The sequence below is a fragment of the Microbacterium terricola genome (assembly GCF_027943945.1).
In the GTDB taxonomy this organism is placed as follows: domain Bacteria; phylum Actinomycetota; class Actinomycetes; order Actinomycetales; family Microbacteriaceae; genus Microbacterium; species Microbacterium terricola.
In genome coordinates this window covers 1,140,528-1,196,742 of record NZ_AP027141.1, presented here as the reverse complement: position 1 = coordinate 1,196,742, position 56,215 = coordinate 1,140,528, and the positions used below count along the sequence as shown (strand labels likewise).

Here is a 56,215-nt window from a genome sequence, read left to right as displayed (position 1 = left end):
AGCCTACCCGGCCTGCAGATGCGCATGGATCGCATCGGCGAGCTTCGGGCCGATGCCCGAGAGCTGCGTGATCTCGTCCGGCGCGGCCTGCTTGAGCGCGGCGACGGAGCCGAAGTGGCGCAGGAGGGCCTTGATGCGCGCGTCCCCGAGGCCGGGCACCTCGGCCAGAACGCTCTGGATGTCGCGGCGCCGGCGACGGCGCTGGTGCGTGATCGCGAAGCGGTGCGCCTCGTCGCGCAGCCGCTGCATGAGGTACAGGGCCTCAGACGTCCGCGGCAGGATGACGGGGTACTCCTCCCCCGGCAGCCACACCTCCTCGAGCCGCTTGGCGATGCCGCACAGGGCGATCTCGGAGTGACCGGCGTCAGCGAGGGCGCGCGCGGCGGCGGCCACCTGCGGCTGGCCGCCGTCGACGACGAGAAGCTGCGGCCGGTAGGCGAAACGCGGGCGCTTGCGCTCGGTCACCACTTCGCCGTCGGCCGTCACGTCGGGCGCCGGCTCGTCCGCCTCCTCGGCGCGATCGATGTGCGCGAGCCGCCTGGTCAGCACCTGGTAGAGCGAGTCGGTGTCGTCCGTGGTCTCGGCGACCCCGAACGACCGGTACTGGTCCTTGCGCGGCAGTCCGTCTTCGAACACGACCATCGAGGCGACCACATTGGTGCCGGACAGATGCGAGACGTCGAAGCACTCGATGCGCAGCGGCGCCTCCTCGAGCCCGAGCGCCTCCTGCAGATCGGTGAGCGCCTGGCTGCGGGCGACGTAGTCGCTCGTGCGCCGGGTCTTGTGCAGCATCAGCGCCTGCTGGGCGTTGAGAGTCGCCGTCTTCATCAGCTCGGCCTTGCGCCCGCGCTGCGCGACCTGCAGGCTGACGTTCTTGCCTCGGCGCTCGCGGAGCCACTGCTCCAGCTCGGCAGCGTCGTCGGGAAGCACCGGCACGAGCACCTGCTTCGGGATGTCGGATGCCGTGGCGTCGCCGTAGCTGCGCTGGAGGACCTGGTCGACGAGATCGGCGCCCGAGATGTCGAGCTCCTTCTCGATCGTGGTCGCCCGCACACCGCGCACCCGGCCGCCGCGGATGACGAAGTGCTGCACGGTCGCCGCGAGCTCGTCCTCGGCGATGCCGAACAGGTCGGCGTCGGTGTCGGCGGCGAGCACGAGGGCGCTGCGGCTGAGGACCGAGTCGATCGACTGCAGCTTGTCGCGGTAGCCGGCCGCCGCTTCGTAGTCCATCGCCGCCGAGGCCTCGCGCATGCGCGCCATCAGCGCCCGCGCGAACCGCTGGTCGCCCCCGGACATGAACGCGATGAAGTCGTCGACGATCGCGCGGTGCTCCTCGATGGTGACCTTCATCGAGCAGGGCCCGCCGCACCGGCCGATCTGGCCGGGGAAGCACGGCCGCCCTGTCGCCATCGCCTTCTTGTACGAGGAGTCGGAGCAGGTGCGGATCGGGAACACCTTGATCATCAGGTCGATCGTGTCGTGGACCGCCCACACCTTCGGGTAGGGCCCGAAGTACTTCGCGCCCCTGATCTTGCGGTTGCGCGTGACGATCACCCGCGGCGCCTCGTCGGCGAGCGTGATCGCCATGTAGGGGTACGACTTGTCGTCCTTGTAGCGGACGTTGAACGGCGGATCGAACTCCTTGATCCACATGTACTCGAGCTGCAGCGAATCGACGTCGGTGGCGACGACCGTCCACTCGACCGACGCCGCGGTCGTGACCATGCGCCGGGTGCGCTCGTGCAGCGTGTGCAGGGGCGCGAAGTAGTTGCTGAGCCGCGCGCGGAGGTTCTTGGCCTTGCCGACGTACAGCACGCGCCCCTGGGCATCGCGGAAGCGGTACACGCCGGGGTTCGTGGGGATCTCGCCCGCCTTCGGGCGGTACGGAAGTGATGCGGCCATGCCGATCGGTCAGCCGGCCTTGCGGGCCAGTTCCTGCCGGGGCGCGAGCACCTCCGCCAGGAACTGCCCGGTGTGGCTCTCCGCGACGCGTGCCACCCGCTCGGGCGTGCCCACCGCGAGGACCTCGCCGCCGCCGGACCCGCCCTCGGGGCCCAGGTCGATGATCCAGTCCGCGGACTTGATGACGTCGAGGTTGTGCTCGATGACGATCACCGTGTTGCCCTTGTCGACCAGACCCCCGAGCACCTCGAGCAGGCGCGCGACGTCTTCGAAGTGCAGACCGGTGGTCGGCTCGTCGAGCACGTAGACGCTGCGCCCGTTGCTGCGCCGCTGGAGCTCGGTCGCGAGCTTCACACGCTGCGCTTCGCCGCCGGAGAGGGTCGTCGCCGACTGGCCGAGGCGCACGTAGCCGAGTCCGACGTCGACGAGCGTCTTGAGGTAGCGGTGGATCGCCTGGATCGGCTCGAAGAACTCGGCGGCTTCCGCGATCGGCATCTCGAGCACTTCGGCGATGTTCTTGCCCTTGTAGTGCACCGCGAGGGTGTCGCGGTTGTAGCGCTTGCCGTGGCAGACCTCGCAGTCGACGTAGACGTCGGGGAGGAAGTTCATCTCGATCTTGATCGTGCCGTCGCCCGAGCACGCCTCGCAGCGGCCGCCCTTGACGTTGAAGCTGAACCGACCCGGCTGGTAGCCGCGTGCCTTCGCCTCGGGCGTCTCGCTGAACAGCGTCCGCACGCGGTCGAACACCCCCGTGTAGGTCGCGGGGTTCGAGCGCGGGGTGCGACCGATCGGGGCCTGGTCGACGTGCACCACCTTGTCGAGGTTGTCGAGGCCCGTGACGCGGGTGTGCTTGCCCGCGACACGGCGCGCGCCGTTGAGCCGGCTGGCCAGCACCTCGTACAGGATGCCGTTCACGAGCGAGGACTTGCCCGATCCGCTGACGCCGGTGACGGCCGTGAGCACCCCGAGCGGGAAGTCCACGGTGACGTTCTTCAGGTTGTTCTCGCGGGCGCCGACGACGGTGACCTGGCGCTTCTTGTCGATCGGGCGGCGCGTGTGCGGGACCGGGATGGAGCGGCGGCCCGCGAGGTAGTCGCCGGTGACCGACTCCGCCTCGGACAGGAGGGAGCTGAGCGGACCGGAGTGCACCACGGCGCCGCCTTCGACGCCCGCGCGCGGGCCGATGTCGACGATCCAGTCCGCGGCGTGGATGGTCTCCTCGTCGTGCTCGACCACGATGAGGGTGTTGCCGAGGTCGCGCAGGGTCACCAGGGTCTGGATCAGTCGTCGGTTGTCGCGCTGGTGGAGCCCGATCGAGGGCTCATCGAGCACGTACAGCACACCGGTGAGCCCGGACCCGATCTGGGTGGCGAGCCGGATGCGCTGGGCCTCGCCGCCCGAGAGCGATCCGGCAGACCGGCTCAGGCTGAGATAGTTCAGCCCGACCTGGATGAGGAAGTCGAGACGCGCGCGGATCTCGCGCAGCACCTGCGCGGCGATCTTCGCCTCCCGGTCGGTGAGCTCCAGGTTCGCGAAGTAGGCGTGCGCATCGCCGAGGCTGAGGCGCGACGCGTCGGCGATGGAGTGCCCGTGCACCTGCACGGCGAGCACCTCGGGCTTGAGGCGCGCACCGTCGCAGACGGGGCACGGCACCTCACGCAGGTACTCGCTCCAGCGCTGGCGCTGATTGTCGGACTCGGCCTGCTGGTACTGGCGCTCGATGTAGGGCACGACGCCCTCGAATCCGGAGGCGTACCGCATCTCGCGGCCGTACCGGTTCTTCCACTTGACGGTGACCTTGTAGTCCTCGCCCCGGAGCACCGCCTCCTGCACATCGACCCGCAGCTCGTTCCACGGAGTGTCGAGCGAGAAGTTCAGGTCGCGTGCGAGGCCCTCGAGCAGGCGCTCGTAGTACTGGAAGAGCCCCTTGCCCTGCGTGGTCCAGGGGATCAGCACGCCTTCCCGGATGCTGAGCTCGTCATCGCCGAGCATGAGGTCGACGTCGACGGACATGCGGGTGCCGAGGCCGGAGCAGGCGGGGCAGGCGCCGAACGGCGCGTTGAACGAGAACGTGCGCGGCTCGATCTCCGTCAGCTGCAGCGGGTGGCCGTTCGGACACGCGAGCTTCTCGCTGAAGCTCTGCCACGCCGCATCCCCCTCCTCGTCGACGAAGTTGACCTGCATGATGCCGCCGGCGAGACCCAGGGCCGTCTCGACCGAGTCGGTGACCCTGCTGAGGATGTCGGGGCTCGCCACGAGCCGGTCGATCACCACGGCGATGTCGTGCTTGTAGCTCTTCTTCAGGACGGGCGGCTCGGCGAGCTGGATGAGGTCGCCGTCGACGACCGCGCGCGCATAGCCCTTGGCACTGAGCTCCTTGAAGAGGTCGACGAACTCGCCCTTCTTCTGCGTGACCACCGGCGCCACGATCTGGTACCTCGTGCGCTCGGGCAGTTCCATCAGCTGGTCGGCGATCTGCTGGACCGTCTGGCGCTGGATGACCTCGCCGCACTCGGGGCAGTGCGGCACTCCGATGCGTGCCCAGAGCAGGCGCATGTAGTCGTGGATCTCGGTGATCGTGCCGACCGTCGAGCGCGGGTTGCGGTTGGTCGACTTCTGGTCGATCGACACGGCGGGGCTGAGCCCCTCGATGAAATCGACGTCGGGCCGGTCGACCTGACCGAGGAACTGCCGGGCGTACGAGCTGAGGGATTCGACGTAGCGCCGCTGCCCCTCGGCGAAGATCGTGTCGAACGCGAGGCTCGACTTTCCCGACCCTGACATCCCTGTGAAGACGACCAGCGAATCACGCGGAATGTCGAGGTCGACGTTCTTGAGATTGTGGACGCGGGCGCCCCGGACACTCAGTTTTCCGCTGGTGTGGCCGGGCAGGGAGACAGGGACGATGGGCACCAGTCAAGTGTAGGCGGGGCCTCCGACACGGGGGCCGGGCTCACTCTCAGCGACGCACCAGCACCGGGCTCTTGTGGCCGGTGGAGCCCTTCGTGTCGTCGTCGCCCGCGTAGGCGGCCGAGAGCCAGTGCAGGCCGCGGTCGAGCGCCGGCAGCGCGACGGTGATCCGGCCCTTGTCGGACTCGGTCAGCGTCGCGGTGGCGATCGTCTTCTTCCCGTCACGGATTGCGATCTCGCCCGTCGCGTACGACCGGTCCGAGGTGCGGACGCGCACCGTGTAGCTCAGCGGCGCACCGCTCTTCACGATGTGTGCGCTCGGCGATCCGGTGACGAACGACTTCGCCTTCTCGTAGACGGTGATCGGCACCGAGATGCTCGTGCCCGTCGGGGTCGTGATCTTCAGCGCCGTCTCGCCCACCGCACGCTTGGGCACCTTCACCGAGAGCGTCGCGGTGCCGGTGAGGTCGTTCGCGGTGGTGAGCGCACGATCGATCGTCGCCGTCCCCAGGGTCTTGCGCCCGATCGACACCGTGACGGTCGACGCGGGTGTCTCCGTCGTCGTGAAGTCGAGCGACGACAGGGCGATGTCGATGGTCTGACCGACCGCGTACCCCTTCGCCCCCGGCGGGGTGATGGCGACCCCGACAGCGCGCTGGGCCAGATCGGGAGCCGCGGTCTCGTACTCCTGGAACCACTGCACGACCGACTCGAGGTCGACCTTGCCCGAATCGGCCTTGCCCGTCCCGAGCGTGAACGCCCCGAAGTTGTCACCGCCGGCCGCCAGGAAGCTGTTGACCACGACTCCGTAGCTCGCCGCAGGATCGACGGGCGCCCCGTCGAGCTGCATTCCGGTGATGCGCGACCCTGCTGCGGCCGTGGGGTCGAAGGTGTACGTGAAGCCTTCGGAGATGCCGAGCTTCAGGAACGGCCTGGACGCCGCCGCCGGCTGCCACTGCTGCTCGAGCACCTGGCGGATCTGGTCTCCGGTGAGACTCAGCGTGACCAGCGTGTTGGCGAACGGCTGCACGTCGGCAGCCTCCTTGTAGGTGACGTTGCCGTCCGGGTCTGCTGCGCCGGTGGACGCGTAGCGCAGGTTGGCGCGCAGCCCGCCGGGGTTCATGAACGCGATCTGCGTGTCGGGCTTGTCCTGCTGAGCCGCCCAGAGCTGGACGTCGGCGACCCAGTTGCCGAGGGTGGACTCGCCGCCACGGTTCTCCACGAGGACGGGGTTGCCGTTGCTGTCGACGCCGGGCTGCAGCGCCCGGTTGAAGTCCGCGGTGATGTCGCCGAGCGGCACCGCGCCCTTGACGGCGGCGACCGCCTTCGCCGGGTTGACGATGTCGGTCAGGATGTCGGGATCCTCGGTGTACTGCAGCACCCCGCCCTTCTTCATGTCGTAGATGGTGTTCGTCATCGAGAGGATGTCCTTGGAGTCCGGGTCCACCTGGATGACCATGTCGCTGAACTTCTCGCCGTACTGACCGGACGAGATGACCGGGCGCCCGTCGATGACGTGGTTGTAGGCGAGGTGGGTGTGCCCGGACACGATGGCATCGACGTCGTCGTCGACCTGCGTCACGATCCGCCCGAACGGGGTGGTCGGGTCGGTCGCCGACGCCTGCTGCACGGTCGCCGCGCCCTCGTGCACGAGCAGCACCACGACGTCGGCCTCGCCGTTGGCGGGGTTGCCGTCGCTCAGGTCGTCGGCGACGCGGTTGACGTTGTCGGCGACATCCCCCACGACCACGTCCGCGATGCCGGCCGGACTCACCAGACTGGGCAGCTCGTTCGTGACGGCGCCGATGAAGCCGATCGATACGCCGCCGAAGGTCTCGACCGAGTATTCGGGCAGGATCGGGTCGCCGCTCACGCGGTCGAAGAGGTTGGCGGCCAGGTAGTCCCAATCGGCCAGCGGCTGGATGCGGTCGCGCAGGTCGGACCAGCCCTTGTCGAACTCGTGGTTGCCGACCGAGCTCACGTCGAGGCCCGCGGCGTTGAGGCCGGCGATCGTCGGCTCGTCCTCCTGGATGAAGGACGTGAAGGTCGAGGCGCCGACGAGGTCGCCCGCGGCCGCGAAGACCGTGTTCGCGTTCTTCGCACGGATGCTGTCCACCGCACCCGCGAGGGCGGCGATGCCGGCGGCCGCGCCGGTCGGCTCGTTCTCGATCCGGCCGTGGAAGTCGTTCACGGTGACGAGGTCGATGGTCACCGGGTCCGCGGCCTGCGCGGCGGGAGCGACGAGCATCGACGCCCCGACAGCGGCGGCGGTGACGCCCACGGCGATGCGGGCACGACGAGAGGAGGTTCGGGAGGGGGCATCCATGGATCCGACACTATGAATGCGCCGTGAGAGTCGCTAGGAAGATGAGAGAACCTTCACCTGGCGGTCGCCGCCTGGTCGCTCCGCGGTCAGCGGCGGCGTCCGGCGAAAGGCGCGAGGGCGTCTCGGAGATCGCGCAGACGGCCGGCATCCGCGCCGACGCTGCGCATCACCTGTCCCGGCACGTCGAGCGCCCGGGCGCGCAGCGCGGCGCCCTCCTCAGTCAGCGTGATCGCCAGCATCCGCTCGTCCGCTCCGTCCCGCGTGCGGCGGACGCGACCCTGCCCCTCGAGGCGCTTCACCAGCGGGGACAGGGTTGCCGGCTCCATCGCGAGCTCCTCGGCCAACGCCCCCAACGACCGCGGCGTCTTCTCCCAGAGGGCCAGCATCACCAGGTACTGGGGGTGCGTCAGCCCGAGGGGCTCCAGGATCGGCCGGTAGATCGAGACGACGTTGCGGGCGGCGGTGACGATCGCGAAGCACACCTGGTTGTCGAGGGCGAGCAGGTCGTCGGCGGTGTCCATGCACCCATCCTAATCGTTTAGTACACTAATCATCATGGTACGAAAGGATGCTGTTCCCCTCCGCGCTCGGATCCGTGCGGCGGGAGGCCTGTACGCCTGGGTGAACGCGTCGCTCATCCGCCTGGCGGGGCCCGCCTCGGTGGGTCCGTACGAGGCCGAAGCACCCCCGTCGGCGGCGCAGCGCGCCGAGCGCGCGTGCCCGCTGTGCGGCCGACCGATGACCGCGCACACGTTCGACCGATCGGGTCCGAAGCCGCTCATGCACTGCCCCTGATCACCGTCTGTCCAGGTTTCACCCAGGTCACGTGGCATTCTCTCGCCTAGGGTGTCCAGAGTTTGGTTCCGGTTCGGGAGCCAGCTTCCCCGACAGATCGGAGGCGCGTTTGCGAAAGCGCACTCTCACCCTGACCCTTGCTCTGGCACTTTCCCTGGGCGTCGTCCCTGCGGCCGCCGGAATCGACGCGACGCCGGCAGCAGCCGCGTCGGTCACGACACCGACGGTGGCCAAGAGCATCGCCAAGAAGCTCGTCAAGCAGCGCGGATGGAGCACCGCGCAGTACTCGTGCCTCGTCAAGCTGTGGCAGCGCGAGTCGGGCTGGCGCGTGACCGCCGGCAACACCTCCCGCGCGTACGGCATCCCCCAGGCCTACCCGGGGACGAAGATGGCCACGCAGGGCAAGGACTGGCGCACCGGCGCCACCACCCAGATCAAGTGGGGCATGAAATACATCTCGGGCCGCTACTCCAAGCCCTGCACCGCACTGAACCACTCGAACAGGTACGGCTGGTACTGACCTCAGCCCAGCGAGACGGACCCGTCGGCGGCGAGCGGCCACGACGGATTGTGCGCGATCTCCCAGGGATGACCATCGAGATCGATGAACACCCCCGAGTAGCCGCCCCATGGGGTCGGCGCGCCGGCTCTGCCGATCTGCGCGCCGGCCTGGGAGGCCGCCTCGAGGACGACATCGACGTCCTCGGGTGAGCGGACGTTGTGGGCGAGGGTGATCCCACCCCACCCGCCCGCGTCGTCGACGCACGAGTCCGCCGCCAGTTCGGCACGACTCCATAGTGCGAACACGCTGCCACCCACCTGGTAGAACGCCACATCGCCCTCGACGGAGGAGGGATGCGGCTCCCACCCGAGCGCACGATAGAACGCGATCGCGCGCTCGAGGTCGGTGGTGCCGAGCGTCACGACCGTGAGGCGCTGCTCCATGGGGTTCTCCGTCTCGTCAGGCGTGGCCGGCGCGCTCCATGGCGCGCAGCTCCTTCTTCAGATCCTGCACCTCATCGCGCAGTCGCGCAGCGAGCTCGAACTTCAGCTCCGCGGCCGCCGCGAGCATCTGGCCGGACAGGTCGGCGATCGTCGCCTCCAGCTGGTTCGCGCCTTCTGCGGCGATGCCCTCCCGGCGCAGCCGCGGCGTCGGACTCTTGCCCTTGCCCGACGCCGACCGCGAGTCCTTGCGGGACAGCAGCGCGTCGGTGTCGGCGCCCTCGCGGGCGAGTGCCTCGGTGATGTCGGCGATGCGCTTGCGCAGCGGCTGCGGGTCGATGCCGTTCGCCAGGTTGTACGCGACCTGCTTCTCTCGTCGCCGATCGGTCTCGTCGATCGCCTTGCGCATCGAGTCGGTCATCGTGTCGGCGTACATGTGCACCTGGCCGGAGACGTTGCGCGCCGCACGGCCGATCGTCTGGATGAGCGAGGTGCCGCTGCGCAGGAACCCCTCCTTGTCGGCGTCGAGGATCGACACGAGCGACACCTCGGGGAGGTCGAGCCCCTCGCGGAGGAGGTTGATGCCGACGAGGACGTCGTACACGCCCGCCCGCAGCTCGGTGAGCAGCTCGACCCGCCGGAGGGTGTCCACGTCGGAGTGCAGATAGCGCACCCGCACACCGTGCTCGCCGAGGAAGTCGGTCAGCTCCTCGGCCATCTTCTTCGTCAGCGTCGTCACGAGCACGCGCTCGTCGCGTTCGGCCCGGATGCGGATCTCCTCCAGCAGATCGTCGATCTGCCCCTTCGAGGGCTTGACGACGATCTCGGGGTCGATGAGTCCGGTCGGGCGGATGATCTGCTCCACCACGCCGTCCGCGATGCCCATCTCGTAGCGCCCGGGCGTGGCCGAGAGGTACACGGTCTGGCCGATGCGCTGCTTGAACTCGTCCCACCGCAGCGGGCGGTTGTCCATCGCGCTCGGCAGGCGGAACCCGTGCTCGACGAGCGTGCGCTTGCGCGACGCATCGCCCTCGTACATCGCCCCGATCTGCGGAACCGTCACGTGGGATTCGTCGATGACCATGAGGAAGTCGTCGGGGAAGAAGTCGAGCAGCGTGTGCGGCGGCTCACCCGGCGCGCGGCCGTCGAGATGCCGTGAGTAGTTCTCGATGCCCGAGCAGAACCCGAGCTGCTGCAGCATCTCGAGGTCGAACGTCGTCCGCATCCGCAGACGCTGCGCCTCGAGCAGCTTGCCCTGACGCTCGAGGTCGGCCAGGCGCTCCGCGAGCTCGGTCTCGATCGTGCCGATGGCGCGCTGCACCGTGTCGGTGCCCGCGACGTAGTGCGAGGCGGGGAAGATCGGCACGGAATCGAGCTTCTGGACGACGTCGCCCGTGAGCGGGTGCAGCATGTAGAGCGCTTCGATCTCGTCGCCGAACATCTCGATGCGGATCGCGTACTCCTCGTACACCGGGATGATCTCGATCGTGTCGCCGCGCACCCGGAAGTTGCCGCGCGAGAAGTCGACGTCGTTGCGGTTGTACTGCATGGCGATGAACTTGCGGATCAGAGCGTCGCGCTCGTACCGCTCCCCCACCTGGAGCGCGACCATGGCGCGCATGTACTCCTCGGGCGCGCCGAGGCCGTAGATGCACGAGACGGTGCTGACCACGACGACGTCGCGGCGACTGAGCAGCGAGTTGGTGGTGGAGTGGCGCAGGCGCTCGACCTCCGCGTTCACCGACGAGTCCTTCTCGATGAAGGTATCGGTCTGGGGGACGTACGCCTCCGGCTGGTAGTAGTCGTAGTAGCTGACGAAGTACTCGACGGCGTTGTTCGGCATCAGGTCGCGGAACTCGTTCGCGAGCTGCGCGGCCAGCGTCTTGTTGTGCGCCAGGACCAGGGTCGGCCGCTGCACCTGCTCGATGAGCCACGCGGTGGTGGCGGACTTGCCCGTACCGGTCGCGCCGAGGAGCACGACATCCGTCTCGCCGGCGTTGATGCGCCCGGCGAGCTCGGCGATCGCCTGCGGCTGATCACCGCTGGGCTGGTATTCGCTGATGACCTCGAAGGGGCGCACGGAACGCGTGGTCTGCATCACTCCAGCGTAGGCGGGGCCTCCTACACGGGGGCGGCCGTTCGCGAGCGGCGCATCCGGCACGGCCCTACGATGGGAGCACCACGAGCGTGAGGAGGTGGGGCATGCCGCGGACTGCTGTCGTCGTCGAGGACGAGCCCGACATCCGCAGCCTCATCACGGCCGTGCTCGAGTCGAGCGGCTACACCGTGCACGGGACCGAGAACGGCCTCGACGCCGTCGAGCTCGTCCGCACCCTCGCGCCCGACGTGACGACCCTCGACGTGAACATCCCCGGCATCGACGGGTTCGAGGTCGCACGCAGGGTCCGCGCCTTCAGCGACACGTACATCATCTTCATCTCCGCGTTCGTGGAGGACGTCGACGCCGAGCGCGGACGTGCCGCCGGCGGTGACGAGTACCTCGGCAAGCCCTTCCGGCCACGGGAGCTGCGCGCGCGGCTCAGCGGCATCGAGCTGCGCGGTGAGAGCGGGCGGCGAGCCGCCGCCGCCCCGGTCGAGACGCTGACGTTCGACGACATCTCCGTCTGCGACGAGGCCACCACCGCGGCCGGGGTCACCCTCGAACTCGGAGCACCAGAGCGGGAGATCCTGCGCGCTCTCGTGACGGCCCGTCGCCGCGGCGCCGAGAAGGGCGACCTCGTGCGTCTGCTCGGGGGCGCCGCAGACCCCCGCGATGTCACGGCGGACGAGATCGTGGCCGTCGAGCGCGCGGTGCAGCTCCTGCGCGCCGCGCTGCGGTCCGCGAACTCGGCAGTCTCCATCGAGTCGCTCCACGGCACCGGCTATCGGCTGGCGGCGATCGATCAGCTCGGGTCGGCCAAGAGCACCGCGGCCGCGCCACCGGTCGCGGCGCGACCGGCCGTCCCTCGGCCGAGCTCGAGCAGGTCCTCGACGTCGTAGCCGGCGGTGTCGCTGAGGACCACGCCGATCCCGATGCTGGGGATGGCACCGCCCTCGAGAGATCCGAGCGCCTCGAACAGCGAGCGATGCAGGGCCATGGCCTGTCGCCGCGCCTCGGCGGGCGAAGCGACCACCGTCAGGGTTCCGAGGCCATCCGGGGCGATCTCTCCGATCGGGGCGATCGACGGCGATCCCTCCAGCACGGAACGCCGCCAGGCGCGGACATGCTCGTCGGCGACGTCCGGTCCGAACGCGGTCGCGATGTCCTCGAGACCCTCCAGCCGCACGACGGTCACCGCCAGAAGATCCCCTCGCGGCCGCGCCTTCTCGCTCACCCGCCGCAGCACCGCGACGAACTGCTCCTCCGGCAGGATCGCCGTGATGTGGTCCTGAGCGGCGTCCTTCCGGTCCCCGAGCAGTCCGGACCTCGTCGCCCGGAGGATCGAGGTGGTGACGACGGCCGTGATCGAGAGCACGACGGTCACCAGGCTCGTCGGGAACGTCCCGAACCACACGTGGAAGAGATCGGACTCGGTGCCTTCGGTGATCAGGACGACCGTGCGTGCCAGGTAGTAGACCGTCTGCGCCCCGAAGACGAGGCCCAGTGGCAGCGCCGAGCGGTTGGCCCCGAGCTCGCCGCGGAAGCACTCGACGCAGGCGAGCGCCGCGAACAACCCGATGGGCACGAACATGAAGAGGGCGCCCGCCCAATCCCCCGCACCCGGATACCACTCGAGCGCGGCGGCGATCGCGGCGAGTGCTCCGGCACCCGCGACGATCGTGGCACGCAGCCGCACGGGCCTGTCGTTGAACCGGGCACAGCCCACCCACATCGCACCCGTGCCGATCACGAAGGCCGCGTTGCCGCCGGCGGTCGCCCACCAGGTCTCCGGCGCCCACGCCCAGACGAGGTAGAGCAAGGTCGTGAGGATGGCGGCGAGGTACCCCAGAGCCCAGATGTGCCCCGCCGGATCCCTGCGCCGGAACAGCGTGTCGACGATGAACAGCGTGCCGCACACCACGACCACGAGCGCGGTCATGAGCGACACCGAGAACTGGTCGATCATGGCGTCGGCGTCCGTTCGCCCGGACGGTGTGCGGGCAGTGTGACCACGAACGTCGAGCCCACTCCGAGGGCGCTGGTCACGACCATGTCGCCCCCCTGCCGCCGCACGATGTCGCGGCTGATCGCCAGGCCGAGGCCGCTCCCGGCGACCCCTGACTTGCGCACGGCGACGCCACGGTAGTAGCGCTGGAAGAGGTTGCCGAGATCGTCCTCGCTGAGTCCGACGCCGGTGTCGCGTACGGAGATCTCCGCCCAGTCCTGCCCCTGCGACATCTCGATCGTCACGCTCCCGCCCGGCCGGTTGTACTTGACCGCGTTGGAGAGGAGATTGTCGAGCACCTGCTGCGTGCGCAGCGGATCGGCGTAGGCGCGCACGCTCCTGATGCCGGTCGCATCGATTTCGATGCCCCGCTCCCCCGCGGCGATCGACAGCGATTCGACGGCAGAGGTCACCACGTCGGCGAGATCGATGTCGCGCGGCGTCACCGCGAACGCCTCCTGCTCGCCGGCGCCGCTCGATGCGGCGAGCACATCGCCGACGAGAGCCAGCAGACGTTCGGCGTTGCGATCGGCGACCTCCAGGCTCTTGACCGCCGACGGCGGCAGGCCCGGCGTGTCTATCGCCAACTCGATGTAACCCAGGATCGAGGTCAACGGGGTGCGCAGCTCGTGCGACACCGAGGAGACCAGGGCGTCGCGCGCGCGCAGCGCCTCCGTCTCGGCGGTGACATCCCTGGTCACGACGACCGCGCCGCCGTCCTGGCCGTTCGGCTCGATGATGCGACGGGCGGTCACGCTGATGGCGCGTCGCGCGTGACCGGGCTCGCCCACCCAGATCCGCTGGTCCTCGAACGCCTCTCCGCGCCGGACGCGGGCCATCGGCTGCTCGTCGGGGTCGAGCGGGGTGGTGCCGTCGACGGCGAACAGGAGAGGACGCTCCCCCGTCGTGCGGATGTCGCGCTGGAGCCGGGCGTGCGCGTCGTTCATGATCGACGCGGAGCCGTCGGCTTCGATCTTCGCGACGCCGAAATCCACGCGGTCCAGCGCCTCCGTCAGCACCTGCTCGTGCCGGCGCGCCCGCTCGAGGGATTGCACGAGCACCTCCGCCTGCCGGTCGAGCAGTCGCCGCTGCGCCTCGACCCGGCGTGAGCTGAGATAGGCCGACGTCCCGATCGCGACGAGCAGCAGCGGGAGCAGGATGATCGAGAAGGTGGTGCTCTGACGCGGCTCGACGATGCTGGAGACGGCGTAGCAGAGAAGCGAGAAGACGATCGACGAGATGTACCCGAAGAGTCCGAACGACGAGGAGAGCCAGAGCACGGGGAACGCCCAGAGCAGTCCGAAGCCGGCTGCGGGCTCGGCGGCGCGCATGAAGGCGATGCCGACGATGTCGGCCAGGGGCAGCACGGCGACCCAGAGCGGCGCCACGGAGTTCCAGGGCACCATGATCGACGCGGCGGTCAGCAGGAAGATCAGCACCACACCGGTGAAGAAGACCGGGGCGACGAGGTGCGCCCCGCTCCCGAGCACCACGAGGGCGAGCACGAGGACCACCGCCGCGATGACCAGCTGGTTGAGCATGGCGCCCCGCGCTCGGTCGGTGTCGCCGAAGACGAGATCGACCCAGTGCGGGGTCGCCGCTTCGGCACGGGGCGCCCGCATCGGCGGAGACGCGGCGGAGACCGGTGCAGGGTGCGGCTCGCTCATCCGGCGCCGTTCCCGCTCAGCCGTGCCCACAGCGCATCCGTCTGCGCCAGCGTGTGCTCCATGTCGCCCGCGGTGTCGATCACGACATCCGCGATGGCGAGCCGTCGGTCGTCGCCGACCTGACTGGCGATCCGCGCTGCCGCATCGGTGGCGCTCAGCCCGCGCAGCGCGATGAGCCGCTCCGCCCGGAGCTCGGCCGGCGCGTGGGCGACGACGATGAGATCCCAGGGATCATCCGCACGGGCCTCGACCAGCAGCGGGACGTCATAGACGACCACCGCGTCGGCATCCTCGGCGAACGCGCGGGCGAAGCGCGCCGCCGACTCCGCCCGGACCGCCGGGTGCACGATCGCGTTGAGCCGGGACACTGCGCCGGGATCGCCGAACACCTCGCCGGCAAGACCGGCACGATCGAGCGAACCGTCCGGCAGCAGCATCCGCTCTCCGAACTCGGCCGCGATGGCGTCGAGAACCGGTGAGCCGGGCTGCTGCACCTCGCGCACGATGCGGTCGGCGTCGACGATCACGGCACCGTGCTCGGCGAGGCGGCGGGCGACGGTGGACTTGCCCGAGGCGATCCCGCCGGTGAGCGCGACAAGTGGCATGGGTTCATCGTGCCATGCGGGTGCCGCGCCGGGCGGGATGCCGGTGCCGCAGACACGGAACGGGGCCGGGACCCGAAGGTCCCGACCCCGTTCAGGAGTGGTTCGAACTCAGCGGCCCGAGAGCTTCTCGCGCAGAGCGGCGAGTGCCTCGTCGTCGGCCAGCGTGCCGCCGCCCGAGCTGTCCGAGGAGAACGAGCTCGACGCGGAGCTGGTCTCGGTCGGCGCGTTCGCCTCGGCCTCGAGGGCCTTCGCGACGGCGGCCTTGTGAGCCTCCCAGCGACCCTGGGCTGCGGCGTACTCGGCCTCCCAGGCCAGACGCTGCTCGTCGAAGCCGTCCTTCCACTGGTTGGTCTCGGGGTCGAAGCCCTCGGGGTACTTGTACTCCCCGTTCTCGTCGTACTCCGTGACCATGCCGTAGAGGGCCGGGTCGAACTCGGTGCCGTTGGGGTCGACCGACTCGTTCGCCTGCTTCAGCGAGAGCGAGATGCGGCGACGCTCGAGGTCGATGTCGATGATCTTGACGAAGACCTCTTCGCCGACCGACACGACCTGCTCAGCGAGCTCGACATGCTTGCCCGACAGCTCCGAGATGTGCACGAGACCCTCGATGCCGTCCGCGACGCGAACGAACGCGCCGAACGGGACGAGCTTGGTGACCTTGCCCGGTGCAACCTGGCCGATGGCGTGGGTGCGGGCGAAGACCTGCCACGGGTCCTCCTGCGTCGCCTTGAGCGACAGCGAGACGCGCTCGCGGTCCAGGTCGACCTCGAGGATCTCGACGGTGACCTCCTGGCCGACCTCGACGACCTCGGACGCGTGCTCGATGTGCTTCCACGAGAGCTCCGAGACGTGCACGAGGCCGTCCACGCCGCCCAGGTCGACGAACGCACCGAAGTTGACGATCGACGAGACCGTGCCCTTGCGGACCTGGCCCTTGTGCAGGTTGTTGAGGAACGTGGTGCGCGACTCGGACTGCGTCTGCTCGAGCAGGGCGCGGCGCGACAGCACGACGTTGTTGCGGTTCTTGTCGAGCTCGAGGATCTTGGCCTCGATCTCCTGGCCGAGGTACGGCGTCAGGTCGCGGACGCGGCGCAGCTCGATGAGCGATGCCGGCAGGAAGCCGCGGAGGCCGATGTCGACGATGAGACCACCCTTGACGACCTCGATCACGGAACCGGTGACCACACCGTCGTTCTCCTTGATCTTCTCGACGTCGCCCCACGCACGCTCGTACTGCGCGCGCTTCTTGGACAGGATGAGGCGACCTTCCTTGTCCTCCTTCTGGAGAACGAGGGCCTCGACAGCGTCGCCGACCTTGACGACCTCGTTGGGGTCGACGTCGTGCTTGATCGAGAGCTCGCGCGAGGGGATGACACCCTCGGTCTTGAAGCCGACGTCGAGGAGGACCTCGTCGCGGTCGATCTTCACGACGGTGCCTTCGATGAGGTCGCCGTCGTTGAAGGACTTGATGGTCAGTTCGACCGCGGCCAGGAAGTCCTCAGCGGATCCGATGTCGTTGATCGCGATCTGCTTGGTGGCCGGGGCGGTCGTTGCGGTAGTCATGTAGTGGGTTGTCCTTGGATGGTTTTGTGTCGGGCTGGGGAGCGCCGGACGCGCGAGGGCGAACGGATGCTGTGCTCCGGAGCGAATGGATTGTTGTTGCGAGTCGCAGATGCGCGCCGAAATGGCCACATGAGTGACACTCCAGGGTATCAGAATCGGGGCGCCCGTCGGAGGGCCGGCAGGATCGTGCGTCGCCGGGTTACGCGAGGTCGGCCGTCAGGGCCTCATCGCCCGGCCGCGAGAGCGTGAGGACTGCGCGGGCGACGCGGGGGTGGGCCTCCAGCCGGTCCTCGATCTCGTTGAGCCGCTCGGCGACGGTGTGCTCGGCAGCATCCCCCACCAGATCGACGGCCGCGACGAGGAAGACCTTCCCCGGTCCGACGTATTCGATGTGCAGATAGGTCACCCGCAGCACCTCGGGGTGCGCGAGCAGCGCGGTCACCGCCGCGGAGCGGATGCGCGGATCGGCGGCGACCCCGACGATGAAACGCCGGTTCTGCTGGATCAGCATCACCGCGACCACCGCCAGCAGCACGCCGACGAGGATCGAGCCGATGGCGTCGGGGATCGGCGAGCCCGTCAGCTGGTGCAGCAGGATGCCGAGGAACGCGATCACCAGTCCGACGAGCGCGGAGGAGTCCTCGAAGAACACCGCGCGCAGCGTCGGGTCGGAGGTGCGCATCACGAACTCCAGGACCTCGTGCTCGGCGGCTGCGGCCTGCCGGCGCGACTGCCGCAGCGCCTGCAGGAACGAGACGCCCTCGAGGACGAAGGCGACACCGAGGACGATGTACGAGACCGCGAAGAGGTCCGCGGGCTCCGGATCGATCAGCCCCTGGATGCCGTGCATGATCGAGACCACGGCGCCGACGGCGAACAGGCCGAAGGCCGCGAACAGCGACCAGACGTACGCTTCACGACCGAAGCCCACCGGGTGGCGGACGTCGGCAGGACGGACGCTGCGCCTGCCCGCGATGAACAGGAGCACCTCGTTGCCGGTGTCGGCCCACGAGTGCGCCGCCTCGGCGACCATGCTCGCCGCGCCGGTGAGCAGGGCGGCGACCGTCTTGGCGATCGCGATGAGCGCGTTCGCGCCGAGCGCCACCAGCACCGTGGTCACCGACTCCGGCTGCTCGCCGGCGTCGACGGGAGCGCGCGGCGGACGGGTCGGGGACATCCGGCCATCATGGCACCCGCCCGGACGCGCCGCGTAGGATCGCCGGTGTGGAGGAGACGCTCGCGACAGCCGTGATGTGGGTGTTCATCGCGCTCGTGATCGCGACACCCATCTTCAGCGTGGGCGCGTTCATCGACGTCAAGCGGCGCCGCGCCCGCGGTGACGAGCGCGGGCTGTCCAGCGGCGCGCTCGGCGGCATGGACGAGGTCTGGAATCCCTCCGGCTACAACGCGCGGATGCTGTGGGACGCCCAGCAGATCGTGCCCGCGCCCGCTCCGACGCCGGGCGACGGACCCGGCGTGATCACCGGCAACCGCATCACGCTCGACCAGCCGGGCCGGTAGTCAGCCGGCGAGCGCCTCGGCGATCGGGGTCGAGCCGGCGCCGAAGCGGATCGTGCGGCCGACGGTCGCGGGCTCGGCGAGCGCTGCGGCGGTGACGGCAGCCACGTCGGCCCGCGACACCGCTCCCCTGCCGTGCGGGTCGAGCTCGATGCCGCCGGTCGGCTCGTCGAGCGTGAGCGCGCCCGGCGCGAGGATCGTCCAGTCCAGCGCCGTGCCGCGGAGCCGCTCGTCGGCCGCCCACTTCGCGTCGGCGTAGGCGAAGAACGCGTCATCGGCGGGCACACCGTGGTCGGCGCGGGATCCGAGCCAGGACACCATCACGTAGCGCGCGACACCGGCGGCCGCCGCGGCATCCATCGACGCGATCGCAGCATCCCGGTCGACGGCGTAGGTGCGCGCGGCGTCTCCGCCGCCGGCGCCGGCCGACCAGACGACGGCATCATGCCCGGCGAGGAGCTCCGCGATGCCCGAGGCGTCGAGGTGCTCGATGTCGGCGACGACGGGCGTCGCCCCGGTCGCGGCGACGTCATCCGCGTGCGCGGGATTGCGGATCACCGCCGTGACCTCGTCGCCGCGCGCGACCAGGAGCGGTGCGAGCAGCAGCGCGACCTTGCCGTGCCCTCCGAAGATCAGGATGCGGGTCATCGTCCTCCTCCTTCTGTGCGGTCGTGCGGCGCCGAACGGGTCGGCTCAGCGGACCTGGCCGTCGAGGTACCACCAGCGGTCGGACTGCTTCACGAACCGGCTCCGCTCGTGCAGTGAGCCGCGCTCGCGTGCGGTGCGCCAGTGCGCGCGGAACTCCACGACGCCGCGCTTGTCGTCCGCGCCGCCCTCGGAGACGTCGAGGATCTCGAGCCCGGTCCACCGCAGGGCGTCGTCGGGCTCGAGGGTGTCCGGTCGCGTGCCGGGGTGCCAGGTCGCCGACAGGTAGGGGGCGTCGCCGACGACGAACGCGCTGTACCGCGAGCGCATCAGCCGCTCGGCGGTGGGCGGCGGGAACCCGGCGAGCACCGCGCCGCAGCAGTCGCCGAAGGTGTCTCCGCTGCCGCAGGGGCACCGGTCGGTCGCCCGCACCGTGGCGAACCCCATCAGAGGCCGGCCTTCTCGGCGCACGCGACACATCGCTGCGCCTCGGGCCTGGCGTGCATCCGGGCGCTCGGGATGCGGCGCCCGCAGTCGACGCAGACACCGTAGGTGCCGGTCGTGCGACGCTCTTCCGCCGCGACGATCTCGGCGCGTTCGCGAGCGGCCCCGTCGCGGAGGCCCACCAGCCGCGACCACTCCGTGGACAGCGTGACGCCCTCGGGGTCGTGCTCGTCGTCGGCGGAATCCACGGCACGATCGGCGCGCAGCTGCTCGATCTCGGCGTCGAGCGTCGCCACACGGGCCTCGATCTCGGCACGGCGCGCGTCGAGGTCGGCGCCGGCTCGGTCGCGTGCGGTTCCCATCGTGACCCGAGCGTACGCGGCGCCCACCAGTGGGGAGGAACGGGCGCCCCCGACCTGTGGATAATTCCGGCGCGGACGCGGCCTTCGCGGATACCGTGTGGGCGTGAACCGCCGACTCGCCGCGCTTGCGCTCGCCGCAGTCATGGCGGTCGGCCTGACGGCGTGCGTCCCCGATCCCGAGCCGACACCGAGCGCCGCCGGCTTCGCCACCGAGGAGGAGGCCTTCGCCGCCGCTGAGGCCACCTACCGCGCGTACGTCGACGCGCTCAATCAGGTGGACCTGAGCGACCCGGAGACCTTCGAGCCGGTCTTCGCGCTGACGACGGGTGAGGCGAATGCGGGCGCGCGGGAATCGTTTTCGCAGATGCATGCGGATGGGTGGACGGTCGAGGGCGAGTCCCGCGTAGCGTCAATGCAGCCACTCAGCGCCGACTTGGACGTGAACTCGGTCGCGATGACGGCTTGCCTTGACGTCTCGGACGTCACGCTCGTTGACTCAGTCGGCAAGTCAGTGGTCGACGCCAATCGACCCGACGTGCAGGAAATTCGCGTCGACTACGAGTCGGCATCGTCTGTGCACGGTCTCGCAATCAGTTCGCTCGGGGGTTCGGAGGCCGACGCATGCGACTAGTTGTGGTGATCGTCCTCTCGCTCGGCTTACTCGGTGGCGCGCCGGCATTCGCCGATGTGAGCGATTGCAGTGGCGGGGGACCTTGGCAAAGCGAATGCGAGGTGACCAACTCGGGCACGCAGCTCGACATCGGCGGGTCTTCCACCACGCCGGGCCAGGGCGGGCAGAACGGCGGCGTCGCCCCACCGGCGCAGTCGGTCGTCGAGGAGCCCGGCTACGAGGACACGTGCGCCGACTCCGCGCTCGGCTGCCGACCGCTGTACACCGTCGAGACGGCCCCCGACGTCACGCTCGAGGACCTCGCCTCGTTCGTCCCTGCCCGTCCGACGCTCACCGGTGAGCCGGCCGGCTTCGGCGTGGTCGGCATGCCCACGAATCTGGTGGCGACAGCATCCGATCAGCGATTCTCGGGCGAGATCCTCGACTGGCCGGTCGAGGTGCTGTTCACCCCGGAGACGTTCGTCTTCGCGCACGGTGACGGCACGTCCGCGCGTGCGGCGACGGGCGGCAGCTCGTGGTCGGCGCTCGGGCAGACGCAGTTCTCGCCGACGCCGACGAGTCATGTCTATTCCGCCCGCGGCACCTACTCCGTCTCGGTGACCGTCGAGTTCGCTCCCTTCGTCGATTTCGGCGGCGGGTGGACGCGCGTTCCCGGCGTCATCACGGCGACCACCGGCGGATACGGGGTCCAGGTCGTGGAGGTGCACACCGCCCTCGTCGATGAGACGTGCCTCGAAGACCCATCGGGTCCCGGCTGCTGACCGCCGCACCCCACTGCGTCGGCGGCACCTGTCAGGATGAGGCCGTGACCGATCGCCTGATGCTGCTCGACTCCGCCTCGCTGTACTTCCGCGCGTTCTACGGGGTGCCCGACAAGGTGCGCGCTCCCGACGGCACCCCGGTCAACGCGGTGCGCGGGTTCCTCGACATCATCACGAAGCTCGTCACCACCTATGAGCCGACGCACCTCGTCGCGTGCTGGGACGACGACTGGCGCCCGCAGTGGCGGGTCGATCTCATCCCCACGTACAAGACCCACCGCGTCGCCCAGGTGATCGAGGTCGGCCCCGACGTCGAGGTCGTGCCCGATCCGCTCGAGGTGCAGGTGCCGATCATCCGCGAGGTGCTCGCTGCGCTCGACATCACGGTCATCGGCGCACCCGAGCACGAGGCAGACGACGTGATCGGCTCGCTCGCCACGCAGGCGACCGGTCCCGTCGACATCGTCACCGGCGACCGCGACCTGTTCCAGCTGGTCGACGACGCGAGCGACGTGCGCGTCGTGTACACCGCACGCGGGATGAGCAACCTCGAGGTCCTCACGGACGCGAGCGTCGTGGCGAAGTACGGGGTCCTGCCGAGTCAGTACGCCGACTTCGCGACGCTCCGCGGCGACGCATCCGACGGCCTCCCCGGCGTGGCGGGGATCGGTGAGAAATCCGCCGCGACCCTCCTGGCCGCGCACGGCGACATGGCCGGCATCGTCGCTGCGGCACAGCGCGGCGAGGGGATGTCGGCGGGCGTGGCGGCGAAGATCCTGGCCGGCTCCGCGTACCTCGAGGTGGCGCCGACGGTCGTCGAGGTCGTCAAGACGCTCGACCTGGGCGCGTTCGACGCGCGCCTGCACGCCCTCACCGACGAGCAGCGCCGGCGCACCACGGCACTCGCCGACCAATGGGCGCTGGGCACCGCGATGACGCGCATCATCGACACGCTGGATGCTGCGGCCTCCCGCTGACGGCAGCCTCCGGCACTACTCCCGAGGGAGTATCCGGCGCCCTCCTCCCGGCCGATGAACGCCCAGGTGGCGCGGCGTAGCATCGGCACATGAGTGTCGACGCGCGGGGTGAGTTCGCACCGCGCTTCCGCCCACCGCCCGCCGTCACGCTGCTCGTCCCCACCGTCGTGGCGTTCCTCATCGAGGTGCTGGGCACGGCCGCGATCTCGGTCTGGCAGCGGGTCCCGGCGTCGTCCGCCTTCCTCAGCATCCTGCTCGCCGCGGCGGCAGCGCTCGCCCTGCTCGGCGCTCGCCGCTGGCCCGGCCCGACCGTGGCCGTCGTGGCTGCCCTCACCGCGGCGAACCTTTTCGTCCCGCCCGACGCGAGCCCGCCGTACATCGCGCTGGCGTTCGCGATCATCGGCGCGATCGTCCGCGGCGCGCGCGTGTGGGCGTCGGTGTCGGTCGCCGCGACCTGGCTGATCGCGATCGTCGGCGCAGGCGTGCTCGAGATCGGTGTGCCGCCGTTCCGGGTGGCTCTCGTGACGATCGCGCTCGCGCTGTGCTTCGGCATCGGCGAGGGGATCCGACGGCGGCTCGAGCACGCAGAGACCAGCCGCGCCCAGGTGCACGCGCGGCGTCAGGCGATCGAGCAGGAGGAGCGCAGCCGCGTCGCCCGCGAGCTGCACGATGTCCTCGCGCATTCGCTCAGCCAGATCGCGGTGCAGTCCGGCGTCGGGCTCCACCTGTTCGACCGCGAGCCTGAGCGCGCCCGCGAGGCGCTGGCCAGCATCCGTGCCCTCAGCGCCACCGGCCTCGATGAGGTGCGCGGCGTGCTCGCCTTCCTGCGGGGCACCGAGCTCGGCACCCAGACGGCGCCGCTGACCCCGCAGCCGCAGCTCGCGCAGCTCGGCGCGCTGGCGGCGGAGCGGTCCGGGCTCGGCCTGACGGTCGACCTGGACGACCGGCTCGAGGGGGACGTGCCGGCGAGCGCCGTGCAGACGACCGCGTACCGCATCGCGCAGGAGGCGCTCACGAACGTGGTGCGCCATTCCGGCGGGTCCCGCGCCTCGGTGACGGTCGAGCGGATGCGGGAGGGTCAGGACGACCTGCTCGTGGTCACCGTCGCGGACGACGGGGTCGGACGCGCTGCATCGTCCGGCGACGGTGCGGGCATCCGCGGCATGCGCGAGCGCGCGGAGCTCGCCGGCGGGACGGTCACCGTCGAGCAGGGCGAGCGCGACGGCACCGTCGTGATCGCCCGCCTGCCCTGGGCGGGGCCGCGATGATCCGGGTCGCCATCGCCGACGACCACCAGCTGGTGCGTGCCGGGTTCCGCGCGCTGCTCGACTCGGAGCCCGACATCGAGGTCGTCGCCCAGGCCTCCGGCGGGCAGGAGCTGCTGCGCGCGATCCGTTCCACCCCGGTCGATGTGGCTCTCCTCGACATCCGCATGCCGGACGGGGACGGCCTGTGGACGACCGAGCAGATCGCGGCGGACCCGACGCTCGCCGCCGTGCGCGTCGTCATCGTGACGACGTTCGAGCTCGACGAGTACGTCGCGCGCGCCATCCGTGCAGGTGCCAGCGGCTTCCTGGTGAAGGACACCGAGCCCGTCGACCTCATCCGGGCGGTCCGCGTCGTGGCTGCCGGCGACGCCCTGCTCTCCCCCGGCGTCACGCGGCGCCTGCTCGAGCGCGCGGCGGTGGGCCTGCGCGACAGCAGCCGCCCCGCCGAGTTCGACGCGCTCACCGAGCGTGAGACCGAGGTGCTGCGCCTCGTCGGGCAGGGGCTCACAAACGATGAGATCGCCGCCCACCTGTTCCTGTCCCCGCTGACCGCCAAGACCCACGTGTCACGGATCATGCAGAAACTGCACGCCCGCGACCGCGTGCAGCTCGTCGTGCTCGCCTACGAATCCGGTCTCGTCGCCCCCGGCTGGCAGTAACGGCACGAGCGCTCCTACTCCGCAGGGAGCAGTCCGCTTCACTCCCCCGGCCGGATTCGCCGGCGCTCGCCGCCCGGTTGGCTGGACGCATCCGATCGGCGCCCGCTCGCATCGAGCCACCCGATCCCGACGAGAGGAAGCACATGTCCACAGCACTGGCTGCACTGAATACCGCCCTGGCCGCGCCCGCCGCGGTCGTCGCCCACCACCCCGGGTACTGGGGACCGGGCTTCGGCTGGTGGTTCCTGCTGATCCCGCTGTTCTGGATCCTCCTGTTCGGCGTGCTGTTCGGCGTCTTCGGCCGCCGCTGGCGGCGCGCCGCGTGGGAGAACGGCTACGGCCCCCACGGCCGGGTGAATCCGGCCAAGCAGGCGGAGGCCACCCTCGCCGAGCGGTACGCGCAGGGTGACATCGACGAGGTCGAGTACCGCGCGCGCCTCGAGGTGCTGCGCGCGAACGCCGCACCTGCGTGATCCTCGTCGGGGTCGCCGATCCGTCGGGATCGCCGGCCCCGACGTGTCACCGTGCGCGGTGCGCGCTCACCACCGCCGACATGAGCAGTCCGCAGTAGACGACGGCCAGCCCGAGCAGCAGGAACAGGGTGGCTGTCCAGCCGCCCGTCGCCTCGTGGACCGCGCCGGCGAGCGGGGCGCCGAGGGCGCCCATGACGTAGCCGCCCGATTGGATCATGGCCGACATCCCGGCGGCCTCCGCGTCGTCACGGGCGACCCCGACGAGCGCGGCGAAGATGACGACGAACCCGCCGGCGTGGCCGATCGCGCCGATCGACAGCCAGAGCCACAGCAGGTCGGGCGCCACCAGCAGCCCCACGGTGAGGATGATCCACGTCGCGCAGATGACGAGCGCCGGCACGAGGCGCGGGGTGAAGCGGGTCAGCACGGGAACGAGGAACGCCCCGAGGATCCCCACGCCCTGGTACAGGGACGAGAGCGCGCCCGCGGCCGACGGGTCGAGACCGAGCTCGTCGGAGACGAGGGTCGGCAGCCAGGTCGACAGGGCGTAGTAGATGGTGGTCTGGCCGCCGAACGCCAGCAGCAGCAGCCACGTGACGGGACGGCGGACGAACGACCGCTCCCGCCGTGGCACGACGATCGGCATCGGCCCGGTCAGCACCGCGGGGTCGAGGTCGGCCGGCGCCTGCGCCTGCTCCTGGACACTCTCGCGTGGCGGACGCGCGCCGGAGAAGCGGTCCCCCGAACCGCTCCGCCGCGCCCGCCGCAGATGGATCGTCCAGAGCACGATGCCGGCGATCGTGATCGCCGACCACGTCAGCAGCGCGGACGGCCAGCCGATCTGGGCGGCCAGCGGGGCGGTGAGCAGCGACGTGATGAGGGATCCGACGTTCAGTGTCGCGCCGTACGCGGCCGTGACCACGACCACCCGCTCGGGCGGGACGTCGCGCCGGATGATCACGGGGATCACGACGTTCCCGATCGTGATCGACGCCCCGATCACGAACATCCCGGCCATCATGCTGCCGAAGCCGGGGAGCGCGCGGATCAGCGTGCCCACCAGCACCCCGCTGAGCGAGATCAACAGCGCCAGTTCCGCACCCGCGCGTCGGATCACGAGCACCGCCACCGGGGTGAGCAGCGCGAACATCAGGACCGGCGCCGTCGTGAGCAGGCCGGCCACGGCCGGACCGATGCCCAGGTCGGCCTCGATGTCGCGGAGCACCGGGGTGATCGCCACGATCGGCCCGCGCAGGCTCAGCGCGGCGACGAGGACACCGGCGACCACCAGCCACGGGAGTCCTCTCCGCGACGCGGCGGCGAGGGGGGAGGTCACCCTCCGAGTCTAGGAGCGGCGGTCAGCCGAGCCACGTCCGCAGGCGGTCGAGCGACCACGTGGTGACGATGCGCTCGGGCGGCACACCGCACCGCTCGGCCCGCTCGGCGCCGTAGTCGAGCAGCGACAGCTGGCCGGGCGCGTGGGCGTCCGAGTCGATCGAGAACAGGCACCCGATCTCCAGCGCCAGGGCGATCAGATCGTCCGGCGGGTCCTGACGCTCCGGGCGCGAGTTGATCTCGACAGCCACCCCGTTCTCGGCGCAGGCGTCGAACACCGCGCGGGCGTCGAAGGTCGACGGTGGACGGGTGCCGCGCGCCCCCTCCACCAGCCGCCCCGTCACATGTCCCAGGACGTTCACGCGCGGATCGGATGCTGCGGCCACCAGTCGCCTCGTCATCTGCCCGTGCTCCATGCGCAGCTTCGAATGCGCCGACGCGACGACGACGTCGAGCTCATCGAGGAGGTCGGCTTCCTGATCGAGTCCGCCGTCCTCGAGGATGTCGACCTCGATGCCGCTGAGGAGCACGGTTCCGGATCCGGCTGCGTTCATCCCCGCCACCACACCCAGCTGCTCGCGCAGCCGCTCCGGCGACAGCCCACGGGCGACCCGCAGCCGCGGCGAGTGGTCCGTGAGGGCCACGTACTCGTGCCCGAGGGCGCGGGCCGCGTCGAGCATCAGGTCGATCGGCGTGAGGCCGTCCGACCACTCGCTGTGCATGTGCAGGTCGCCACGCAGCAGCCCACGCAGCGTCGACGCGGGCTGCTGGCCGCCCACCCGTTCGCGGAGGTCTGCGAGGTACCCGGGGACACGACCCGCGAGCGCCTCCTGGATCACCGCGAAGGTCGAGTCGCCGATCCCCGGCCTGCGGCGCAGCGCTGGGTCCCGCAGCTCCTCGTCACCGAGGCCCGCGATGGCATCGGCCGCGGCGCGGAACGCCTTCGACTTGTAGCGCGACGAGCGCTCCCGCTCCAGCAGGGTCGCGATCTCCGTGAGCGCGTCATGCGGATTCATCGCGACGGGAGCTCCTCCCGCGGCCGTGTCACGCTATGGCGCTGCGTTTCACGACCACGGGCGCGGAGGCGAGCCGGCGCAGCGCCCAGCCGATCAGGATCGACAGGATGCCCACCCCGATCACGAGCGCGGCGACGCCGAAGGCGACCACCGAGGTGAACAGCGACGCCCGCAGGAACGACGCGTTCATCATGGTGGCGCGCACCGGGTCGTCCTGCTCGAGTTCGGCGTAGGTCTTGCCGCCTGAGGCCTCCAGCGAGTGCTTCTGGATGACCTCGGCCTGCACGTAGGCGGTGAACGGGCCGGCGACGACCTGGCCCTGGAACGCCGCGGCGTCGTCCGGCACGACGATCTTCTCGTCGCGCAGCTGGTTCGACACCATGATCCACACGGCGATGCCGGCGATGATCATGACGACCCCCGCGATGATCGCCAGGAGGCCGACGACCTTGACGCCCCCGACGCTGCGCGTCGGTGGCTCCACGGTGTCTGCGGTGGTTGCGTCGATGGGTGCGTCTGACATGGCGGCCTCCTCGCGAGCGTGGGCGTTTCCGCTCACGGTAGCGCCACGCCCAGGCCTCGCGAAAGACCCCTGCGCGGAGGGCCGGAGCGGTCAGGCGGAGAGCGCCCTGGTGGCCTCGACCCACGCATCCAGCTTGGCCGCGGCCGCGCCGCTGTCGATCGCCTCGGCAGCCGCATCCTTGGCCTCCGCGAGCCGCTCCACGATCGACCGCTGCACCTGCGTCGAATCGCGGAAGAGCCGGTACGACACGATGCCGGCGGCGGCGTTCAGCAGCACGATGTCGCGGACCGGGCCCTGGTCGCCGTTCATGACGCGGCGGAACACCTCGGCGTTGTGTGCGGGGTCGCCGCCGATCAGATCGTCGATGTCGGCGAGGGGGATGCCCAGGTCACGCGGGTCCAGGTCGTGCTCGTGCACATCTCCCCGGCTCACCTCCCACACCCGGCTGTGGCCGGTCGTGGTGAGCTCGTCGAGCCCGTCGTCGCCGCGGAAGACGAGCGCAGTCGCGCCGCGAGTGCGGAAGACGCCCGTGATCAGGGGGACGCGCTCGGCCTGCGCCACGCCGACGGCGTTCGCCTCGGCGCGCGCGGGGTTGCACAGCGGACCCAGGAAGTTGAAGACGGTGGGCACGCCGAGCTCGGCCCGCGTGGGACCGGCGTGGCGGAAGCCAGGGTGGAACGCCGACGCGAACACGAACGTGATGCCCGCGCGGGAAAGCACCTCCGCGACGGCCTCGGGAGAAAGGCTGAGGTCGATGCCGAGGGCGCTGAGCACGTCCGATGAGCCCGACGACGAGCTGGCCGCCTTGTTCCCGTGCTTGACCACGGGGATCCCGGATGCCGACGCCACCACGGCGGCCATGGACGACACGTTGACGGTGCCGAAGCGGTCGCCGCCCGTGCCGACGATGTCGAGCACCTCGGCGCTGACCGGGAGCGCGACAGCCGCGTCGAGGATGGCGTCGCGGAACCCGACGACCTCGTCGACGGACTCGCCCTTGGCCCGCAGCGCGATGAGGAAGCCGGCGAGCTGCGAGGGTGTCGCCTCGCCCGACACGATGGCACGCATCGCCCACGTCGACTCCGAGACGGTGAGGTCGCGCCGCGACAGCAGCGTCGTGAGAATCTCGGACCAGGAATAGAGCTCTGCCATGACCCCCGAGCCTAGACCGAAAGTGCCAGATCTCACGGCGAACTCACGGTGCTTTGTTAGGGGAGCCTAAGCTCCGGTAGGGGCAAATGATTGCCGCCGGGTGCCAAAATCACACCGAATCTTCAGCCATAATGAACGTGTGACGACCACCACTCCAGCGACCTACTCTCAGGCCATGCGCTCCGTCAAGCGTCCGGACCCGGTCGCTGTCGGCACCATCGTGTGGCTCGGCAGCGAGGTGATGTTCTTCGCGGGTCTCTTCGCGATCTACTTCACGCTCCGCAGCACCTCCCCCGAGCTGTGGGCTGAGCGCACGCAGCTGCTCAACGTCCCCTACGCGACGGTGAACACCATCATCCTGGTGCTGTCGTCCGTGACCTGCCAGATGGGCGTCTTCGCGGCCGAGCGGTTCCAGCCGTACTCGACCAGGAAGCGCGGCTGGCTCGGCTGGGGCATGGTCGAGTGGTTCTGGCTGACGTTCGCGCTCGGCGCGATCTTCGTCTCCGGCCAGGTGTGGGAGTACGCCCAGCTCGTCACCGAGGGCATGCCGATCAGCGCCGACTCGTACGCTTCGGCCTTCTACCTCACGACGGGCTTCCACGCCCTGCACGTGACGGGCGGTCTCATCGCCTTCGTCCTGGTCATCGGCCGTGCGTACGCCGTCAAGAACTTCGGGCGCAAGGAGATGACGTCCTCGATCGTCGTGTCGTACTACTGGCACTTCGTCGACGTCGTCTGGATCGCCCTGTTCCTCGTCATCTACTTCCTGCGATAAGAAGCGGAGCTGAACCCGAATGGCACGTGAGTCCAAGCGCCGCTCATCCGGCCGCCGCAGCCCCTGGGCGGCGGCAGCCCTCATCGGCATCGGCCTGCTGATCACCGGCGGCGTCTACGCCGGTGCGTCCGCGGCGATGGCGGCAAACCAAGACACCTCGGTGGCGTCCGCGCTGACCGTCGAAGACGGCAAGAAGCTGTTCCAGGCGAACTGCGCCACCTGCCACGGCCTGAACCTGCAGGGCACCGACGACGGACCGTCCCTGTACGGCGTCGGCGAGCTCGCGGTGGAGTTCCAGGTCTCGACCGGCCGCATGCCGCTGCAGGCCCAGGGCCCGCAGGCGCCGCAGAAGCCGGTGCAGTTCACGCAGGACCAGATCGAGGCGATCGCGGCGTACGTGCAGTCCACGTCCCCGGGCCCGACCTACCCCCACGCCGACACCATCGACGGCGGGGGCGAGATCGACAGGGGCGCGGAGCTGTTCCGCATCAACTGCGCCATGTGCCACAACGTGGCCGCGGCCGGCGGCGCCCTCACCGAGGGCAAGTACGCGCCCGCACTCACCGAGACCAGCGCGCAGCACATGTACGCCGCGATGGTGACGGGCCCGCAGAACATGCCCGTGTTCAACGACATGACCCTCAGCCTGGACGACAAGCGCGACATCATCTCCGCGCTGCTCTACCTCCAGCAGAACGAGTCCCCCGGCGGCTTCGCCCTGGGCGGCCTCGGTCCGGTCTCCGAGGGCCTGTTCATCTGGATCTTCGGCATCGGCTCGCTGATCGCCATCACCGTGTGGATCACGGCGAAGTCCAACTGATCGTCCACAGACATACGTAAAGGAAGCAGCATGGCACACGAGGACGACCCGCTCGAGCACGAGAGGGCTTCATGGAAGCCCTCGTCGGGGCTCGCCGTGGCGGTCACCGACCCGGTGCAGAACCCGGCCCTTCCGCCGCACCGCGCGCGCGTGACCGACCAGGACCCCGCGGCGATGAAGCGCGCGGTCCGGACCGTCTACACGCTGTTCTATCTGTCGGTCGCCGCCTCCATCTGGTCGGTCGCCGCGTACATCCTCTTCCCGATCGAGAGCCAGCGGATCGTCGACATCCGCAACAACAACCTCTTCATCGGCCTCGGCATCGCCCTCGCCCTCCTGGCGATCGGCATCGGCGCGATCCACTGGTCGAAGGCCGTGATGTCCGACAAGGAGTTCGTCGAGCCTCGTCACGCGACCCGTGGCCGCGACACGACCCGCGAAGCGGCGGTGCAGGCTTTCGCCGAGGCGAACGAGGAGTCCGGCTTCGGACGCCGCGCGATGATCCGCAACTCGCTGTTCGCGGCGCTCGTCGCCTCGATTCTGCCGGGCGTCACGCTCTTCCGCGGGCTCGCGCCGCAGGACGTGGACCCCGTGCACGAGCTCAGCCACACCATGTGGAAGGAAGGGATGCGGCTGGTCCACGACCCGTCCGGCACCCCGATCCGCGCGGCCGACCTCACACTCGGCTCCGCCGTGCACGTGATCCCGAAGGACCTCGCTGACCTCGATCACGCCGAGGGCTACCTGGAGCAGAAGGCCAAGGCCATCGTCCTGCTCATGCGCCTGCTGCCCGAGGACCTCGTCGAGACCGAGGAGCGCAAGGATTGGTCGTACGACGGCATCGTCGCGTACTCGAAGGTCTGCACCCACGTCGGCTGCCCCGTAGCCCTGTACGAGCAGCAGACCCACCACCTGCTGTGCCCCTGCCACCAGTCGCAGTTCGATGTGACACACGGCGCACGGGTGATCTTCGGGCCGGCCGCCCGCCCGCTGCCGCAGCTGCCCATCACCGTCGACGCCGAGGGCTACCTCATCGCGAAGAGCGACTTCGAAGAACCCGTCGGCCCGAGCTTCTGGGAGCGCCATTGAGCACCGCATCCGTCGCTGAGAAGGGCGACAACAAGCCCCTCGGTGGCCGCTTCGTCGGCGCCACCGCGAACTACATCGATGAGCGCACGAGCCTCTCCGGCTTCGTGAAGGAGCTCGGTCGCAAGATCTTCCCCGACCACTGGTCGTTCATGCTCGGCGAGATCGCCCTGTGGAGCTTCGTCGTCGTGCTCATCTCGGGTACGTTCCTGACGTTCTTCTTCCAGGCGTCGATGGTGCCCACCCACTACTCGGGCGCCTTCATCCCGATGCGCGGTGTGGAGATGTCTGCCGCACTCGACTCGAGCCTGCGTCTGTCGTTCGACATCCGCGGTGGCCTGCTGGTCCGCCAGATCCACCACTGGGCCGCTCTGGTGTTCGTCGCCGGCATCGGCGTCCACATGCTCCGCGTGTTCTTCACTGGTGCCTTCCGCAAGCCGCGCGAGCTGAACTGGGTGATCGGCTTCATCCTGTTCATCCTGGCGATGGCCGAGGGCTTCACCGGCTACTCGCTGCCCGACGACCTGCTCTCCGGCAACGGCCTGCGCATCATCGACGGCATGGTCAAGGGCATCCCGCTCATCGGCACGTGGACCTCGTTCCTGCTGTTCGGCGGCGAGTTCCCCGGGACGCAGATCGTCGGCCGCCTGTACACGCTCCACATCCTGCTGCTTCCCGCGATCCTGGTCGCCCTGCTCGTGCTCCACCTGATGCTGATGGTGATCAACAAGCACACGCAGTTCGCCGGGCCCGGTCGACAGAACAGCAACGTCGTCGGCTACCCGATGATGCCGGTGTACATGTCGAAGATGGGCGGCTTCTTCTTCATCACGTTCGGCGTGATCGTGCTGATCGCCTCCCTGTTCACGATCAACCCGATCTGGAACTACGGACCGTACGACCCGTCCCCCGTCTCGGCCGGCACCCAGCCCGACTGGTACATCGGCTTCGCCGACGGCGCGCTGCGTCTGGCTCCGTCGAACTGGGACGTCGTGTTCCTCGACCACACCTGGTCGTTCGGCATCCTGGTGCCGCTCGGCGTCGTCGGTCTGTTCATCGTCGCCGTCCTGATCTACCCCTTCATCGAGGCGTGGGTCACGGGTGACAAGCGCGAGCACCACATCGCACAGCGTCCGCGCAACGCGGCCACCCGCACCGCCATCGGCGCCGCCGGTGTCGTGTTCTACGCGGTGCTGTGGGCCGCAGCAGCCTCCGACATCATCGCCACGCACTTCTGGCTGACGATGGAGGGCGTGATCCACACGCTGCAGGCGCTGCTGTTCATCGCCCCGGTGATCGCCTACTTCGTGACCAAGCGCATCTGCCTCGCCCTCCAGAAGAAGGACCGCGAGATCGTGCTGCACGGCTACGAGTCCGGTCGCATCGTGCGCCTCCCCGGTGGCGAGTTCATCGAGGTGCACCAGCCCGTCGACGAGTACGAGGTCTTCAAGCTGGCCGACTTCGAGACGTACGAGCCGCTCGTGGTCCGTCCGAACGCGAAGGGCCGCATCCCGTGGCACGAGAACCTGCGCGCGTCCATCTCGCGCTGGTTCTTCGAGGACCGCCTGAGCCCGCTCACGCAGTCCGAGCTCGACGCCGCGCGGGCCCACCAGTCGCACACGCTCGACCACATCTCCGAGGTCGAGCACGAGGAGCTGCAGGGAGCGCACGAGCGCGCCGGCGTTCCGGATGCCCCGCATGTGCCGATCGACGACGGCCACCACTCGGAGACCGCCGTCCGCCCCTCCAACGTCATCGTGCTCGACGAGCCCGACGACAAGCCCAAGGGCAAGGGCGCGAAGGGCAAGAAGCCCGACGCCGAGTAGGCAGAAACGCATCGACGGATGGCGTCCCCTCACGGGGGGCGCCATCCGTCGTTTGCACGCCCGATGCGGGTCGGCTGCTACGCGCGGCTCAGGTCCGCCGTCATGCGTCCCCTGCCGGCACGTCGCTGTAGGTCACGTGCAGCCGTGCGCCGTGCTGGTTCGCGAACTCCTCGGCTCGGAGCAGTGCGGTGCTGCCGGGAACGCCCGAGTAGTACATGGAGATCGTGCCGGAGGCGCCGTCGTAGTACAGCCCGTCGACGCCGTCTACCCCGCGAAGTGCGGTTGCGGCGAGGCTCTCGGTGAGCGCCGCGCCCTCCGACTCGCTGAGGACGGGGGCGTAGGTGAGCCGATAGGGATGCCCGCTCTGCGCGAGGAGCTGCTCGACCTCGGGGAGCGCCGGGCCCGCGGTCAGTGTCACCAGGAGACCGTAGAACTCCTCGTGCCCGGTGTACGCCCGCGCGAGCCGGTCCCCCGCCGCTTCTCTGACCTGCTCCTTCAGCGCACCCAGCTCGTCCTGCTGAGCGAGCCGCTCACGTGCGTCGCGGACAGTGACACCGTGCGTGTGCGCGTACTCGTCAGCGTCGGCGCCCGCCTCGGCGTCGGCGTGGGCGTCAGTGCCCGCCACCTCCGCGGCTCGCGGCTCGGTCGCCCATCCCGGAGCGGTCATGACGGCGAGGCAGACGATCAGCGCCGCCCCCGCGGGCATGACCCTTCGCACCCTCACTCCGCCCGCCCCTTCGAGCAGCCCCCGGGTCCACTCATGGCCGTCAGGCTAGCGCACCGCCGACGGCAGACGCCACGGATCAGGCGGTCTCGAGCTCTTCACGGAAGCGGCTCGCGGCGGCACCGGCGAACTCGGGACTCTCCGCGAGCGGCTCACCGGCCGCCACATCGCACACGACGGCGGTGACGTTGTCGCGGGTGCCCGCCTGCAGCGCGAGCTCCACAACGGCCTCTGCGGCCTGCTGCGGCGTCTCCGCAGCGGCGACGAGCCGTGCGACGTCGTCCTCCGGCACGTAGTCCGTGAGACCGTCGCTGCAGAGCACCCAGCGGTCGCCGACCAGCGATTCCAGCGCACGCACGGTGAGCGTGTCGCCCTCTCCCCCGCCGAGCGAGGCGGTGATGAGGTTCCGGCGTGGATGGGATGCTGCGGCCTCCGGCGCGATCAGCCCTCGCTCGACGAGCACCTGCACGTACGAATCGTCTCGCGTCTGCCGCGAGAACACGTTATCCCGCAGCAGGTAGGCGCGGGAGTCGCCCGAGTGCGCGAGGAGCAGCGCCCCGTCATCGCTCACGAAAAGGCCGGTGAAGGTCGTCGCCATGCCGCGCAGCGATGGATCGCGCTCGACGTGGGCGCGCAGATCCCAGTTGGCCAGACGCAGGCGCTCGACGAGCTGGTCTGCATCGGGGCGACGCGGTCCGATCGCGACGAGCCGGTGGATCAGCGCGGCCGAGGCCAGGTCGCCCGAGGGGCCGCCTCCCACGCCATCGGCCACCGCGGCCGCCCACGACGCCGCGAAGGCGGCGTCCTGGTTGACCGGACGGTGGACGCCGACGTCAGAGACGGCGGCGGCGTGGAGCCGAAGGACCACGGATCAGCGCGCGAAGTGACCGCGGTAGTACTCGTAGACCCAGCCGACGATCGCGACGACGAAGACGCCGAGTCCGATGGGCAGCATCCATGAGCCGACAGCGAGCGCGATCATGCCGAGCGCCGCCGAGAAGGCCAGCACGATCGGCCACCACGACCAGGGGCTGAACTCGCCGAGCTCAGGGTCGCCGTCGTCGACGTCGGCCGTCAGGATGTCCTCGGGCAGCTCGCCGCCCTGGGCCTTGTGCACCTTGCCGACGTAGAACGCGATCAGCGCGCCCATCAGCGACGTGAAGACGAGTGCGACCGAGCCGACCCACTCGATGCCGTGGTACCACTCCAGTTCGGGGTGCGCGATGATGCTCCACGTCGTGTAGATGATCCCGACGAGCAGGAAGAAGCCAGACAGCAGCCACCAGAGTCCGGTGTTCGTGCGCACTTACTTCACCTCTCCGTCGGCGAGATCGACAACCGGGGCATCGGGTGCATCCTTCGCCGGACCGACGCCGACCGGCACGGCCGCCTCGGGGTGGTTCAGGTCGAACGCGGGACGCTCGCTGCGGATGCGCGGGATCGACGTGAAGTTGTGGCGCGGCGGCGGGCAGCTGGTCGCCCACTCGAGCGAAGCGCCGTAGCCCCACGGGTCGTTGACGGTCACGAGCGGTGCCTTGCGGGCCGTGATCCAGACGTTCAGCAGGAACGGCAGCATCGAGGCGCCCAGGATGATCGCACCGATCGTGGAGACCTGGTTCTGCCAGGTCCAGCCGTCCGCTGCGGCGTAGTCGGCGTAGCGGCGGACCATGCCGTCGACGCCCAGCCAGTGCTGGATGAGGAACGTCATGTGGAAGCCGATGAACAGCAGCCAGAAGTGCACGTACCCGAGACGCTCGTTGAGCATGCGGCCGGTCCACTTCGGCCACCAGAAGTAGAAGCCGGCGAACATCGCGAACACGACGGTGCCGAAGACGACGTAGTGGAAGTGGGCGACCACGAAGTACGAGTCGGAGAGGTGGAAGTCCAGCGGCGGCGATGCGAGGATCACACCGGTCAGACCACCGAAGACGAACGACACCAGGAAGCCCAGCGCGAACACCATCGGCGTCTCGAAGGTCACGGACCCTCGCCAGAGCGTGCCGATCCAGTTGAAGATCTTCACGCCCGTCGGAACCGCGATGAGCATCGTCATCAGGGCGAAGAACGGCAGCAGCACCGCGCCGGTGACGTACATGTGGTGCGCCCACACCGCCACGGACAGCGCCGCGATGGCGATGGTCGCGTACACGAGGGTCTTGTAACCGAAGATCGGCTTGCGGCTGAACACCGGGAAGATCTCCGAGACGATGCCGAAGAACGGCAGCGCGATGATGTACACCTCGGGGTGGCCGAAGAACCAGAACAGGTGCTGCCAGAGCAGGACACCGCCGTTGGCCGGGTCGTAGATGTGGGCACCGAGGACGCGGTCGGCGGCGGCGGCGAGGATCGCGGCGGCCAGCACAGGGAACGCCATCAGGACCAGGATGCTGGTGATCAGCGTGTTCCAGGAGAAGATCGGCATGCGCCACATGGTCATGCCGGGGGCGCGCATCGTGATGATCGTCGTGATGAAGTTCACGGCGCCGAGGATGGTGCCGAAACCGCTCATGCCGAGGCCGAGCATCCAGAGGTTTCCTCCGGCGCCTGGCGAGAAGGTCGCGTTGGCGAGCGGCTGATAGGCGAACCAGCCGAATCCTGCCGCACCCTGCGGGGTGAGGAAGCCGGCGACGGCGATCGTCGAGCCGAACAGGAACAGCCAGAAGGCGAAGGCGTTCAGTCGCGGGAACGCGACATCGGGCGCGCCGATCTGCAGCGGCATGATCACATTGGCGAAGCCGGCGAAGAGCGGCGTCGCGAACATGAGCAGCATGATCGTGCCGTGCATCGTGAAGAGCTGGTTGTACTGCTCTTTCGTCGGGATGATCTGCATGCCCGGCTCGAACAGCTCAGCGCGGATGATGAGGGCCATCACGCCGCCGAGCATGAAGAACAGCACGGACGCGATGAGGTACATGTACCCGATCGTCTTGTGGTCGGTGGAGGTGATCCACTTGACGACGATGTTGCCCTTCTGCTCGACGCGCGAGGAGCTCATCAGAGCGGCCTGGCGCGGGGGCAGCGTGGTCGGGCGAGCGTGGGTCTGCTCTTGCGTCGGAAGCGTCGACGTCATGATCACTCGTCTCCCTCAGCGTCTGCGCCCGTTCCGGGGAAGTTCTGCAGACGGTCGTACTGATCGTTGATGTCGCCGGTCTGATCGGCTGCGCGGAGCGTCTCGAGGTAGGCCTCGTACTCGTCCTCGCTGACGACCTTGACGTTGAACATCATCATCGAGTGGTACTCGCCGCACAGCTCGGCGCACTTGCCGGCGTACGTGCCCTCGCGGGTCGGCGTGAACGACCAGTTGTTCGTGTCACGGCCGGGGTACATGTCCTTCTTGTAGAGGAAGTCGATGATCCAGAACGAGTGGATGACGTCGCGCGACTGCAGGTTGATCTTGACCGTCTTGTTGACGGGCAGGTACAGGGTGGGCAGCGCGTCCTGGTCGATGTCGCCGTTGTCCTCGGGCTGCGCCTGCACGCCCATCGACCAGACGGCGTCGGAGTTGTCCTCTTCCTCGCCGTTGTACTGGAAGTCCCAGGCCCACTGCTTGCCGATCGCGGTGATCGACACGTCGGGGTCGTCGTACTGGGTCTCGAGGATGGTCTGGTCACGCGCGGTGAACGCGAAGAAGCCGACGACGAGGATCAGCGGCACGATCGTGTAGAAGATCTCGATCGGCATGTTGTAGCGCAGCTGCACCGGGAGTCCGGACTGGCCCTTGCGGCGGCGGTACGCGATCGCGGCCCAGCCCATCAGGCCCCACGTGATCACGCCGACGGCGAGCAGGACGATCCAGGAGTTGACCCACAGACCCGCGACCATGTCGGTGTGGTTCGTGGCCGCCTGGCCGTCTTCCGTGAAGCCCGGCAGGAACCCGTGCAGCTCGGTCGGGGTGCACCCGGCGAGAATGGCGGCGGCAGCGATCCCCACAGGGAGAAGAGCCCAGCGGAGGCGGCGTTTCGAGGGCACGGTGCACCTTTCCGGACATGGATGTAAGACACCTTCAGTGTAGGGCAAGGTAACGGCGGATTCAGGCCAACCGTTCAGGAACGGAGCCTCTTTTCGCGCGCAGTTCAGGGGAAAAAGTGCCCAAGCGCATCGAACCCGGACAGCGCGTGGCTGTCCGGGTCCGGTGGTGCGAAGTGTGCGCGGTGCGCCTCAGTGGAAGCTGTCTCCGCAGGCGCAGCTGCCCGCTGCGTTCGGGTTGTCGATCGTGAACCCCTGCTCGGCGATCGTGTCCTTGAAGTCGATCGTGGCGCCGTCGAGGTAGGGGACGCTCATGTCGTCGACGATGACCTCCACGCCGTCGAAGTCGACAGCCTGGTCGCCCTCGAGGTACCGCTCGTCGAAGTAGAGCTGGTAGATCAGTCCGCTGCATCCGCCCGGCTGCACGGCGACGCGCAGACGCAGGTCGTCGCGGCCCTCCTGGCTCAGCAGGTTCTTCACCTTGTCGGCAGCCGCGTCGGTCAGCAGGACCCCGTGGGCGCGAGTCGTCTGGTCGGTCGACAGTGCGGTGTCGGTCATGTCACTCCTTGCGATCGGCCGCGCAGCGGCTGGATGCGTCGATTCTACGCCCCGTCGGCTGTACGGGCGTCGAGGCTCTCGAGCAGGAGGGCCTCGGCGAGCACCGCACGACGGAAGGTGTCGAGGTGCAGCGACTCGTTCGGGCTGTGCGCACGCGAGTGCGGGTCCTCGACGCCGGTCACGAGGATCTCCGCCGCCGGGAACTCCCGCACCAGGTCCGCGATGAACGGGATGGAGCCGCCCACGCCGATGTCGACCGGGTCGACGCCGTAGCCGGCCGCAAGGGCGTCTCGAGCGGCGGCGACGGCCCAGCCGCTCGTGTCGACGAGGAAGCCGTTGCCGCAGTCGACGTCGAGGAACTCGAGCTCGGCGCCGAAGGGTGCGTGCGCGCGCAGGTGGGCAGCGACGGCGTCGAACGCCTCACGCGCCTCCTGGCCCGGCGCGACGCGCGTGCTGATGACCACGGTGATCTCGGGACTGAGCGTGTTCGACGCGTTCACGACGCTCGGCGCGTCGATGCCGGTGACCGTGATGGAGGGCTTGTTCCAGATGCGGCTGAGGATCGTGCCCGTGCCGACGGGGCTCACGCCCTCCGGCAGGCCGGCCTCATCGCGCAGCGTCTCCTCCGTGTAGGCGGGCGTGTCGGCATCCCGGCTCAGCAGTCCATCGACCGCCACGGCACCGTCGTCGTCCCACAGGGTCGACAGGAGGCGGATCGTGGCCATCATCGCGTCGGGCACCGCTCCCCCGAACATCCCGGAGTGCGATGCGTGCTCGAGGGTGCGCACCTTCAGCGTGAAGCGGGCGTTGCCGCGCAGCGACACCGTGAGCGCAGGCGTGGTGGCGTCCCAGTTGCCGGAGTCGGCGACGACGATCACGTCCGAGCGCAGCGCATCGGCGTTGTCGGCGAGGAACTGGGCGAAGGAGCGCGAACCCGCCTCCTCCTCCCCCTCGAAGAACAGGACGACGCCGAGATCGAGGTCGGCGCCGAGCGCCTCCTTGACCGCGCGCAGCGCGGCGATGTGGGCCATGATGCCGGCCTTGTCGTCGGCGGCCCCGCGGCCGTACAGGCGGCCGTCGCGGACGGTCGGCTCGAACGGCGGGGACTCCCAGAGCGACTCGTCGCCGACCGGCTGCACGTCGTGGTGCGCGTACAGCAGGATCGTGGGCCGGCCGTTGCGCGCGGGCCGCGTGGCGAGGACCGCGGGCATGCCGCGCTCGTCGGTGCCGGGGATGGCCGCATCCGTGATGCGGACCTCCTCGAACAGTCCCGTCTCGGTCACGAGCGCGGCGACTGCCTCGGCGCTGCGGCGGACCTCAGCGGGATCGAAGCCGGGGAAGGCGATCGAAGGGATGCGCACGAGATCGCCGAGATCGGCGAGGGCAACGGGGATGCCGGAGGCCGCGGCCTGGCGCACAGCATCCTGTCGGGAGGGCTCAGGGGTCATGCGAGTAATCTTATTGGCACCCCCATTTCTCCACTCTGAGGATCCAACGTGGCCAAGACACCCGCAGCACCCACTCCGAACGGGGCGCCCTCCGACGGGACGGTGCTCAACGGCACCGCGCTGGGCGGCAGCAAGGGACGGCCGACTCCGTCGCGCGCCGAGCAGGAGGCCGCCCGCAAGCGCCCCCTCGTCGCTGACACGAAGGAGGCCAAGCAGCGTCGCAAGGCCGAGATCGCGCGCGACCGCGAGCGGGCCCGGGTCGGCATGGCCGCAGGTGACGAGAAGTACCTCCCGGTGCGCGACAAGGGTCCGCAGCGCAAGTTCGCCCGCGACTTCGTCGACTCGGGCTGGCACCTGGGCGAGCTGATCATGCCCGCGATGGTGCTCGTGATCCTGCTGAGCTTCGTGCCGAACCCGGCGCTCACCTACTACTCGTTCGTCGGCCTGTGGGTGTTCATCTTCTTCGTGGTGGGCGACATGCTGCTGACGTCCATCCGGGTCAAGAAGGCCGCGCGCGCCAAGTTCGGCGACCGGACCGAGAAGGGCCTGGGCTGGTACAGCGCGATGCGCACCATCCAGATGCGCTTCATGCGGCTGCCGAAGGCACAGGTCAAGCGCGGAGAGCACCCCGCCTGATCGGGGAGCAACCCGTCCCAAAACAGGTGTTCTGGCGAACACAGGACAGTTGGATGCGGATCCTTCCTGTCCTCGCCAGAACACCTGTTTCAACGCGGGCCGGAGCCCGCGCCCGTGCGCACGAAGATGGCCCGCACCGAGATCGGTGCGGGCCATCTTGTCGTTGGATCAGGTGTTGACGAGCACCTTGTAGCTGTACTCGATCTTGATCTTGTCGGCACCCAGGCTGCTCTTCTTACCGAGGGCGATCGAGATTCCGATCGTCTTCTCACCCGAGGGGACCGACGTCCATCCGAGCGTCTTGGCGCCCTTTGTCAGCTCCCCCGAGACCGGCGTGTCAGACGTCGATGCGCCGTAGGCCCACGCGACCATGCCCTTCACGGAGGTCGCGTTCATCGTCAGGCGCACTTTCGCCCCGCCGAACTTCGCGCCCGCGCGCACCGTCGCCGGCACGGTCGTGCCACCCACAGCGATCAGCGAGATCACGTCGCCGCCGTTGTACGCGTCGTAGCCGACGCAGGCGATGGCACCGCTCGTCGGATGCGCTTCGCAGTAGCCCCTCTCGTACCGGTCCAGGGGGAGGTACTCCTGCATGAGCGAGCCGGCCTTGACCCACTTCGACGTGGTCTTGGTGACGAGGTTGCCCTTCTTGACCGTCACCGTCTTCGACGCGGTCTTGGTCGCACCCTCCGGACCCTTGATCGAGACGGAGACCTTGTACGTGCCCGGCACGACCTTGCCGCTGACCTTTCCGTCCCACGTCGCCGTCCAGCGCTTGCTCGAGGTGAGCTTGTAGGTCTTCACGGTCTTGCCCGAACGGGTGACCTTGACCGTCCCCGTCGCGGGGATCGTGCTGCCGTTGGTCGCGGTCGACGAGACGGCGATCTTGACGGAGTCACGGTAGCCGTCGCGCACGGGGTAGATCGTCGTGGTCGAGGTGGCGAGCTTGGTCCCCGTGATCGCGACCTGGCGGACGGTGATCGTGGTCGCGGAGCTCGAGGCGGCGCCGATCTTGGCGACGACAGAGGCAGTGCCCGCGGGCAGGCCTGTGGCGGAGATCGTGGTCTTCGCCGTCGCGCCGGCCGTGGAGGCGACCGGTGCCGACTTCGTGACCGCCCCCGCGGTGGTGACCACGGATCCGGCGAACGGGATCGCGAGCTCGGTCTCGTCGACGGCGCTCACCGATGCGGTCGCGGTGTTGCCGGTGCTCTTGCTCCAGCTGTAGAGGACGGTCCGGCTCAGCGTCAGCGTGACGCTCTCCGGCTGACCGGAGCCCACAGTGAGCGGCACGATGACGGGCTCGCCGACCGACGGCGTGGCGACGAGCGACAGCGTTCCCGCCACCAGCCCGGTCACGGGGACGTACACGGTCTCCGCGAGGTTCTCCGCGGTGAGCTCCACCGGGGCCAGCGTGGCGAGGGTCGACAGGCCGTCGCCCGAGACGATCGACAGGCTCGCCGTCGTGGGCACATCGGAAGAGACCGTCACCGCGGCGCTGTCGCGCACGCCGTCACCATCCGGAAGCGTCAGGACGCCCGGCTCGGTGATCTGGACGGACGCGGGGTCGGCGACGACCTCGTCATCCGCGTAGGCGGCCGGCGCGGCGCCGACCATGAGTGCGGCGGTCACCGTGACGGCGGCTGCACGCAGGAGGAGTGTTCGGTTCATAGGATCCCCAGAGAAATCGGATAGTAACCGGACGAATGTATCCGGTTGAGCCGACATTCTGAAAAGGGCGACCTACGACGCGCGGAGACCCCGGTTGATCTGCCTCGCCCAGAGCGGCCCGCGGTACAGGAAAGCGGTGTAGCCCTGCACGAGCGTGGCGCCCGCGGCGAGCCGTGCGCGGACGTCCTCGGCGGTCTCGACGCCGCCGACGGAGATCACCGCGAAGTCCGCCGGGACGGTCGCGCGGACGAGGCGCAGCACCTGCAGTGCGCGCTCCTTGAGCGGCGCGCCCGACAGGCCGCCGTCGCCCGCCGCGGCGATGACGTCCGCATCGGTCATCAGGCCGTCGCGCGAGATCGTCGTGTTGGTGGCGATGAGGCCGGCCAGACCCAGGTCGACGGCGAGCGCGGAGATCGCCTCGATCTCGTCATCGGGCAGGTCGGGCGCGATCTTGACCAGCAGCGGCGTCGGGCCGGATGCGGCGTGCACCGCTTCGAGCAGCGGTCGAAGCGTCTCCACTGCCTGCAGGCCCCGAAGGCCCGGCGTGTTGGGCGAGGAGACGTTCACGACGAGGTAGTCGGCCAGCGGCGCGAGGAGCGTCGCGCTCGTGACGTAGTCGGCGGTCGCGCGGTCGACGTCGACCACCCGGCTCTTGCCGATGTTGACACCGATCACGGCGCGCGCCGACCGTGCGCGGAGCTTCTTCAGGCGAGCGGCGGCGTGCTCCGCTCCCCCGTTGTTGAAGCCCATCCGGTTCACGACCGCGCGGTCGGGGATGAGGCGGAACAGGCGCGGACGCGGATTGCCCTGCTGCGGCACCGCGGTGATCGTGCCGACCTCCACGTGCCCGAAGCCGAGCGCGTACAGCCCCTTGGCGCCCTTCACGTCTTTGTCGAAACCTGCCGCGACGCCGAACGGCGAGTCGAAGCGCAGACCGAGCGCGGTGGTCGACAGCGCCGGGTCGGGGCGGGTGAGCGCACGAGCGGCCCATGAGAACGGAGGGAGCCCCAGCACCCGGATCACGAGCATCGCCGCGTGGTGCGCCGTCTCGGGATCCATGCGCGACAGCACGGTGCGGAAGAGGAGGGGATACATCCCCTCCAGATTAGCGGTCGGCGCTCTCGGGCTCGGCGTGGTCGGCGCGGAGCTGGCCGATCGCGCTCTCGAAGTCCTCGAGGGAGTCGAACGCCTGGTAGACGCTCGCGAAGCGGAGGTACGCGACCTCGTCGAGGTCGCGCAGGGGTCCGAGGATCGCCAGCCCGATCTCATTCGTGTCGATCTGCGACGATCCGGTCTGGCGCACCGACTCCTCGACGCGCTGCGCGAGCACGGCGAGGTCGGCTTCGGTCACCGGGCGACCCTGGCATGCCTTGCGCACCCCGGACATCACCTTCTCGCGGCTGAACGGCTCGATGACTCCGGAGCGCTTGATCACGTTGAGGCTGGCGGTCTCGATGGTCGAGAAGCGGCCACCGCATTCGGGGCACTGACGACGGCGACGGATGCTGAGTCCATCGTCGCTCGTGCGCGAGTCGATGACCCGCGAATCGGGGTGGCGGCAGAACGGGCAGTGCATGGCCGGTCCAGCCTACGCCGACACGTCCGCCGCGGCGGACGCCGGCTCGGACGGACGCCCGGCGAAGCGCGCGGTCACGGCCTCGCCGTGGGCGGGGAGCGCCTCGGCGTCCGCGAGCGCGACGATCTCGTCGGCGACCGCGGCCAGCGCCTCGCGGTCGTACCGGATCACCTGCTGAGGTCGCAGGAACGTCGCTGCCGACAGCCCCGCCGCGTACCGCGCCTGGCCGCCCGTAGGCAGGACGTGGTTGCTGCCGGCGAGGTAGTCGCCGAGGCTGACCGGGGCGTACGCGCCGACGAACACGGCTCCCGCGTCGGTGAAGTCGGCCGGGTGCGGGTCGGCCAGGTGCAGTTCGAGGTGCTCGGGGGCGTACGCGTTGCTGAACGCGGTCGCGGTGGCGAGATCGTCGACCAGGACGATCGCCGACTGCGGCCCGGTGAGCGCGGCGACGGCGCGGTCGGCGTTGCGCGTGAGGACGACGCGCGCCTCGACCTCGTCGCGGACCGCCGTCGCGAGCGACGCGGACGCGGTCACGAGCACCGCCGATGCCTGTTCGTCGTGCTCGGCCTGGCTGATCAGGTCGACGGCGATCAGACCCGGGTCTGCTGCATCGTCCGCGACGATGAGGATCTCGGTGGCTCCGGCCTCCGCGTCGACGCCGACGATGCCGGCGACCGCCCGCTTGGCTGCGGCGACGAAGTTGTTGCCTGGTCCGCTGACGACGTCGACGTGCTCGAGGCCCAGGGTCTCGACACCGTGCGCGAGCGCGCTGATCGCGCCCGCTCCCCCCATCGCGTACACCTCGTCGACGCCGAGCAGTCGCGCGGCAGCGAGGATGTCGGGGTGCACCCGGCCGTCGAACTCGCGCTGCGGCGGCGAGGCGATCGCGACCTGCGCGACGCCGGCGACCTGAGCGGGGACGACGTTCATGACCACGCTCGACGGGTAGACCGCCTTGCCGCCTGGCACGTAGACGCCGGCGCGGCCGACCGGCTGCCATCGCTGCTCGACGACGGCGCCAGGCGCGAGCTCGGTGACCACGGGTGCGGGCACCTGCGCGGCCGAGGCGATGCGCACGCGGCGGATCGACTCCTCGAGCGCCGCGCGCACGTCCGGATCGAGAGCCGCGAGCGCCTCATCGAAGTGCGCGGCGGGCACGCGGATCGGGTGGCCGGAGACGCCGTCGAAGCGCTCGGCCTGCTCGCGCAGCGACTGCTCGCCACGGGCAGCCACATCCGCCACGATGTCCGCCGCCGCGGTCAGCGCCGCCTCACGGGCGGCGCCGGCGCGCGGGACGGCGGCGAGCAGTTCGGCTGCGGAGAGCGCGCGGCCGCGCAGGTCGATCGTGCGGAGCATCCTTCTACGTTAGCCGCGGGTGACGCCCGACACGTCGTGCAGGTAGCCGATCCGGCCGTCCTCGTGACGGACGACGAACGCCTCACCACGGTCTTCGATCACGAGCGCCCACGCCGTGGGGCCGATCCGGAACACCGGGATGCCGATCTCATCGACCACGTCGCGCTCGTCCGGCGCGAGTGCCCAGAACGCCTGCTGGCGCGGCGAGGGCTGCGGCTCTGCCGGGAGCGGGTCGATCGCACCCGTGACATCGTCATCGGCGGGTGCCGGTTCTGCGGGCGTGGCGTTCGCGGCGACGGCGGACGCGTACGGGTCCGCGGCGTCGTAGCCGGCATACGGGTCGTCGGCGACCGGCTCGGCCTCGCTCACCGGAGCGGGCTCGGCGAACACGCGCGGCTCGCGGGCAGGGCGCGGCGACACGGCGCGCACCGGGCGGGCGTTGCGATGCGCCGGCACCTCGGGGCGGCCGTCGAAGTCCTCGTCGAACGGCGGGATGAAGGGGGCGAAGACGGTGAGCACCACGCCGAGGAGCATGAGGAAGAACTCGACCCACATGACCCACGAGCGCACCCAGATGCCGGATTCGGCCGCGACCGAGACGGTCTCCCAGACCTGCTGCAGCCAGACCAGCGTGGCGACCGAGAACGCGACCGAGGCGAACTGGTCGACTCCGAGCGAGCCCACGCGGCGGATGCCGTCGGGCGACAGGCGACGCAGCGCGAGGAGGAACACGGCGATCGTGGGAAGGCCGATCGTCAGGATCCAGGACAGGCCGGATGACCATACCGAGTTCCAGGTCAGCTGCATGGGGCCCAGGTTGCCGAGCCAGGTGACGCTGACCGGGAAGAACGAGACGATGAACGCGATCAGCCAGGCACCGCCGAGCGCGACCTCACGGACCGAGAACGGGCCGACGCCGTACTGCGGGGCCGCGCCTTCGTCCACGCCGTCGCCGGGCTCGTCGAACACGTCATCCGCCTGGGTCGTGACGAAGGCCTCGTCGACCTCGCGGTCGGTCGCCGACGCGTCGAGGCGCGACTCGTCGGCCGCCTCCGGCGCGGTGGCATCGAGGCCGGACTTCTCGTTCAGCTGGTCGGTCACTTGTCTTCCCTTTCCGGGACGCTCCCGCGTCACGCGTGTGCGATCCTACCCGCGGCTCATGAGATGAGGATGAGATGAGACGCGCGTCCTGCGCGCCGGCTCAGCCCAGGCACTGGGGGCCGAGCAGGCCCTTCAGCTCGCCGTACAGATCGGCCGTGACCCGCACCGGCAGAGGCACGTCGAACACCTTCGCGACCGCACCCTTGTGCAGCCGCAGCGTCACCTCCGTGTCGCCCCTGTGCCGGTTCAGGACCTCGGCGAGCTCGGTGATGAGCTGCTCGGTCGCCCGCTGCTCGGGCACCATCAGAAGCAGCGCGCCACCGGCATCCACCGATCCGAGATCAGGCGTGAACGCCGACTGCGCGTGCAGGTTGAGCCCGTCGTCGCGTCGCGACACCCGCCCCCGCACCACCAGGATCGAGTCGGCGATCAGCTGCGACTGGAACTCGGTGTACGTCTTGCCCATGAACATGACGGTCACCTCGCCGTCGAAGTCCTCGACGGTGATCATGCCGTACGGGTTGCCACTGGACTTGGCGACGCGATGCTGGACGCTGGTGACCAGGCCCGCAACGGTCACCTGGTCGCCGTCCTGCACGTCGTCGGAGGCGAGCAGGTCGTGGATGCTCGTGGACGCGTGCTTCGCGAGCGGGATCTCGAGACCCGCCAGCGGGTGGTCGGACACGTACAGCCCGAGCATCTCGCGCTCGAACGCCAGCTTGTCCTTCTTGGTCCACTCCGGGCGCTCGGGGACCTTGGCGGGCATGATCTCCTCCGCCTCGTCGTAGAGGCTGTCGAAGTCGAAGCCGATCGCCCCGGTCGCGGCCTTGCGCTTGGTCTCCACGGCCGCCTCGGTGGCGTCCTCGTGGATCTCCATCAGCGCGCGCCTCGTCGACCCGAGCGAGTCGAAAGCCCCCGCCTTGATCAGAGACTCCACCGTGCGCTTGTTGGCCACGTGCAGCGGGACCTTCGTGAGGAAGTCGTGGAAGCTCACGAAGCTGTCGTCGGCGCGGGCCGTGACGATGCCGTCGACCACGTTGGCGCCGACGTTGCGGACGGCGCCGAGACCGAAGCGGATGTCTTCGCCGACGGCCGCGAAGTACCGGATCGACGCGCCCACGTCGGGCGGGAGCACCTTGATGCCCATGCGGCGGCACTCGTTGAGGTACACCGCCATCTTGTCCTTGGAGTCGCCGACGCTCGTGAGCAGCGCTGCCATGTACTCGGCCGGGTAGTGCGCCTTCAGGTATGCCGTCCAGTAGGACACCAGGCCGTAGGCGGCGGAGTGCGCCTTGTTGAACGCGTAGTCGGAGAACGGCAGGAGGATCTCCCAGAGCTTCTGCACCGCCTCGTCGGAGTAGCCGTTGGCGTGCATTCCCGCCTGGAAGCCCTCGAACTGCTTGTCGAGCTCGGACTTCTTCTTCTTGCCCATCGCCCGGCGCAGGATGTCGGCCTGGCCGAGGCTGAAGCCGGCGACCTTCTGCGCGATGGCCATCACCTGCTCCTGGTAGATGATGAGGCCGTAGCTGGTGTCGAGGATCTCGGCGAGCGACTCGCGGAACTCCTCGTGGATCGGCGTGATGTCCTGCTGGCCGTTCTTGCGCAGCGCGTAGTTGATGTGCGAGTTGGCGCCCATCGGGCCGGGGCGGTACAGGGCGATGACGGCCGAGATGTCTTCGAAGTTGTCGGGCTTCATGAGGCGCAGAAGTGAGCGCATCGGCCCGCCGTCGAGCTGGAAGACGCCCAGCGTGTCGCCGCGCGACAACAGCTCGTACGACTCCACGTCGTCGAGCGTCAGGTCTTCGAGCACGAGCGCGTGTCCGCGGTTGGCTTCGATGTTGTCGAGCGCGTCGTTGATGATCGTGAGGTTGCGCAGCCCCAGGAAGTCCATCTTGATCAGCCCGAGCGATTCGCATGACGGGTAGTCGAACTGCGTGACGATCTGGCCGTCCTGCTCGCGGCGCATGATCGGGATGATGTCGATCAGCGGCTCGGACGACATGATCACGCCGGCGGCGTGGACGCCCCACTGCCTCTTCAGGTTCTCGAGGCCCACCGCGGTGTCGAAGACCGTCTTGGCTTCGGGGTCCGTCTCGATCAGCAGGCGGAACTCGGACGCCTCCTTGTAGCGCGGGTGCTCCTTGTTGAACATGCCTTCCAGCGGCATGTCCTTGCCCATCACCGCGGGCGGCATCGCCTTGGTGAGCTTGTCGCCCATGCTGAAGGGGAAACCGAGAACCCGGCCCGCGTCCTTCAGCGCCTGCTTGGCCTTGATCGTGCCGTAGGTCACGATCTGCGCGACGCGCTCGTCACCGTACTTCTCGGTGACGTACTGGATCACCTCGCCGCGGCGGCGGTCGTCGAAGTCGACGTCGAAGTCGGGCATGGAGACGCGGTCGGGGTTGAGGAAGCGCTCGAAGATGAGCCCGTGCTGAAGCGGGTCGAGGTCGGTGATGCCCATCGCGTACGCGGCCATGGAACCGGCGCCCGAGCCGCGACCCGGCCCGACGCGGATGCCGTTCTTCTTCGCCCAGTTGATGAAGTCGGCGACCACGAGGAAGTAGCCGGGGAACCCCATCTGGAGGATGACGCCGGTCTCGTACTCGGCCTGCGCGCGCACGGTGTCGGGGATGCCCGCGGGGTAGCGCCCCTGGAGACCGACCTCGACCTCCTTGACGAACCAGGAGTCCTCGGTCTCGCCCATCGGCACCGGGAATCGCGGCATGTAGTTCGCGCTGGTGTTGAACTCGATCTCGCAGCGCTCGGCGATCAGCAGCGTGTTGTCGCAGGCCTCGGGGTGATCGCGGAACACCTGGCGCATCTCGGCGGCGGACTTCACGTAGTAGCCGTCGCCGTCGAACTTGAACCGCTTGGGGTCGTCGAGCGTCGAGCCGGACTGCACGCACAGAAGGGCGGCGTGGCTGGTGGCGTCGTGCTGGTGCGTGTAGTGCAGGTCGTTGGTGCCGACGAGCGGGATGTCGAGGTCTTTCGAGATCTTGAGCAGGTCGCCCATGACCCGCCGCTCGATCGAGAGCCCGTGGTCCATGATCTCGGCGAAGTAGTTCTCCTTGCCGAAGATGTCCTGGAACTCGGCCGCCGCCGCACGCGCCGCGTCGTACTGCCCCAGCCGCAGGCGGGTCTGCACCTCGCCCGACGGGCAGCCGGTGGTCGCGATGAGCCCCTTCGAGTACTTCTGCAGCAGTTCGCGGTCCATGCGGGGCTTGAAGTAGTAGCCCTCCATGCTCGCGCGGGAGCTGAGCCGGAACAGGTTGTGCATGCCCTCGGTCGTCTGAGACAGCAGGGTCATGTGCGTGTAGGCGCCGGAGCCGGAGACGTCGTCGTTGGACTGCTCGGGCGTGCCCCAGCGCACGCGCGCCTTGTCACTGCGGTGGGTGCCGGGGGTGACGTAGGCCTCGATGCCGATGATCGGCTTGATGCCCGCATCCTTCGCCGTCTTGTAGAACTCGTAGGCCGCGAAGGTGTTGCCGTGGTCGGTGACCGCGATCGCCGGCATCTCCTGCCTGACGGCCTCTTGCACCATCGGAGCGATGCGGGCCGCACCGTCGAGCATCGAGTACTCGCTGTGCACGTGCAGGTGAACGAAGGAGTCGGATGCCACGGATCGAGTCTACGGAGAGCGTCCGACGTCGAGCCCGCGCGGGCACCCGGTTCGGGCGATTGCCGCCCCAGCTGACCTCACCCTCGACCTCAGGGTGAAGCCCGGGTCAGGACTCCTCGTCGAGCGCGTACTGCCGCTGCCACGATGCGGGGCGCGGGATCCCGAGCCCGTACAGGTAGCGGATCAGCTGGCCGTGATGCTGCGTCTCGTGCTCGAGCAGCGCGAGCGCGTACGTCAGCGAGTCCTCGTCGGCCGGGTCGATGCTCCCGAGCCACGCGTCGACGTCGGCGTGCGTCGCCCGCAGGGCGGCGCGCACGGCGGTCGGGTCGGTCACGCCTGCCGCGTCGAGCGGAGAGGTGAAGCCCTGCCACTCCCCTGCCACCGCGGCACGGGGGTAGCTCTCGCGCGCGCCGAGCACGCACCACAGCTGCCCGCCGATCGTGTTCGACGGCAGGTCGGCCAGCGTCGAGCCGAGCTGCTCGGCGGTGAGCTCGTCGGCGAGGTCGGCGTACAGGGAGTGGGCGCGGTCGAACCGGCGCCGGAGCAGTGCGATCACGGTGCCAACCTATCGCCAGGGCGATATTCCCGGCCCGGTGGCTGTCGCCGACGGGCCCTGGTGTCGACAATGGGCGTATGAGCGACGCGCCGGCGGCAGCATCCGTTCCTCTTCTCGCGCGTCCTCCGCGCGGCCTGGCGGTGTTCTGGATCATCGCCGCCCTGCTCGGCGGAGTGGTGTCGTTCCTTCTCTACCTGGAGTACGTCGGGCAGCTGACGGGGAGCGATGCGCTCATCTCCTGCTCGATCAGCGTGATCGTGACCTGCGGTCCGAACCTGCTGTCCCCCGGAGGCAACCTGCTCGGGTTCTCGAACTCGATCATCGGGATCGTGCTGTTCTGCGGCCCGCTCTACGCGGCGATGAGCGCGTTCGCCGCTCCCGGCGGACTGCGGCGGTGGTACTGGCGCACATTCCTGTCGTTCGTCGGGGCCGCCTTCGTGTTCGTGCACGTCCTCGCCTGGCGCAGCGTGTTCGAGTACGGCTCGCTGTGCCCGTGGTGCATGGTCGTGTGGCTCGTCACGATCCCGCTGTTCTGGTTCACGCTGGGATGGATGCTGCGCGACGGCGTCTGGGGCGAACGCGCCCGCAGCTTCGGCAGGACGCTCTCCTCGTGGGCGCTGCTGATCACCGTGCTGGATTACGCCCTGATCGCGATCGCGGCGCAGGTGCGGCTGGATGTCCTCGGCTCGCTGTTCTAGGACAGGTCGCGGCGCATCAGCACCCGAGGGAAGCCGCTCAGCACCGACTCGGTGTCTGCTGCCTTCGTGAACCCGCCCTCCTCGAACAGCCGCCGCGTGCCGACGTACGCCATGGTCAGGTCGACCTTCTTCGCCTCGTTGTCGACCGGGTAGCCCTCGACGGCGGGCGCCCCGTGCTCTTTCGCGAACGCGACGGCGCCCTCGAGCAGCGCGTGCATGATGCCCTGCTTGCGGTGCCCCGGCCGCACCCGGAAGCACCAGATCGACCAGACCGGGAGGTCGTCCACATGGGGGATCTTGCGGAACGTCGCGAAGTGCGTGTCGGCCCGCGGGGCCACGGCAGCCCACCCGACCACCTCATCGCCGTCGTAGGCGAGCACGCCGATCGGATGCGGCTCGTCGGCCATCAGGCGCCGGACCCGCTCGCCCCGCTCAGGGCCGCGCAGGTCGAGGTTCTCCTTCGAGGGGATGCGGTAGCTCAGGCACCAGCACACGTTCGATTCGGGCTTCTTCGGCCCCACCATCGTCGCGACGTCGTCGAACTCGGCCGCCGGACGCACCTCGATCGCCATGCGGCCAGGGTCCCACCGGGGTGGGACACCGGGCAACGCCCGCGCGCCCGGCCGTAGGCTGGCGGCATGCCGACGCCCGACTTCATCCTCGAACTGCGCCGCCATGTCGGCACGATGCCGCTCCCCCTGTCAGGGGTCACTGCCGTGATCGTCCGCGGCGACGAAGTGCTGCTCGGCCGCCGCGAGGACACCGGCGAACTCACCCCCATCACAGGGATCATCGACCCCGGCGAGGAGCCTGCCGACGCAGCCGCCCGCGAAGCGCTCGAGGAGGCCGGCGTCGTCATCACCGTCGACCGACTGGCATGGGTGCATCAGATCCCGCGGGTGACCTACGCGAACGGCGATCAGAGCGACTACCTCGACCTCACGTTCCGCTGCTCGTGGGTGTCCGGCGACCCCTACCCCGCCGACGGCGAGATGACCGAGGTCGGGTGGTATCCGCTGAGCGTCGCCGACCTCGCCGGTGACATGCGAAGGCGCGTCGAAGCCGCCGTGGATCCGGCCGGTCCCGCCCGCTTCGAGGGCGGGCGCTGATCAGTCCCCGCGCAGCACGTCCAGTGCGTGCTGCAGATCTGGCGGGTACTCCGAGCGGAACGTGACCTGGTCGCCGGTCGCCGGGTGCGCGAACGAGAGCTCGTGCGCATGCAGCCACTGCCGGATGAGACCGAGCCGCGCCGCCAGGGTCGGGTCGCCGCCGTAGAGCGGATCCCCCACGCAGGGATGCCGGTGCGCGGCCATGTGCACGCGGATCTGATGCGTGCGGCCTGTCTCGAGATGGATCTCGAGCAGCGATGCTCCCGGGAACGCCTCGAGCGTCTCGTAGTGGGTGACCGAGTCCTTGCCGTCGGGCGTCACGGCGAACTTCCACGAGTGGCTCGGGTGGCGGCCGATCGGCGCGTCGATGGTGCCGACGAGCGGATCCGGGTGGCCCTGCACGACGGCATGGTAGATCTTCTCGACCTCGCGCTCCTTGAACGCGCGCTTCAGCACGGTGTAGGCGCGCTCGGTCTTGGCGACCACCATCAGCCCGCTCGTGCCGACATCGAGGCGGTGCACGATCCCCTGCCGCTCGGCGGCGCCGGTCGTGGCGATGCGGAATCCGCCCGCGGCGAGGGCGCCGAGCACGGTCGGGCCCTCCCAGCCGAGTGAGGGGTGGGCGGCCACGCCCGACGGCTTGTCGACGACCACGATCTCGTCGTCGTCGTAGACGATGCCGAGATCAGGGACGGCGACGGGCACGACGCGCGGCTCCTCTTTGGGAGCCCACTCCACATCGAGCCAGGCGCCGCCGCGGAGCTTGTCGCTCTTGGCGAGTGTGCGCCCGTCCATCGCGACGCCGCCGGCCTCGGCGACCTCCGCGGCGAACGTGCGCGAGAATCCGAGCATCTTGGCGAGGGCCGCGTCGACGCGCGTGCCGTCCAGGCCGTCCGGAACGGGCAGGCTGCGGGATTCCACGTCAGTCCTGCGCGGCGGTCGGCTGATCGGATGCGGGGGCCGCAGCATCCGCGTCATCCGCTGCCGAGTCGGCACCACGACGCTCACGCGTGCCGTCGATGTTGCGACCGAGCAGCACGAGCAGGGCGACCGAGATCATCATCGTCACGATGAACATGTCGGCGACGTTGTAGATCGCGGGCATCATCCAGGGCGTGTTGATGAAGTCGATGACGTGCCCGACGGCGAACCCCGGTGGGCGCAGCAGGCGGTCGGTGAGGTTGCCGAGCACGCCGCCGAGCAGCAGGCCGAGGACGACCGCCCACGCCTTCGAGCGGATGCGCGTGAACGCCAGCCAGACGATCGCGATCGCCACGAGGGCCAGCGCGATCGTGAAGATCCAGGTGACCTCTTCGCCCAGCGAGAACGCCGCGCCGGGATTGCGCACGAGATAGAAGATGAGGAAGTCGCCCAGGATGTGGACGGGCTCCTCAGGAGGAAGGTTCTCGATCGCGAGGTACTTGGTGAACTGATCGGCGGCCAGCACCAGCACCGCGAGAATCGCGATGGTGATGCCGGCCGCCTTCTGACCCTTCGACGGGTTCAGTGACCGTTCTCGTCGCTCCGAGGACCGCTGTGATCGATCCGTCAAAGACGAGACCTAGCTGACAGCCGACACGCCGGAGCCGGCGGTCGTGGTCTCGAGGTCGCGGAGCTGACCCTCGATGTAGCTGCGCAGCTGCGTGCGGTAGTCGCGCTCGAAGTCGCGGAGCTCGCTGATGCTGCTCTCCAGCGACGCGCGCTCCTTCTCGAGGCGCGCGAGCTCGTCGCGGCCCTTGGCCTCGGCCTCGGCGACGATCGACGCGGCCTGGGCGTTGGCTTCGGAGATGAGCTGGTCGCGCTTGGCCTGACCCTCGGCGACGTGCTCGTCGTGCAGACGCTGCGCGAGCTCGATGATGCCGGCCGTCGCGGCGGCAGGAGCCGCAGTGGACACGGGTGCGGGCGTCGGTGCCGGCACCTCGGCTACGGGAGCAGGCTGCTCGACGACGGGCTCTGCCACGGGCTGCTCGACCGGAGCGGCAGCGGCCGGGGTCTCGCCGGACTCGAACGCGGCCAGCTTGGCCTTCAGCTCGTCGTTCTCGGCGATGGTCTTGCGCCATTCGACCACGATCTCGTCGAGGAAGTCGTCGACCTCGTCCGGGTCGAAGCCCTCCTTGAAGCGAACGTGCTGGAACTGCTTGGTGACGACGTCATCCGGGGTCAATGCCATGGTGTTTCCTTCTTCGAGCGCCGAAGTCGCTGGTCGATGTCAGGGGCAGACCCCCCAAGTGGCGGGTCGTACCTCGCAAGCATAGCCGTCGCCTGCGGGGGTGTCGAAGGTAGCGACACGCTCAATACAGCGCAGCGGTGATATTCATCAGCACGAAGCAGAGGATCAGCGTGATGGTGAAACCGAGATCGATCGCGATCGAGCCGATGCGCAGCGGAGGGATCAGGCGTCGGAAGAACCGCAGCGGAGGGTCGGTGACCGTGTAGACGACCTCCGCCGCCACGAGCCCGGCTCCGCGCGGACGCCACTCCCTGTTGAAGAACGGGATCCAGTCCAGGATCATGCGCGCGAGCAGCACCAGGATGTAGATCAGCAGGAGGGTGTTGAGGACCGCCGCGACGACCTGTACGACGACCACGGTCTACTGGGCGAAGGGAACCGACTCGGGGTCGGCCTGCGCCACAGCCCCGTCGCCGGACACGGCGACGTGCTCGGGCGAGAGCAGGAAGACCTTGCTCGTGACCCGCTCGATGCGTCCGTAGAGGCCGAGGGAGAGTCCGCTCGCGAAGTCGACCAGGCGCCGTGCGTCCGCGTCGCTCATCTGCGAGAGGTTGATGATGACGGGGATGCCGTCACGGAAGTTCTCGGCGATCACCTGTGCGTCGCGGTACTGCTTGGGGTGCACGGTGAGGATCTCGCTCACGGTCCCGACTGCCGGCTGGCGCACCACCGCGGGGCGGTGCAGGGGCGTGACGGTTCCCGTCTTCTCGGCGACCTGCGTCGACGCCTTGCGGCTCACCGGAGCCGGCTCCTCGTAGACCTCTTCCTCGTCGGCGAGGCCCAGGTACACCATGGTCTTCTTGAGCGGGTTCGACATCGCATCCTCCGTGGTTCGCTCTGCTCTTCCGAGGCTAACCGTGCAGGGGCCTCGGGCCCGTGATTGCCGAGCCGATGCGCAGGTGTGTCGCGCCCGCGGCGATCGCCTCGGCGAAATCCGCGGTCATCCCCGCGGAGATCCAGGTGGCATCCGGCACGGTGGCGCGCACGGTCGCGGCGTGACCGGCGAGCCGCGCGAAGGCGGACGCCGGGTGCTCGCCGAGGGGCGCGACGGCCATCACGCCGCGGACACGCAGCGTGGTCAGCCCGGCGGCGTGCTCGGCCAGCGCCGCAAGGTCTGCGGGGGTGACGCCCCCGCGGGCGGGGTCGTCGGTGAGGTTCACCTGGAGCAGCACGTCGAGCACCGTGTCGTCGGCGGCCGCATCGAGCGCGTCCGCGAGGCGGATGCGGTCGAGCGAGTGCACGACGGACGCACCGGCGCGCACCGCCCGGGCCTTCTTGGTCTGAACCTGCCCGATGAAATGCCAGGTGAGGTCGGCACGAGGGCCGAGCTCCGCGATCTTCGCGGTGAGCTCCTGCTGCCGGTTCTCGCCGACATCGCGCACGCCGAGGGCGGCGAGCTCATCGACGAGGGACGCGGGGTGGAACTTCGTCACCACGATGCGCGTGAGTGCGGCGGGGTCGCGCCCCGCCGCACGCGCGGCCTGCGCGATGCGCTCGTCGACCTCGGAGAGACGGTCGGCGAGCGCGTCGGCAGGATCAGCATCCATCGATTACTTGAGGAAGTCCGGGATGTCGAGGTCGTCGTCGCCGAACGCCGAGTCGTAGCTCGTGTCGGGGACGGAGACCGAGACCTTCTCGGGCTCGCGCTCGTCTGCGGAGAGCTCCTTGGCGGCATCCGCGGCCGGCGTCACCGGGAGCACGGGAGGCGCTGCCACGCGGGCGGCCACTGGTTCGATGCGCAGAGCAGGCTCGCCACCGTCGAAGCCGGCGGCGATGACCGTGACGCGCACCTCGTCGCCGAGGGTGTCGTCGATGACCGTGCCGAAGATGATGTTGGCCTCGGGGTGCGCGGCCTCCTTCACCAGCTGCGCGGCGTCGTTGAT

57 protein-coding genes (1 of these 57 running past the window's edge) are annotated in these 56,215 nt (G+C 69.5%); 17 read left to right on the top strand and 40 right to left on the bottom strand.

Annotated features, from left to right (window positions below; translation table 11 throughout):
* Positions 1-3 precede the first annotated feature (3 nt).
* From uvrC to Microterr_RS05555, 4 genes are all read right to left on the bottom strand, one after another.
* Positions 4-1,902, bottom strand: coding sequence for an excinuclease ABC subunit UvrC (gene uvrC / locus Microterr_RS05570; protein WP_263795679.1), 1,899 nt, complete (start codon positions 1,900-1,902; stop codon positions 4-6).
* 9 nt (positions 1,903-1,911) lie between these two features.
* Positions 1,912-4,815, bottom strand: coding sequence for an excinuclease ABC subunit UvrA (gene uvrA, locus Microterr_RS05565; protein WP_263795680.1), 2,904 nt, complete (start codon positions 4,813-4,815; stop codon positions 1,912-1,914).
* 46 nt (positions 4,816-4,861) lie between these two features.
* Complete coding sequence (locus Microterr_RS05560) at positions 4,862-7,138, bottom strand: 5'-nucleotidase C-terminal domain-containing protein (RefSeq protein ID WP_263795681.1); 2,277 nt, start codon at positions 7,136-7,138, stop codon at positions 4,862-4,864.
* An 86-nt stretch (positions 7,139-7,224) separates the two neighbouring features.
* On the bottom strand, positions 7,225-7,659 hold the full coding sequence (locus Microterr_RS05555; protein ID WP_263795682.1) for a MarR family winged helix-turn-helix transcriptional regulator: 435 nt from the start codon (positions 7,657-7,659) through the stop codon (positions 7,225-7,227).
* 34 nt (positions 7,660-7,693) lie between these two features.
* Here Microterr_RS05555 and Microterr_RS05550 point away from each other — a divergent pair, with 34 nt between their 5' ends.
* Both Microterr_RS05550 and Microterr_RS05545 read left to right on the top strand, forming a co-directional pair.
* Positions 7,694-7,933, top strand: a complete 240-nt coding sequence (locus Microterr_RS05550) for a hypothetical protein (RefSeq protein ID WP_263795683.1) — start codon at positions 7,694-7,696, stop codon at positions 7,931-7,933.
* A gap of 109 nt (positions 7,934-8,042) precedes the next feature.
* On the top strand, positions 8,043-8,453 hold the full coding sequence (locus tag Microterr_RS05545) for an aggregation-promoting factor C-terminal-like domain-containing protein (protein WP_263795684.1): 411 nt from the start codon (positions 8,043-8,045) through the stop codon (positions 8,451-8,453).
* A 2-nt stretch (positions 8,454-8,455) separates the two neighbouring features.
* Here the strand turns inward: Microterr_RS05545 and Microterr_RS05540 are convergent, their stop codons facing one another.
* Together Microterr_RS05540 and uvrB are read right to left on the bottom strand one after the other, a co-directional pair.
* On the bottom strand, positions 8,456-8,878 hold the full coding sequence (locus Microterr_RS05540) for a VOC family protein (RefSeq protein WP_263795685.1): 423 nt from the start codon (positions 8,876-8,878) through the stop codon (positions 8,456-8,458).
* A 16-nt stretch (positions 8,879-8,894) separates the two neighbouring features.
* Positions 8,895-10,973 carry an excinuclease ABC subunit UvrB gene (gene uvrB, locus Microterr_RS05535; RefSeq protein WP_263795686.1) on the bottom strand — a complete coding sequence of 693 codons (2,079 nt, stop codon included), beginning with the start codon at positions 10,971-10,973 and terminating at the stop codon, positions 8,895-8,897.
* Between the two features lie 104 nt (positions 10,974-11,077).
* On the opposite strand from uvrB, the gene Microterr_RS05530 reads away from it, so the two are divergent.
* Complete coding sequence (locus tag Microterr_RS05530; protein WP_263795687.1) at positions 11,078-11,875, top strand: response regulator transcription factor; 798 nt, start codon at positions 11,078-11,080, stop codon at positions 11,873-11,875.
* Here Microterr_RS05530 and Microterr_RS05525 read toward each other — a convergent pair.
* The 5 genes from Microterr_RS05525 to Microterr_RS05505 all read right to left on the bottom strand — a co-directional run bounded on the left by Microterr_RS05525 (position 11,779) and on the right by Microterr_RS05505 (position 17,993).
* On the bottom strand, positions 11,779-12,942 hold the full coding sequence (locus Microterr_RS05525) for a hypothetical protein (protein ID WP_263795688.1): 1,164 nt from the start codon (positions 12,940-12,942) through the stop codon (positions 11,779-11,781). The genes Microterr_RS05530 and Microterr_RS05525 overlap by 97 nt on opposite strands.
* Entirely contained in the window at positions 12,939-14,648 is a 1,710-nt protein-coding gene (locus Microterr_RS05520) for a sensor histidine kinase (RefSeq protein ID WP_263795689.1), read from the bottom strand. Before Microterr_RS05520 ends, Microterr_RS05525 begins: the two co-directional genes overlap by 4 nt.
* Complete coding sequence (coaE, locus tag Microterr_RS05515; RefSeq protein ID WP_263795690.1) at positions 14,645-15,253, bottom strand: dephospho-CoA kinase; 609 nt, start codon at positions 15,251-15,253, stop codon at positions 14,645-14,647. The genes Microterr_RS05520 and coaE overlap by 4 nt, the downstream gene beginning before the upstream one ends.
* Before the next feature lie 108 nt (positions 15,254-15,361).
* Entirely contained in the window at positions 15,362-16,816 is a 1,455-nt protein-coding gene (gene rpsA / locus Microterr_RS05510; RefSeq protein WP_263795692.1) for a 30S ribosomal protein S1, read from the bottom strand.
* Positions 16,817-17,015: 199 nt separating this feature from the next.
* The gene (locus Microterr_RS05505; RefSeq protein ID WP_263795693.1) at positions 17,016-17,993 is read right to left on the bottom strand and encodes a cation diffusion facilitator family transporter; all 978 of its coding nucleotides are present in this window, start codon (positions 17,991-17,993) and stop codon (positions 17,016-17,018) included.
* 47 nt (positions 17,994-18,040) lie between these two features.
* On the opposite strand from Microterr_RS05505, the gene Microterr_RS05500 reads away from it, so the two are divergent.
* On the top strand, positions 18,041-18,337 hold the full coding sequence (locus Microterr_RS05500; RefSeq protein WP_263795694.1) for a hypothetical protein: 297 nt from the start codon (positions 18,041-18,043) through the stop codon (positions 18,335-18,337).
* Here the strand turns inward: Microterr_RS05500 and Microterr_RS05495 are convergent, their stop codons facing one another.
* The 3 genes from Microterr_RS05495 to Microterr_RS05485 are packed head-to-tail and all read right to left on the bottom strand — an operon-like array spanning position 18,338 to position 19,785.
* The gene (locus Microterr_RS05495) at positions 18,338-18,982 is read right to left on the bottom strand and encodes an NAD(P)H-binding protein (protein ID WP_263795696.1); all 645 of its coding nucleotides are present in this window, start codon (positions 18,980-18,982) and stop codon (positions 18,338-18,340) included.
* Between the two features lie 45 nt (positions 18,983-19,027).
* Positions 19,028-19,426, bottom strand: coding sequence for a YchJ family protein (locus Microterr_RS05490; protein WP_263795698.1), 399 nt, complete (start codon positions 19,424-19,426; stop codon positions 19,028-19,030).
* Positions 19,426-19,785 (bottom strand): TraR/DksA family transcriptional regulator, encoded by a 360-nt coding sequence (locus tag Microterr_RS05485; RefSeq protein WP_263795699.1) that lies wholly within the window; start codon positions 19,783-19,785, stop codon positions 19,426-19,428. Before Microterr_RS05485 ends, Microterr_RS05490 begins: the two co-directional genes overlap by 1 nt.
* A gap of 103 nt (positions 19,786-19,888) precedes the next feature.
* Here Microterr_RS05485 and Microterr_RS05480 point away from each other — a divergent pair, with 103 nt between their 5' ends.
* The 6 genes from Microterr_RS05480 to Microterr_RS05455 all read left to right on the top strand — a co-directional run bounded on the left by Microterr_RS05480 (position 19,889) and on the right by Microterr_RS05455 (position 24,554).
* Complete coding sequence (locus tag Microterr_RS05480; RefSeq protein ID WP_263795700.1) at positions 19,889-20,416, top strand: hypothetical protein; 528 nt, start codon at positions 19,889-19,891, stop codon at positions 20,414-20,416.
* Between the two features lie 101 nt (positions 20,417-20,517).
* On the top strand, positions 20,518-21,177 hold the full coding sequence (locus Microterr_RS05475) for a hypothetical protein (protein ID WP_263795701.1): 660 nt from the start codon (positions 20,518-20,520) through the stop codon (positions 21,175-21,177).
* A gap of 44 nt (positions 21,178-21,221) precedes the next feature.
* Complete coding sequence (locus tag Microterr_RS05470; protein ID WP_263795702.1) at positions 21,222-22,154, top strand: 5'-3' exonuclease; 933 nt, start codon at positions 21,222-21,224, stop codon at positions 22,152-22,154.
* An 89-nt stretch (positions 22,155-22,243) separates the two neighbouring features.
* On the top strand, positions 22,244-23,422 hold the full coding sequence (locus Microterr_RS05465; RefSeq protein WP_263795703.1) for a sensor histidine kinase: 1,179 nt from the start codon (positions 22,244-22,246) through the stop codon (positions 23,420-23,422).
* Positions 23,419-24,081 (top strand): response regulator transcription factor, encoded by a 663-nt coding sequence (locus tag Microterr_RS05460; RefSeq protein ID WP_263795704.1) that lies wholly within the window; start codon positions 23,419-23,421, stop codon positions 24,079-24,081. Before Microterr_RS05465 ends, Microterr_RS05460 begins: the two co-directional genes overlap by 4 nt.
* 143 nt (positions 24,082-24,224) lie before the next feature.
* Positions 24,225-24,554, top strand: a complete 330-nt coding sequence (locus tag Microterr_RS05455) for an SHOCT domain-containing protein (RefSeq protein WP_263795705.1) — start codon at positions 24,225-24,227, stop codon at positions 24,552-24,554.
* Between the two features lie 46 nt (positions 24,555-24,600).
* Here Microterr_RS05455 and Microterr_RS05450 read toward each other — a convergent pair whose 3' ends face one another.
* The 4 genes from Microterr_RS05450 to trpD form a co-directional block, all read right to left on the bottom strand.
* Positions 24,601-25,890, bottom strand: a complete 1,290-nt coding sequence (locus tag Microterr_RS05450) for an MFS transporter (protein ID WP_263795706.1) — start codon at positions 25,888-25,890, stop codon at positions 24,601-24,603.
* A 22-nt stretch (positions 25,891-25,912) separates the two neighbouring features.
* Positions 25,913-26,905 (bottom strand): PHP domain-containing protein, encoded by a 993-nt coding sequence (locus Microterr_RS05445; protein WP_263795707.1) that lies wholly within the window; start codon positions 26,903-26,905, stop codon positions 25,913-25,915.
* Between the two features lie 28 nt (positions 26,906-26,933).
* On the bottom strand, positions 26,934-27,428 hold the full coding sequence (locus Microterr_RS05440; RefSeq protein WP_263795708.1) for an aromatic ring-opening dioxygenase LigA: 495 nt from the start codon (positions 27,426-27,428) through the stop codon (positions 26,934-26,936).
* A gap of 90 nt (positions 27,429-27,518) precedes the next feature.
* The gene (gene trpD, locus Microterr_RS05435) at positions 27,519-28,580 is read right to left on the bottom strand and encodes an anthranilate phosphoribosyltransferase (RefSeq protein WP_263795709.1); all 1,062 of its coding nucleotides are present in this window, start codon (positions 28,578-28,580) and stop codon (positions 27,519-27,521) included.
* Positions 28,581-28,755: 175 nt separating this feature from the next.
* Between trpD and ctaE the strand changes: the two genes are divergently transcribed.
* The 4 genes from ctaE to qcrB are packed head-to-tail and all read left to right on the top strand — an operon-like array spanning position 28,756 to position 33,087.
* Positions 28,756-29,355, top strand: coding sequence for an aa3-type cytochrome oxidase subunit III (gene ctaE, locus Microterr_RS05430; RefSeq protein ID WP_263795710.1), 600 nt, complete (start codon positions 28,756-28,758; stop codon positions 29,353-29,355).
* A gap of 19 nt (positions 29,356-29,374) precedes the next feature.
* Positions 29,375-30,175: a cytochrome bc1 complex diheme cytochrome c subunit gene (gene qcrC / locus Microterr_RS05425; RefSeq protein WP_263795712.1), complete on the top strand. Its 801-nt coding sequence runs from the start codon at positions 29,375-29,377 to the stop codon at positions 30,173-30,175.
* A 30-nt stretch (positions 30,176-30,205) separates the two neighbouring features.
* Positions 30,206-31,264, top strand: coding sequence for a cytochrome bc1 complex Rieske iron-sulfur subunit (qcrA, locus tag Microterr_RS05420; RefSeq protein ID WP_263795714.1), 1,059 nt, complete (start codon positions 30,206-30,208; stop codon positions 31,262-31,264).
* Positions 31,261-33,087: a cytochrome bc1 complex cytochrome b subunit gene (qcrB, locus tag Microterr_RS05415; protein ID WP_263795715.1), complete on the top strand. Its 1,827-nt coding sequence runs from the start codon at positions 31,261-31,263 to the stop codon at positions 33,085-33,087. The genes qcrA and qcrB overlap by 4 nt, the downstream gene beginning before the upstream one ends.
* Before the next feature lie 100 nt (positions 33,088-33,187).
* Here the strand turns inward: qcrB and Microterr_RS05410 are convergent, their stop codons facing one another.
* The 7 genes from Microterr_RS05410 to Microterr_RS05380 all read right to left on the bottom strand — a co-directional run bounded on the left by Microterr_RS05410 (position 33,188) and on the right by Microterr_RS05380 (position 39,783).
* Positions 33,188-33,811, bottom strand: a complete 624-nt coding sequence (locus Microterr_RS05410; protein ID WP_263795716.1) for a hypothetical protein — start codon at positions 33,809-33,811, stop codon at positions 33,188-33,190.
* 79 nt (positions 33,812-33,890) lie between these two features.
* Entirely contained in the window at positions 33,891-34,679 is a 789-nt protein-coding gene (locus Microterr_RS05405; protein ID WP_263795717.1) for a PP2C family protein-serine/threonine phosphatase, read from the bottom strand.
* A gap of 3 nt (positions 34,680-34,682) precedes the next feature.
* Entirely contained in the window at positions 34,683-35,117 is a 435-nt protein-coding gene (locus Microterr_RS05400) for a cytochrome c oxidase subunit 4 (RefSeq protein WP_263795718.1), read from the bottom strand.
* Entirely contained in the window at positions 35,118-36,881 is a 1,764-nt protein-coding gene (gene ctaD, locus Microterr_RS05395; RefSeq protein WP_263795719.1) for an aa3-type cytochrome oxidase subunit I, read from the bottom strand.
* Between the two features lie 2 nt (positions 36,882-36,883).
* Positions 36,884-37,780 (bottom strand): aa3-type cytochrome oxidase subunit II, encoded by an 897-nt coding sequence (gene ctaC, locus Microterr_RS05390; protein ID WP_263795720.1) that lies wholly within the window; start codon positions 37,778-37,780, stop codon positions 36,884-36,886.
* 189 nt (positions 37,781-37,969) lie between these two features.
* Complete coding sequence (gene erpA / locus Microterr_RS05385; protein WP_263795721.1) at positions 37,970-38,335, bottom strand: iron-sulfur cluster insertion protein ErpA; 366 nt, start codon at positions 38,333-38,335, stop codon at positions 37,970-37,972.
* 44 nt (positions 38,336-38,379) lie between these two features.
* The gene (locus Microterr_RS05380; protein ID WP_263795722.1) at positions 38,380-39,783 is read right to left on the bottom strand and encodes a dipeptidase; all 1,404 of its coding nucleotides are present in this window, start codon (positions 39,781-39,783) and stop codon (positions 38,380-38,382) included.
* Between the two features lie 48 nt (positions 39,784-39,831).
* Here Microterr_RS05380 and Microterr_RS05375 point away from each other — a divergent pair, with 48 nt between their 5' ends.
* Positions 39,832-40,419: a DUF3043 domain-containing protein gene (locus Microterr_RS05375; RefSeq protein ID WP_263795723.1), complete on the top strand. Its 588-nt coding sequence runs from the start codon at positions 39,832-39,834 to the stop codon at positions 40,417-40,419.
* 168 nt (positions 40,420-40,587) lie between these two features.
* On the opposite strand, the gene Microterr_RS05370 is transcribed toward Microterr_RS05375, so the two are convergent.
* The 7 genes from Microterr_RS05370 to Microterr_RS05340 all read right to left on the bottom strand — a co-directional run bounded on the left by Microterr_RS05370 (position 40,588) and on the right by Microterr_RS05340 (position 50,295).
* Positions 40,588-42,087, bottom strand: a complete 1,500-nt coding sequence (locus Microterr_RS05370; RefSeq protein ID WP_263795724.1) for a hypothetical protein — start codon at positions 42,085-42,087, stop codon at positions 40,588-40,590.
* A gap of 72 nt (positions 42,088-42,159) precedes the next feature.
* A complete protein-coding gene (locus Microterr_RS05365) occupies positions 42,160-43,182 on the bottom strand; it encodes a quinone-dependent dihydroorotate dehydrogenase (protein ID WP_263795725.1) in 1,023 nt (340 codons plus the stop codon).
* 10 nt (positions 43,183-43,192) lie between these two features.
* Positions 43,193-43,663, bottom strand: coding sequence for a transcriptional regulator NrdR (gene nrdR / locus Microterr_RS05360; RefSeq protein ID WP_263795726.1), 471 nt, complete (start codon positions 43,661-43,663; stop codon positions 43,193-43,195).
* Positions 43,664-43,675: 12 nt separating this feature from the next.
* On the bottom strand, positions 43,676-45,019 hold the full coding sequence (gene hisD, locus Microterr_RS05355) for a histidinol dehydrogenase (RefSeq protein WP_263795727.1): 1,344 nt from the start codon (positions 45,017-45,019) through the stop codon (positions 43,676-43,678).
* A gap of 9 nt (positions 45,020-45,028) precedes the next feature.
* A complete protein-coding gene (locus Microterr_RS05350; RefSeq protein ID WP_263795728.1) occupies positions 45,029-46,120 on the bottom strand; it encodes a hypothetical protein in 1,092 nt (363 codons plus the stop codon).
* A 100-nt stretch (positions 46,121-46,220) separates the two neighbouring features.
* Positions 46,221-49,691: a DNA polymerase III subunit alpha gene (gene dnaE / locus Microterr_RS05345; RefSeq protein ID WP_404810202.1), complete on the bottom strand. Its 3,471-nt coding sequence runs from the start codon at positions 49,689-49,691 to the stop codon at positions 46,221-46,223.
* Positions 49,692-49,845: 154 nt separating this feature from the next.
* Positions 49,846-50,295 carry a DinB family protein gene (locus Microterr_RS05340; RefSeq protein WP_263795730.1) on the bottom strand — a complete coding sequence of 150 codons (450 nt, stop codon included), beginning with the start codon at positions 50,293-50,295 and terminating at the stop codon, positions 49,846-49,848.
* 77 nt (positions 50,296-50,372) lie between these two features.
* On the opposite strand from Microterr_RS05340, the gene Microterr_RS05335 reads away from it, so the two are divergent.
* A complete protein-coding gene (locus Microterr_RS05335) occupies positions 50,373-50,993 on the top strand; it encodes a vitamin K epoxide reductase family protein (protein ID WP_263795731.1) in 621 nt (206 codons plus the stop codon).
* Here the strand turns inward: Microterr_RS05335 and Microterr_RS05330 are convergent.
* The gene (locus tag Microterr_RS05330) at positions 50,990-51,565 is read right to left on the bottom strand and encodes a GNAT family N-acetyltransferase (RefSeq protein ID WP_263795732.1); all 576 of its coding nucleotides are present in this window, start codon (positions 51,563-51,565) and stop codon (positions 50,990-50,992) included. The two genes, Microterr_RS05335 and Microterr_RS05330, sit on opposite strands and share 4 nt — an antisense overlap.
* Before the next feature lie 66 nt (positions 51,566-51,631).
* Here Microterr_RS05330 and Microterr_RS05325 point away from each other — a divergent pair, with 66 nt between their 5' ends.
* A complete protein-coding gene (locus Microterr_RS05325) occupies positions 51,632-52,102 on the top strand; it encodes an NUDIX domain-containing protein (RefSeq protein ID WP_263795733.1) in 471 nt (156 codons plus the stop codon).
* On the opposite strand, the gene Microterr_RS05320 is transcribed toward Microterr_RS05325, so the two are convergent.
* From Microterr_RS05320 to ftsZ, 7 genes are all read right to left on the bottom strand, one after another.
* Positions 52,103-53,023 (bottom strand): RluA family pseudouridine synthase, encoded by a 921-nt coding sequence (locus tag Microterr_RS05320; protein WP_263795734.1) that lies wholly within the window; start codon positions 53,021-53,023, stop codon positions 52,103-52,105.
* Position 53,024: 1 nt separating this feature from the next.
* Positions 53,025-53,654, bottom strand: a complete 630-nt coding sequence (lspA, locus tag Microterr_RS05315) for a signal peptidase II (protein ID WP_404810160.1) — start codon at positions 53,652-53,654, stop codon at positions 53,025-53,027.
* A 9-nt stretch (positions 53,655-53,663) separates the two neighbouring features.
* Positions 53,664-54,272 carry a DivIVA domain-containing protein gene (locus Microterr_RS05310; RefSeq protein WP_263795735.1) on the bottom strand — a complete coding sequence of 203 codons (609 nt, stop codon included), beginning with the start codon at positions 54,270-54,272 and terminating at the stop codon, positions 53,664-53,666.
* A gap of 121 nt (positions 54,273-54,393) precedes the next feature.
* Positions 54,394-54,690, bottom strand: coding sequence for a YggT family protein (locus Microterr_RS05305; protein ID WP_263795736.1), 297 nt, complete (start codon positions 54,688-54,690; stop codon positions 54,394-54,396).
* 3 nt (positions 54,691-54,693) lie between these two features.
* The gene (locus tag Microterr_RS05300; RefSeq protein ID WP_263795737.1) at positions 54,694-55,149 is read right to left on the bottom strand and encodes a cell division protein SepF; all 456 of its coding nucleotides are present in this window, start codon (positions 55,147-55,149) and stop codon (positions 54,694-54,696) included.
* Positions 55,150-55,183: 34 nt separating this feature from the next.
* Positions 55,184-55,879 (bottom strand): YggS family pyridoxal phosphate-dependent enzyme, encoded by a 696-nt coding sequence (locus Microterr_RS05295; protein WP_263795738.1) that lies wholly within the window; start codon positions 55,877-55,879, stop codon positions 55,184-55,186.
* Between the two features lie 3 nt (positions 55,880-55,882).
* Positions 55,883-56,215: the final stretch of a cell division protein FtsZ gene (ftsZ, locus tag Microterr_RS05290; RefSeq protein ID WP_263795739.1), read on the bottom strand. 813 nt of this gene lie beyond the right edge of the window; 333 of the gene's 1,146 nt are visible here — the last part of the coding sequence; its start codon lies beyond the right edge, outside the window; its stop codon occupies positions 55,883-55,885.

Bases quoted from the DNA above. Each gene is read 5' to 3' on its own strand.
- uvrC (WP_263795679.1), bottom strand. From the start codon at position 1,902: ATGGCCGCATCACTTCCGTACCGCCCGAAGGCGGGCGAGATCCCCACG.
- Microterr_RS05560 (WP_263795681.1), bottom strand. From the start codon at position 7,138: ATGGATGCCCCCTCCCGAACCTCCTCTCGTCGTGCCCGCATCGCCGTG.
- Microterr_RS05555 (WP_263795682.1), bottom strand. From the start codon at position 7,659: ATGGACACCGCCGACGACCTGCTCGCCCTCGACAACCAGGTGTGCTTC.
- Microterr_RS05550 (WP_263795683.1), top strand. From the start codon at position 7,694: ATGGTACGAAAGGATGCTGTTCCCCTCCGCGCTCGGATCCGTGCGGCG.
- Microterr_RS05540 (WP_263795685.1), bottom strand. From the start codon at position 8,878: ATGGAGCAGCGCCTCACGGTCGTGACGCTCGGCACCACCGACCTCGAG.
- uvrB (WP_263795686.1), bottom strand. From the start codon at position 10,973: ATGCAGACCACGCGTTCCGTGCGCCCCTTCGAGGTCATCAGCGAATAC.
- Microterr_RS05530 (WP_263795687.1), top strand. From the start codon at position 11,078: ATGCCGCGGACTGCTGTCGTCGTCGAGGACGAGCCCGACATCCGCAGC.
- Microterr_RS05525 (WP_263795688.1), bottom strand. From the start codon at position 12,942: ATGATCGACCAGTTCTCGGTGTCGCTCATGACCGCGCTCGTGGTCGTG.
- Microterr_RS05520 (WP_263795689.1), bottom strand. From the start codon at position 14,648: ATGAGCGAGCCGCACCCTGCACCGGTCTCCGCCGCGTCTCCGCCGATG.
- coaE (WP_263795690.1), bottom strand. From the start codon at position 15,253: ATGCCACTTGTCGCGCTCACCGGCGGGATCGCCTCGGGCAAGTCCACC.
- rpsA (WP_263795692.1), bottom strand. From the start codon at position 16,816: ATGACTACCGCAACGACCGCCCCGGCCACCAAGCAGATCGCGATCAAC.
- Microterr_RS05505 (WP_263795693.1), bottom strand. From the start codon at position 17,993: ATGTCCCCGACCCGTCCGCCGCGCGCTCCCGTCGACGCCGGCGAGCAG.
- Microterr_RS05495 (WP_263795696.1), bottom strand. From the start codon at position 18,982: ATGACCCGCATCCTGATCTTCGGAGGGCACGGCAAGGTCGCGCTGCTG.
- Microterr_RS05490 (WP_263795698.1), bottom strand. From the start codon at position 19,426: ATGGGGTTCGCCACGGTGCGGGCGACCGACCGGTGCCCCTGCGGCAGC.
- Microterr_RS05485 (WP_263795699.1), bottom strand. From the start codon at position 19,785: ATGGGAACCGCACGCGACCGAGCCGGCGCCGACCTCGACGCGCGCCGT.
- Microterr_RS05465 (WP_263795703.1), top strand. From the start codon at position 22,244: ATGAGTGTCGACGCGCGGGGTGAGTTCGCACCGCGCTTCCGCCCACCG.
- Microterr_RS05460 (WP_263795704.1), top strand. From the start codon at position 23,419: ATGATCCGGGTCGCCATCGCCGACGACCACCAGCTGGTGCGTGCCGGG.
- Microterr_RS05455 (WP_263795705.1), top strand. From the start codon at position 24,225: ATGTCCACAGCACTGGCTGCACTGAATACCGCCCTGGCCGCGCCCGCC.
- Microterr_RS05445 (WP_263795707.1), bottom strand. From the start codon at position 26,905: ATGAATCCGCATGACGCGCTCACGGAGATCGCGACCCTGCTGGAGCGG.
- Microterr_RS05440 (WP_263795708.1), bottom strand. From the start codon at position 27,428: ATGTCAGACGCACCCATCGACGCAACCACCGCAGACACCGTGGAGCCA.
- trpD (WP_263795709.1), bottom strand. From the start codon at position 28,580: ATGGCAGAGCTCTATTCCTGGTCCGAGATTCTCACGACGCTGCTGTCG.
- ctaE (WP_263795710.1), top strand. From the start codon at position 28,756: ATGCGCTCCGTCAAGCGTCCGGACCCGGTCGCTGTCGGCACCATCGTG.
- qcrC (WP_263795712.1), top strand. From the start codon at position 29,375: ATGGCACGTGAGTCCAAGCGCCGCTCATCCGGCCGCCGCAGCCCCTGG.
- qcrA (WP_263795714.1), top strand. From the start codon at position 30,206: ATGGCACACGAGGACGACCCGCTCGAGCACGAGAGGGCTTCATGGAAG.
- ctaD (WP_263795719.1), bottom strand. From the start codon at position 36,881: ATGACGTCGACGCTTCCGACGCAAGAGCAGACCCACGCTCGCCCGACC.
- erpA (WP_263795721.1), bottom strand. From the start codon at position 38,335: ATGACCGACACCGCACTGTCGACCGACCAGACGACTCGCGCCCACGGG.
- Microterr_RS05380 (WP_263795722.1), bottom strand. From the start codon at position 39,783: ATGACCCCTGAGCCCTCCCGACAGGATGCTGTGCGCCAGGCCGCGGCC.
- Microterr_RS05370 (WP_263795724.1), bottom strand. From the start codon at position 42,087: ATGAACCGAACACTCCTCCTGCGTGCAGCCGCCGTCACGGTGACCGCC.
- Microterr_RS05365 (WP_263795725.1), bottom strand. From the start codon at position 43,182: ATGTATCCCCTCCTCTTCCGCACCGTGCTGTCGCGCATGGATCCCGAG.
- nrdR (WP_263795726.1), bottom strand. From the start codon at position 43,663: ATGCACTGCCCGTTCTGCCGCCACCCCGATTCGCGGGTCATCGACTCG.
- hisD (WP_263795727.1), bottom strand. From the start codon at position 45,019: ATGCTCCGCACGATCGACCTGCGCGGCCGCGCGCTCTCCGCAGCCGAA.
- dnaE (WP_404810202.1), bottom strand. From the start codon at position 49,691: ATGCTCGACGGTGCGGCCCGCATCGCTCCGATGGTGCAAGAGGCCGTC.
- Microterr_RS05335 (WP_263795731.1), top strand. From the start codon at position 50,373: ATGAGCGACGCGCCGGCGGCAGCATCCGTTCCTCTTCTCGCGCGTCCT.
- Microterr_RS05330 (WP_263795732.1), bottom strand. From the start codon at position 51,565: ATGGCGATCGAGGTGCGTCCGGCGGCCGAGTTCGACGACGTCGCGACG.
- Microterr_RS05325 (WP_263795733.1), top strand. From the start codon at position 51,632: ATGCCGACGCCCGACTTCATCCTCGAACTGCGCCGCCATGTCGGCACG.
- Microterr_RS05310 (WP_263795735.1), bottom strand. From the start codon at position 54,272: ATGGCATTGACCCCGGATGACGTCGTCACCAAGCAGTTCCAGCACGTT.
- Microterr_RS05300 (WP_263795737.1), bottom strand. From the start codon at position 55,149: ATGTCGAACCCGCTCAAGAAGACCATGGTGTACCTGGGCCTCGCCGAC.
- Microterr_RS05295 (WP_263795738.1), bottom strand. From the start codon at position 55,879: ATGGATGCTGATCCTGCCGACGCGCTCGCCGACCGTCTCTCCGAGGTC.